Here is a 57671-nt window from a genome sequence, read left to right on the forward strand (position 1 = left end):
GGGTGGCGGTGGGCTTGGGAGTGGCGGTGGCGGTGGGCTTGGGAGTGGCGGTGGCGGTGGGCTTGGGAGTGGCGGTGGCGCTCGGTTTGGGGGTGGCGGTGGCGGTGGCGCTGGGTTTGGGTGTGGCGGTGGGTTTGGGTGTGGCGGTGGCGGTGGCGCTGGGTTTGGGTGTGGCGGTGGCGCTCGGTTTGGGAGCCGGCTTCGTGGCCGTGCCGGAGGGGGCCGGACGCGGCGTCGTGCTCGGCGGGTTCGGCGTCGTGGAGGCCGAGGGGGGCGTGCTCGACGTGGGAGTGGTGGCACTGGGCGCCGGGGTGCCACCCGACGTGGGCCTGGTCTCCGGGCCTCGGCCGCCGGGCGGGGTCCTCGGCGCGGTGCTCTTCGGCGCGGCCTGTGACGACTTCGGTGCGGCCGACGGCTTCGTGCCACGCCTGTCGTCCTCGGGGGCCGTCGTCGCCGTGGTCCGTGGCGCCTCCTCGGTGGGACGCGTCCTGCCGGACCGCGGGGTCGTCGTCTGGCCGCTCCTGGGCCGTACGGTCTCCTCCCTCTCCCTCTCCCTCTCTCGGCGGGGCGTCCGGGATCGCTCAGCGGGTTCGTCCCGAGGGGCGGTGGTCCTGGTGCCGGTGGTCCGGTCCGGAGAGCGGGGAGGGGAGTCCTCGACCTCGGGAGAGGGCTGCGCGCGCTCCCGGCGGGTACTGCGGGTCTCCGCCTCGTCGGGTGGGGTGTTTCGGGTGGATCTGGTGGACCTGGCGGGTGGGTCGGCTTCTTCGGGTGGGGTATTCCTGGCGGATCTGGTGGGTCGGTCGGTCTCGTCGGGCGAGGTGTTCCTGGTCGATCGGGTAGGCCGGTCGGCCTCGACGGGCGGGTTCTCGAGCGACCGGGAGCGGGGCTCCGCCTCGGGCATGTCCGCCTCGGAGGCGTTCCCCTCCGGTGCGGCCTCCTCTCGCTGAGGAGGAGGATCGGCGGGGGCGTACTCCCGCGACGGCGCGTCGGCGTTCACGCCCGGATCCGCCATGGCGGCCCACGGCTGGGCGATGACCGCGCTCGACGTCGCGGACACCGCGGCCAGCAGGAGGCCGGAAACCAGGGTGACACGCCGGGATGAGCTGCGTGGGGGCATTGGTGGCTCTTCCTGGGTCTATTGGGTGGGCTCTGGACCGGAGACGGGCTTCCATCCCGCGGCCGTGAATTCGGGGGTGCCCGGAAGGGCGACAGGCGGCACCGAGGTGGTGAGCGGATCGGGGGCGTTGACCCAGTCCCCCCGGCCCGCGCCGCGCAGGTCCGGGTGCCAGACCATGAGCAGGCTCATGGCGTACGGGCTGGAGTAGGTCGGATCGGTGTCACCGACGCCCTTGGTGGCGGTCACCTGGACCAGCACGGAGACCTGTATCTGGTCCCGCGCCCGCGCCCGCCACTGGACGCCGATCGTCCGCGTCCGCATGGCGGCGCCGTCGGGCAGCGCTCCCTCCTTGGGAAGGCCGAGGATCTCCCGCCATCCGGCGGCGGCCTCGCGGGCACCCGCCCGCGCCGCGTCGTGCTGGTCCGGCGGGGCGTACAACACCGCGGCCTGCTCGGCCTGCTCGCCGTCCAGGGTCCAGGCCGCCTCCAGCGCCGCGGCGGCGGCCGAGGCGGCGCCCAGCTCGGTCTGCGGGAATCCGACGGGGTAGCCGGCGGCACCCTCGTAGCCGGAGGGCGCGGCGAGGCGGACGGTGTTTCCGGCGTCTCCGGCGTCTCCGGCGTCTCCGGCGTTCCCGGTGTTCCTGGCGTCCCCGGTGCCCTGCGAGGCCGTGGCACCCGCGGGGTCGAGGACGGGCCGCAGCAGTTGCCATGCGCCGGCCGCGAGCAGGATCGCCCCCACGATCGAGACGACCACGATGAGCATTCTCCGCCGGTTGCTCGGTGGAGGGCCCAGATCCCAGTCCAGCGTGGGATCCTCGGCGACCGGCCGCACTAGTGGCTCCGGTCGGGACGCTGCCCGAAGGCCACCCCGGCCGCCGCGGCCAGGCGCAGGTACGCGCCCCGGGTCGTCGGGCGCAGGCGGACCAGGTCCACCTCGGCGCCCTCCTTGAGGTGCGGGTCGTAGGGGATGCGGATCACCGCGCGGCAGCGGGAGTTGAAGTGGCGCTCCAGCAGGTCCAGGTCCACGTCGGACTTGGGCTCCACCGCGTTCAGCACCACGATGGCGTTCTTGACGAGCTCGGCGTGGCCGTGGGCGGTCAGCCAGTCCAGCGTCGCGGCGGCCGAGCTCGCCCCGTCCACCGCGACCAGGCTGACCAGCACGATCTGGTCGGCCAGCTCCAGCGTCGCCCCCATGGCCCCGTGCAGGAGGCCGGTACCGCAGTCGGTGATGCAGATGGAGTAGTAGCGCTCGATGAGACCGGCGACCGTGCGGTAGTCCTCGGCGTTGAACGCCTCGCTCACCGCCGGGTCGGTGTCGGAGGCGAGGACCTCCAGGCGGGCGGGCGACTGGGAGGTGAAGGCGCGGGCGTCGGCGTAACGCAGGATGTGCGGCGCCTCGGCCAGCATGGTGCGGATGGTCGCGGCCGTCTCCGACTTGACCTTGATGCCGAGGGTCCCGCGGTCGGGGTTGGCGTCGATCGCGATGACCCGGTCGCCGCGCAGCGAGGCCAGGGTGTTGCCGAGGGCCACGGTCGTGGTGGTCTTGCCCACCCCGCCCTTGAGGCTCATGACCGCGATCCGGTGGTGGCCGCTCGCCACCGGCGTCTGGGCCTGCGCTATCAGCGTCCTGCGTTCCAGCTCCGCGGCCGACTCCGCCGGGATGATGCGCTTGCCGGAGAGCTGCCAGACGAGGCGGCGCCATCCTCCGGCGGGTTCCGGACGGCGGTTGGTGAGCAGGTGTTCCGCGGTGAGCGGGACCGTCTCCTGGAACTGGTCGGGAGGAGTGGGCGGCGATTTATGGATGTGGGGGGAGGTATCCGTCATTGCCAAGGTCCTTTCGCAGGGAGCGATCGCGGGGGTGGGGGGTTGTCAGCAGGTCCGCCAGCGCACCGTGGTGCCGATCGAGTCGTCGGGGCCGTGAACCGTCAGCGGGGCGGTGACGGTGGCCGGGTTTCCGCACCAGTTGCGGGTTCTGTGGGCACGCAGGTTGATCACCTGTGTGACCCCCTCCCGCAAGGTGCCCGTGGACGGGCTCACCGCCAGCCCGGGAGCCGATATCCGCCACGTGAGCGGTTCTCCCGAGAGGGTGAGGATCACGCTTCCCTGGCCGAACTCGTCCAGCGTCACGACGGGCGGGACCCGCAGGCGGGCGGCGAGCCCGTCCCGCCGCCCCGGCGCGTCGGCGGCCGGGGGCGGCCGGGTGGCCTGGCTGGTGGAGGACTGCAGCGAGCTCGCGGGCTCCTCGGGCCCGATCGCCGGGCCGAGGAAGTTCATTCCTGTCAGGGTGCCGGCCGTACCGGCGACGACGATGATGGCGACCTTGACGGTCGTGTTCCTGATCCGCGTACCCGCCCAGCTCAGTGCCTCCAGCACATGGACCGCCCGCTCGTTCCGCTCCTCCGGGCGGTCGTCGGGTTCGGTGTGGAAGCGCAGTGCCGGTATCTGGTCGTCGTCCGCGCGGGCGGGAGCCCCCATCTCGACGGAGGACTGCCCGGCGAGGACGACCGGTTCGGTCCTGGGCGCGGGTTCGGGGGCCGGGGCGGGAGCCTGCCGGGGGATGGTGCCGGTGATCTCCTCGCTCTGCGCGAGGACCTCGCGCGCCCAGGCCTGAGTGAGCAGGGCGTCGTAGAGGGGGGTGTCGTGCCCGGTGACGGGGGGCGGTGCGACCGGCGGGCGGGACGGCCGGATCCGATGGGGCGGCAGGGGGGGTAGCGGGGGCAGCCCGGAGGGGGCGGTCCCGGAGGACGCCGCGCGGGACGGTGTGGTGCGGGACGGCGTCTCCCCGGGCGACGTCGTGCCGGGAAGGCCGGGGTCCGGTCGCCTCGTGTCCGGCGGTCTCGTGTCAGGTGGGGTGGTCGGCGACCCGGACGCCACCGGCGGGTAGGGGGAGGCGCCGGACCTGGGCGCGGCCGCTCGCGGTGTGACCGCTCCGGAGGCGGACGGTCCGGACGCGGGCGCCCCGGACGAGGCCGCGCCGGACGTGGGCGCCCCGGCCGTGGACGGTCTCGCGGGCGGTGTCATCGCCGAGGACGCCGGTACGCCGTCCCGGCCCGGAGGCGCCGGCGTCGAGGACCGTTCCCGTGGCGCGAGCGTGGAGGCCGGGGGCCGCCCTCCGGCCGGGGGCGCCGACAGGATCGGCGACCTGCCGCGGGGCGGACGCGCCCGTGGTGGAGCCGGGGGCGGCACCTCGGCGGACGGGGTGCCACCGGACGGGGCGCCCGTGTCTCCGGACGGGGCGCCTCCGGACGGGGCGCCCTCGTACGGGTCACCCTCGGACAGGGTGCCCCCGGACAGCGCGTCCGTGAGCCGCCGGCGTTCCTCGGCGGCCAGCGGCGCGACCGGCGGGTGGGAGACCATCTGCGGAACCGTGTAGCGGATATTGATCGGCTTGGTGCACACGGAGCACCTGATCATGTGGGAGAGCAGCCGCGTCCGGGCGTCCTCGGAGCCGATGCCCGGGGACGGCTCGTGGCCGTCGGGAGGCCCCCCGGGCAGGCCGGCCGGGAAGGCGCCGGGGAAGACGGACTCCACCAGCGGGGGGAGCTCCGGACAGGTGCGCCGTCCGTGGGTGAGCGCGTCCAGCCCGCTCACCAGGGTCTCGATCAGGTCCTGGGTGCGCGTGGCGAGCCTGCCGATCTCCTCGGCGGGCATCGCCAGCACGTGGGAGAGATCCTCCATGCCCAGCGCGTGGCGGTACATCAGCCTGAGCGTCTCCGTGCCCAGGGGATCGACGATCGTCCACACCCGCTCGATCAGGGAGGCGTCCGGCATGCCGGGCCCGGAACCCGGCACGTAGCGCTCCTCGTGACCCGGCCGGGTACGGCGGTCGCGTCGCAGTACGGCCAGCGACCGCCCCCGGACCGTGACGTTCCCGGGGGCGTCCTCGGCCCGGACGGCCGCCAGCGCGGAGACGACCGCCGCGTGCACCCGGCCGGACTCGAGGCGGGAGGCGGCGTAGTCCACCAGGTGCGCGCCGTGCTCGCGCACCCAGGCCGCCTCATGGCCGGGGCCGGGCGCGGGGCGCCCGGTTCCGGTGGGTGTGCTCATCGGCCGTCGTACTCGGCAGGGTCCGGCTCGCCCCGGCCCGGGTCGGGCGGGAAGGGGACGTCCCGCTCCCCGGGGTTCCAGCCGGAGTCCTGCCGGGCCGGCTGGCCGTCGTCGGGGCCGGGCCGCGCGGGTCCCGGCTGCACCGGTCCGGGCTGCCCGGGCTCCCGCTGCTCCCGGTCCTGCTGCGCGGGGTCGGGCCGCGCCGGGTCCCGCCGGTCCTGGCCGGGCCGTTCGGAACCCTCCTGGCCCGCCTCGGAGTCGCCGGGGACGTCCTGCCGCGGCCCCTCGGGTGAGGAGGAGGCGTCCCCGCTGGGGATCGGGCTGGGGAGCGGCACGGGCGGCGGGTCGGTCACCACGAGTTCCAGGTTGCGCTGCGGCAGGCCGGTGAACTTCGTCCAGTTGCTGACCTCGCCGGGCGCGGGCTCGGCGTAGAGCCAGCGGATGAAGGCGGGCCACACGCACGAGTCACGGGGGATCGCCTGACGGCCCGTGGCCGCGCCCGATCCGCCGGAGGGGCTCAGCGCGTCGATCTCCTCGGCGGTGTAGTCACGGCAGGGCGGGGTGCCCGGCGGGGCGATGTTGAGGTCCCACACGCCGTTCTCGTCGGTGTAGCGCATGCCCCTGTCCAGGCCGAGAGCCTCGTGGGCCCGCCGCAGCAGCTCGGGATCCTCGAAGACCGGCAGCGAGACGCCGCCGTCCGGTCCGCCGCCGGGAAGCCGCGGCGTGGCCGGCATGAGCACGGTCCCGTCGGGCCCCTGCGACGCGTTCTCGCCGGGGCCCGCCGGGGGGCGCGGCAGGGACGGGTCGTCGGGCGCGTTCCGCGACGGCCCGGGGGCCTGCGAGCGCTCACCCGGTTCGGCCGGGGTCGTGGCGGTCGGCGGAGCGGGCGCCGGGGCGGGCGTCGCGGCCCGTGTCGGACGCGTCCCCCTGGACGGCGCGCCCGCGTCGTCCGTCGGCCTGGTCGCCGGGGCCGTGACCTCGCCCGAGGGGACGAGCGGCCCGCCGGGACCGGACCGGACCGCCGGCTTCAGGGTGCCGGTCGGCCTGGGGTGCCGCACGTCGTCCTGCTGCCGGGGGGACCGGTCACCGTCGCCGGTCCGGGGCCGGGAGGGCCCCGGGTCGCCGGTCGGCTGCGGGGACCTCACGTCCCCGGTGGGCCGGGGCTGCCGGTCTCCCTCGGTCGGCCCGGGCTGCCGGTCCCCTCCGGTCGGTTGCGTCCGGGGCTGCCGGTCCCCGGTCGGCTGCGGCTGCGCCTGCGGCGGCCGGGAGGGATCCGACGATCTCCCCTGGCTGCTCTCGGGGGCCGGCCGGGGCGGCGCGACCACGGTCTCGGCGGGGCGCTCGATGAGGCTGCCGTTCTCCTTCTCGCTCTGCGACTCGTTCTTCGGCTCGCTCTGCGAGATGTTGCCGCTGACCTTCTTGGTCGGGGTCGGAGCCGGCTTGGCGGGCGGGTTGTTCACCACCGGCGGCCGTACCACGGGAGCCGGGTCGGGAGCGGGCTGCTGCACCGGGGCCGCGGTGCGCTTGGCGGCCTGAGCGTTCGACCTGGGCGCCGAGGACGTCCTGGGGGCCGACGACGGCTTCGGCTTCGCCGGGGCGGCGGTCTTGGCGGGCGGCGCCGGGGTGCTCCTGGGGTTGCCCGGCCGCTGCACGAGCGGCGCGGCCGCGGCCGCCGCCAGGACCGGGAGGGCGACGCAGCCCTTCCCGGCGGCTCCGACGGCGTGCCCGTCGACGGTGGTCGTCAGGCAGACCCGCTGGTTCTCGGCGGCGTCCGCGGCCGAGCCCTTCGAGATCGTGCTGCCCGCGTCCGCGCCGGAGAGCGGGAGCGGTCGGTCACCCGCGGGCGTCGCGGCCGACGTCCAGGCCGCGGCCTGGTCGTCCAGGAGGTAGGTTCCCGCCACCAGCCGCATCACCTGCCCCTCGCCGGTGTCGGGACGGAGGGCGATGACGGTTCCCAGTCCGGCGCCGGCGCCGAAGACGCCGATCGCGACACTCGCAGTGATCACCGTTGCACGTGATGGTTTACGTGAGGGTGTCATCTGAATGTTCCTTTTCTTCCGGTAAAGCGTCAGTCGCCGTGGCTCTCCAGGACGTCGCTCCACTCGCCCAGTACGCGAGCGGGCTCGTTCGAGCCGGCGGGGGGGACATGTGTCACGTACATGCGGCCGTACGTGGCGCTCACCGAGTGGGCGAAGGCCTTACCGCGAGTGCGGACGGCGGCCGAGCCCTTGAGCTTGACCGTCGCTCCTTCCCGCACCGCCTCGCGGAGTTCGATGGATCGGGCCCCGTACCAGACAAGAGCGCCCCCGTCGCTGGTCCTGAGCGCTCGTACCGGTCCCTCAAGCCGGTACGAGAGCGTGAGTCTCCAGTCGGCCTCTTGCAGCCGGGCCCGTTCCTGCTGCCAGAACAGCACGGTCTCGCTGGTCCAGGGGCCCTCCTCGAATGCCGGGTCTGTCTGGGCCTTCTCCAGGCTCGCCAGGTGCGCGCGGGCGATCTGGCGGGGCGTCGCGGCCAGCCCGGTGGCGTTCTCGGGCAGACCGGTCGCGTAACCCTCGGCGTCCGTCGCGATCTCGGGGAAGCGGGCCGGGGTGGCGCGGGTGTCGGCGGCCGAGGCGACGAGCCGCCAGCCGCCCGGGGCCGAGCTCATCACGTCGACGATCCGGGCGACACCGGGCTCGTGCGAGACCGCCACGAACCAGTCCGCGACGCCCTCCACGCGGCGCGGGATCCACACCTTGGGGTTGGGCCACACGCCCGTCGCCAGCGACGTCCCCTCCATCTTCGCGGTGGTGAAACCGGCCCGCGTCATCTCCAGGGCGAGGCCGTGCTCGAGCTTCGCCATGGCGTCATGGTCCTTCCGGGCCTGCGCCGCCGAAAGGCCCCGCTGGTAGCGGCCGTGGACGGCGTACGCCTCCTTGGGTGTGAGCTGCGGCCGTCCGGCCCGGGCCGGCGCGTCGGCCGGCGGCGGGGTGGTCGCCGTCCCGGTCCGAGGCCTTCGCGACATCGTGGCCTCGGGCACGGACGGGATCTCCGCACGGGAGGACGTCTCGGGCTCGGACGACGTCGCGGGTCCGGGGGAGGTCTTGGCCCCCGGGGAGACCTTGGCCCTGGCGGAGGTCTCCGCCCGGGGGGAGGCCCCTTCCGCGTCGCTTCCCGCGGGCTTCGGATCGGGCTTCCGGCTGGAACGGGCGGGGGACGGCGTCGGAGAGGACGAGGTCACGGCCTTGCCGCGGTCGCCGTCCGAACGCTCGGGGCCGCTGTTCGCCGCCAGGGACGAGCCCGAGGGCGATCTGGTGATGAGCCAGAGCGCGGAGACGGCGATGATCACCATGATCGCCGTGAACAGAAAGAACTTCCGCCAATCGAATGACGGCAGGCGCTCCGGGTGCCAGTCGGACGTCCGCTCGGAATCGTTTCCAGGGGAGGCGTTGCCACGGCCGAAGGACCCAGCCTGCCGATCTGGGAAATCACCTGCACGCCATGACATAGGTCCAAATATTAGACTGACCGTGATCTATTGGGAAGGTAAAGGGCTCAGTAATCGGCACTTATGGTTATCGGGTTTTAATTAACACCTAACTCGCCATAAAGGTTGTCCGAAATCCGTCACGCCCTTCACCTGCTGGTCTCCCGTGGGCGAGCGTACCGCCCGGTCCCCACGGATCCGCGCCGTCCCCGGGTTTCGGATGAACCTTCATGTTCCCAGTCCAGCCGTCATTTACCTGGCGGGAGCCGGTCGTTCACTCTCCGTCGGGCTTTCCGGTGCCACCCGGGCGGCCGCCGCGAGTCGATGGTCACGAAACGGTTTCGTCCTCCGGTTGACCCCGGACCTCATAACAAACGGATATGAATGCTTTCCTCCCATTGGGAGACCGCCCGGTCGCCCATCTGGTTCGAGGAATTGGAGCTCCCTTTTCCCGATCTCGGTGACATCCCGGCCCCCGAACGGGACGACGACGGCCCGGCCCCGCGAGGAGACCACGGGGCCGGGCCGTCGCCGGGCCGGGGACGCGGACGGGCCGGTCGGCGTGCCCGTCCCGGAGTGCTCGCGGGGGCGCGCCCCGCGGACGTTCGGTCAGCCGCGTGCTCCGGTGGCCGTCTCGCGTCCGGTGAGACCGAGTTCCTCCGTGGGGACGCGGTGGGTCTCCCGGGTGGTGGCCACGGCGATCGCGCTGATCGCGCAGAGGATCGCGGTGAAGACGCCGACGCCGATCCACCCGCGCAGGCCCAGCCAGCCCTCGGGAGAGACGATCCCGGCGGCGGAGGCGACGGCGAAGCCGGCGATCGCGAAACCGATCTGGGTGCCGATCGCCATGCCGGACAGGCGGACCCGGGTGCTGAACATCTCGCCGTACAGGGACGGCCAGATGCCGTTGGAGGCGCTGTAGACGACGCCGAGCGTGAGGATCCCGGTGGCGAACACCAGCGGGTAGCTCCTGGAGTTGATCGCGGCGAGGTAGGCGAAGATCATGATGGGGCTGCCCACGGCGCCGATGAGGAAGACGGGCTTGCGGCCGATGCGGTCCGACAGCATGGCCCAGAGCGGGATGGCGACGAGGGCGACCGTGTTGGCGGCGATGCTCACCCAGAGCATGGTGGCCCGGTCGAGCCCGATCTCGTCGCTGGTCGCGTAGTTGAGGGCCCAGACGGTGAAGATCGTGCTGACGGTGGCGATGAGGGCCGCGCACATGACGCGCAGCACGCTGCTCCAGTGGTCGCGGAAGAGCACCGCCAGCGGCATCCTGGGCACCGTTCCCCGGGCGACCTCCCGCTCGAAGGCCGGGGTCTCCTCAAGCCTTCTGCGGATGATCCAGCCGACCACCGCGACGACCACGCTGAGCAGGAACGGGATCCGCCAGCCCCAGCTGAGCAGCTGCTCCTCCGGCAGGGCCGCCACCGGGATGAAGACGAGCGTCGCCAGGATCTGGCCGAACTGCGTGCCGTTGAGGGTGAAGCTGGTGAAGTAGCCGCGCCGGTCGGCGGGGGCGTGCTCCAGCGTCATGGAGTTGGCGCTGGCCTGCTCGCCCGCGGCCGAGAGCCCCTGCAGGATCCGCAGCAGGACCAGCAGCACGGGCGCCAGGCCGCCGATCTGGTCGCGGGTGGGCAGGCAGCCGATGAGGAAGGTCGAGACGCCCATCAGCATGAGCGTGAACACCATGATCTTCTTGCGGCCGAACCGGTCGCCGACGTGCCCGAGGATGACGGCGCCCACCGGCCTGGCGGCGTACGCCACGCCGAAGCTGGCCAGCGACTGCAGGGTGGCGGTCGCCGGGTCGGAGTCGTCGAAGAAGACCTTGGAGAAGATCAGGGCCGCGGCGCTGCCGTAGATGAAGAAGTCGTAGTACTCCAGGGCGCTGCCGATCCAGGCGGCGACGGCCGCCTTGCGCGGCGTGCCCTGCGGGACGCCGGGTGAGCTGTCGGTCACGATGACTCCTTCGGTACGCGTGGTCCGGCCGTCCCCCCGGGTGGCGTTTCCTACTGTTTACGAACTAGATAGTTAATTAACGCTGCGGCAATGCTGCTGGTGGCGGCGGCGCGTGTCAAGGGACCTCTTCACTTCGGTCGCGGCGTACGTTATACCTAACTCACTAGTTCGTACATTGCTGGGAAGTGGGTCATGGATCGCACGGGCACCTCTCGCGCCACCGGGCACCCCTCGCGCCACCGGGCACCCCGCGAACCCCGGATCCTCGGGGCACCCGGGGCACCCCGGACGCCCCGGGCCGTCGCGACCCGGGCGACGCCGTCGCGGCCCGTACCGACACGGGTCGCGCGGACCCGTTCTCACACCGGTACGCCCGTCACGCGTACCGGGAAGGAAGAATCGATGACCTCGTTCCTGACCGGCCTGATCGGCTCCGGTATCGGCCCCTCGTTCAGCCCGCCGCTGCACGAGCGGGAGGCCGCCCACCACGGGCTGCGCTACGTCTACCGGCTGCTCGACACCGACGTCCTGGGCACCGACGTCGGAGACCTGGTCCGTACGGCCCGGCGCTTCGGCTACGACGGCCTCAACATCACGCACCCGTGCAAGCAGGCCGTCATCCCCTGCCTCGACGAGCTCTCGCCGGACGCCCGGACGCTGGGCGCGGTCAACACGGTCGTCTTCGACTCCGGTCGCGCGATCGGCCACAACACCGACTGGACCGGTTTCAGGGAGTCCTTCGCCCGCGGCCTGCCGGACGCGCCGATCGAGCGGATCGTCCAGCTCGGCGCCGGGGGGGCGGGCGCCGCGGTCGCGCACGCGCTGCTCACCCTGGGCGCCGGCCGGGTCACCCTGGTCGACGCCGACCCCGCGCGGGCGACGGCGCTGGCCGCCGACCTGACCGGGCGCTTCGGGGCGGGGCGGGCGGCCTCGGCCCCGGCGGACGACCTGCCCGGCCTGCTGGCCGACGCGGACGGCCTGGCGCACTCCACGCCCACCGGCATGGCCGGACACCCCGGCTCGCCGTTGCCCGCCTCGCTGCTGCGTCCGGACCTGTGGGTGGCCGACATCGTCTACCGGCCGCTGGAGACCGAGCTGCTGCGGCGGGCGCGGGCGCTGGGCTGCCGGACGCTGGACGGCTCCGGCATGGTCGTCTTCCAGGCGGCGCACGCCTTCCACCTGTTCACCGGGCGCGTCCCGGACACGGGCCGGATGCTCGCCCACCTGACCGAACTCGTCGCCACCTGAGGGGGAGCCGTGCGCACGTCCATCGCCACCGTGTCGGTCAGCGGCACGCTGCCGGAGAAGCTGGCCGCCATCGCCGCCGCCGGGTTCGACGGGGTCGAGATCTTCGAGAACGACCTGCTGGCCTGCTCTCTTCCCCCCGAGGAGGTGCGGCTCCGCGCCGCCGACCTGGGACTGTCGATCGACCTGTACCAGCCGTTCCGCGACTTCGAGGCGATGCCCGCCGCCGACCTGCGCAGGGCCGAGCACAAGTTCCAGGTGATGGAGCGGCTCGGCGCGGACACGCTGCTGGTCTGCTCCAACGTCTCCCCTGCCGCGATCGACGACGACGCGCTGGCCGCCGCCCAGTTGCGGTCACTGGCCGAGCGGGCCGCCGAGCACGGCATCCGCGTCGCGTACGAGGCGCTGGCCTGGGGACGGCACGTCGACGACTACCTGCACGCCTGGCGGATCGTGCGCCTGGCCGATCACCCGAACCTGGGCACCTGCCTGGACAGCTTCCACATCCTGTCACGTGGCTCCGACCCGATCGGCATCGAGGCGATCCCCGGCGAGAAGATCTTCTTCCTCCAGCTCGCGGACGCGCCGCTGCTGGCGATGGACGTGCTCCAGTGGAGCCGTCACTACCGCTGCTTTCCCGGGCAGGGCGGTTTCGACCTGGCCGGACTGGTCGGCAACGTGCTGAACGCCGGGTACACCGGCCCGCTCTCGCTGGAGGTGTTCAACGACCACTTCCGGCAGGCCGACGCCGCCCGTACCGCCCGGGACGGCAGGCGCTCGCTCATCGCCCTGCAACAGGCCCTCGACCGCGCCGCCCACCCCGCCGTACCCACCGGTTACGCCTTCGCCGAGCTCTCCGACACCGGCGCAGGCCTCACCGGCACCGCCACCGGCACAGACACCGGCATCGGCCTCGCCACCGGCACCGGTTCCCTGCGCGACGTGCTCGCCGCGCTCGGTTTCGCCCGCGCCGGCTCGCACCCCAGCAAGCCGGTGGAGCTGTGGCAGCAGGGCGAGGCCCGGCTCCTCCTCAACGCCACCGGCGACGACCCCGCGCTGATCAGCCTCGGGCTGGACACCCCCGACCCGGCCCGCGCCGTCGAGCACGCCGGGGCGCTGCTCTCGCCGGTGCTGCCGCGCGAGCGCGCCCCCCAGGAGGCACCGCTGGACGCGGTCGCCGCCCCCGACGGCACCGAGATCTTCTTCTGCGGTACGGAGTGGCGCGGCGACTTCACCCCGCCCGGGACGACGGAACGGCACGGCGACCCCCTCCCGGGCGGGACGGCCACCGGGTCGATCACCCACATCGACCACGTGGCGCTGACCCAGCCCTGGCACCACTTCGACGAGGCGGCGTTGTTCTACCGGAGCGTGCTCGGCCTGCGTCCGCAGGAGAGTCTGGAACTGCCCGACCCCTACGGCCTGCTGCGCAGCATGGCGATGTCGACCGCCCCCGGCGCCTCCACCGCGCCCGGCACGTCCACGGCGCCCGCCATGCCCGCCGCGTCCACCGCGCTCGGCATGCCCGCCGTGCCCGGCATGCCCGCCGTGCCCGGCACGTCCGCCGCGTCCGGGCCGGGTGCGGCGGGCGGGTCCACCGACCGGGTGCTGCGGCTGGTGCTCAACCTGGCCCGGGTCGGCGCGGGGGACGTCCCCTGGCAGCACGTCGCGCTCGCCTGTGACGACCTGCTCGCCACGGCCCGCAGGCTGCGGGCCGAGCATCCGGAGCTGCTGCTGCCGATCCCCGGCAACTACTACGACGATCTGGAGGCCCGCCACGACGTGGACCCCTGCCTCAGAGAGCTCGGGGTGCTCTACGACCGCGACGCGGACGGCGAGTTCCTGCACCTCTACACCGTCACCCTGGGACGCGTCTTCTTCGAGATCGTCCAGCGGATCGGCGGCTACCGGGGATACGGCGCGGTCAACGCCCCGATCCGCCTCGCCGCCCAGCACGCGGGCGGCCACCGGACGCCCTGAGCGTTGACGCCCCGCTCCCCGGGGGCGGGAGGCCCGCGGCGGCCGGGCACGGCGGCCGCCCGGTGCGCGCCGGCCGGAATCCCCCACCCCCGGGTGGGCGGGGGAGTCAATAGGATGGACGGATGACCTCGCAGCCCGCCACCGGGGAACGCCGGCGCGACGCCGACCGCACCAAGGCGGAGATCCTCGAGGTCGCCCAGCGGGAGTTCGCCCAGCACGGGTACGCGGGGGCGAGGGTGGACGAGATCGCCGCCCTGACGCGCACCACCAAGCGCATGATCTACTACTACTTCGGCAGCAAGGAACGGCTCTACATCACGGTTCTGGAGAAGGCCTACGCCGAGGTCCGCGAGGTGGAGCGCACGGTCGACGTGGAGCACCTGGCCCCGATCGAGGCGATCCGCACCCTGGCCGAGCTCACCTTCGACCACCACGACGCGCACCGCGACTTCATCAGGCTCGTCTCCATCGAGAACATCCACCGGGGCGAGCACATCCGCAAGTCCGAGGCGCTGATCAACCTCGGTGCGCCGGTGCTCGACATCATCGGGCGCATCCTCGACACCGGTACGGCCCGGGGGGACTTCGTCACCACGGCCGACGCCATCGACGTGCACATGATGATCAGCGCCTTCTGTTTCTTCCGCGTGGCCAACCAGCACACCTTCGGCGCCCTGTTCGGCCGTGACATGACCGCGTCCGAATACCGGGCCCGGCAGCGCCGGATGGTCGGCGAGATGATCGTCGGCTACCTGCGCGGGGGTGGCGGCGACCGGGCCTGATCGCCCCGATGCGGTGCCCCGGGGCGCGGGGCGCGGTCCGTGTCCCGTCCGGAGAACGGGAGCCCGGTCCCCTCCCGGAGAAGGGAACCGGCGCCGGCCACATCGGTGATCACCGGCGGTCGGGCTCCCGGCGGGCTCCGGAACGGCCCGCCCGCCGGGACCCCGACGCGGAGGGTCAGCCGCCGATCTTCCCGACCCCGGCCCCGGCGGTGACGCTCGCCTTCACCGAGTTCGGGTTCTCCAGCGTGTAGCCGTAGTAGGAACTGGCCTCCTGCACGCTGCCGCCGCACTCGGGCTCTCCCGAGTCGACGAGCACGTTGTTGCGCGCCACGCACCGGCCGGAGGGGCCGGCGTAGCTGTTCGACGCCGGGTACTCGACCCGCTCGAAGTAGTTGCCCTCGATCAGGCACCCGGCGTCGGCCTGGCAGGCCACCCCGACGTCGGTGTTGTAGTAGTAGTAGTTGTTGAAGATGTGCACCGGCTCGCCGAACCGCACCCGCGGGTTGCGCTGCGGCGTCGCGTCGAACCAGTTGTGGTGGTAGGTCACCTTCAACCGGCCGGCGTCCTGCGCGCCGTTGCTGTCGTCATGGCCGAGCAGCATGTTCTTGCTGTGGTCGTGCGCGTGGTTCCACGACACGGTGATGTAGGACGAGCCGCGCTTGATGTCGAGCAGCCCGTCGTACCCGTCGGCCAGGTCGTTGTGGTCGATCCAGACGTGGTGGGAGAACATCTGCACGTTGATCGAGTCGTCGCTCGCGTTCCGGAACGACAGGTTGCGGATGATGACGTTGTTCACCGCGTTCGCGGGCGGTGAGGTGGCCGAGCTGTCGAGGGGGAGGCCGACGTTGAGCCCGCCGCCGCTGATGCCGGCGTCGGCGCCGATGCCCACGATCGTCTTGTCCGAGGTGACGTTGTGCATCCCGGCCGGAACCGTGATCGTCCCGCGTACGCAGACGTTCAGCGGGCCGCTCTGGCCGATCGCGGAGATCAGCTCGCTCGCCGTGTCGACCTCGACGGTCGGTCCGCCGGCGCCCCCCGTGGTGCCGTTCTGGCCCCAGGCGTTCACCGAGGCGAAGCCGATGGGCGAGCCCGAGGTGTCGCACGAGCCCGGGGGCGGCGTGATCGTGGGCGTGACCGTCGGGGTGACGGTGGGCGTCGGCCCGCCCGGGCCGGCGACGTCGGTGACCCGCACGTCGTCGAACGAGGCGCTCGTGTAGTGGGCCGAAAGGCCCGCCTTGCCGGAGGCGAAGGTGGAGTCCGTCGCCGAGACGACCTCCACGTTGTTCACGAAGCCGCGCAGCGTGGAGCCGAACGCCTCCAGCCTGAGGGTGTACCACGTGCCCGCGGTCACCGTGGCCGGGGCCGTGTCCAGGGTCGTCGTGCCGCCTCCGGCCCGCTTGCCCAGGACGACCGAACCCGCGTTGCTCAGCCCGAGGTAGTAGTAGTTTCCGGTGCTCTGCGCCCTGGCCAGCACCGCGGCGTACCGTCCGGCGCCGTTGAACGCGATCGGCCTCACCCGTGCCTGCACCGCCTGGTTCGACCATCCGGCGCCGGCGATCGCCCTGGCGTCCGCGCCGGTGCCGGACTGCCGGTACACCCGGGACCCGTCGGCGGTCACCGACCAGCTCCCCCCGGACTTCGACCAGCCCGCGGAGTCACCGTCCTCGAAGTCGTCGGTGAACAACGTCGCGGCGAACGCGCTGGGCAGCGCGGGCAGCGCCAGCGCGCCGAGCACCGCGGCCATGACGGTCATCATGATCGCGGCGAGCAGCGAGCCGGTGCGGGGCTCTTTCCTTCTTCGCACTGTGGAACCTCCGGTTACGTCGGCGCCGGCCGGGACCCGCCACGGTCCGGCCGGACCAGGGCCTCGCGCCGGGAGGGTGGGGTCGGCGGCGGCGCGCGCCGCGTTCTGTGGTCACGTGCCGGCCGCCGGGACTCCCGGCGAGCGATGTCCGTCAGGCGGTGCCCCGCCGTGCCCGCCACCCCCTGGCGGAGGGCGTCGAACATGGCCGGACCTGTGGTGGAGCACCCGAGGGCGGATCCACCACCGCCCCAGGACGAAGGGTGGGAAAGCGCTATCCAACTCTTTTCGCACTTTTACGCCCGGAGAAAGGTTCTGGTCAAGCGCTCCGTCCGGCCCGCCGCCGCCGGAGTGGGGCCGCCCGCTCCGAGCCCCCGGTCGTCCCTCCAGGTGAGAGCCGGTCACGACGTGCCTCACGAGGTGGAAAAGTTTTCGGTGATCCGGCTGACACGGACGGCCGCGCGTTCAGACCGATCCGGCGATTCCGGTGATTCCGGCGCCTTCGATCATCCGGCCCGGCACGATGGGAGACCACCTCACGCACGACCGCTCCATCCGCGAACACGAGCAGGAGGTCACCGTGGTTCCCACGCGAGAGCAGCCGGGGTCCGTCGATCCCGCCACCTGGCGGGTCGTGCCCGGCGACGGCAACGATGACGCCAAGGAGGGCGGCACGTGGGCGATCACCGGGGGCGACGGGGACGAGAACGCCCTCTACCTGGAGGTTCTCGACGCCGAACGGCCCCGGGAGGTCGCCGAGCTCATCGTCGAGACGATGACCGGCCGCGCGCGCCGGTCACGCCTGGAAGGCGCTCTGGCCGAGGTCGAGCGGGAGCGCCTGCGGCGGCAGGCCGAGGACGACGTGCTGGACCCCTCCAACCCGCACCTGGTCGAGGTGGCGAAGCTCGCGGCCCTGGTCGAACGGGTCGGTGAGGTCGGCCGGGAGCTCAACCGCGACAGGTTCCACACCGGCCGCGAGGAGCTCGACGAGCACCTGTACGAGCGGTTGACCCAGGTGGCCGCCACCTCGGTGGCGTGGATGGAGAGCATTCTCGCCCGGAACGCGCAAAACGCTCGGAACATCGCCTTTCCCCGTGACCTCGGTGACCCCTACGACGCCCGGGACGCCTGAGACCCTGCCCGGACGGGAACGCGGGCCTGGACCGGGCGGCGCGAGAGCCTGAACGGGAGGAGAGCTTGGACGGGCGGAGGGCCGGGGGCACCCGGGCCGATGGCCGGGCCGAAGTCAGGGGCGTCCGAGCCGGTTCAACCGGTCGACCACCGTGGCGATGTGGTGGGACATGCCGCAGGCGTGCCACGATCCCGGCCTTCTCGGCAGCAACGGCTGCCCCGCGGCGAACCGTTCGATCTCCCGGTCGCCCCACGAGGACGCCACCCCCCGCGCCGAACGGAGATCGGCCACCACCGCCTTGCACAGGTCCTCGAAGCCCCCGAGGGCACCCGGTCCCTCACCCCGCTCGCACCGGTAGACGTACCAGTAGTCGTCGAACGCGTATCGCAGGTTGGGGTGCGGGGTCCGTCGCTCGGCCCGCGGGTTGGACACGCCGTAGTCCCCGTAGAACACGCCGGGATGGGAGGCCGCGACGGTCCTCCACAGGGCGGCGTCCCGCCGGGGGACGGGCGTCGGCGCGCCGAACGGCACGGCGTCGAGATCGTTCGGGAACGCCCCGGCGGCCACGGTGACCGAGCGCATCGGGAACCGGCTCGCCCATGCGAGCGCCCTGAGGGCATCGGTGGTACGGCTTCTCAGCCGCGCGTCGGAGTCGACCGCCCACAGGTCGATCACGAGATCCACGTCGGTGAACCTCAGGTCCGCCAGACGGTCCAGTCGTCGCGACAGCCGGGCGTCCTCCGCGGCGGTCCGTGACCCGGCCCAGGGCACGCGCAGGCACGCTCCCCGCCCGTGCCGCCTCGCGGCGTGTCCCGCGTGCTGGAATTCGCAGTCCCGATCCGTCGGCCGAATGACCGGAATGATGCGACGGCCGAGCTTCTCCATGACGTTCGACACCATCGTCATGGCGCCGCACGCGTGCGGATGCCCGTACCTGTCGAGCAGCGGCCGGCAGTCCACCGCGAGAGCACGTCCGGCGGGCAGATGTCCTTCCACGCGTTCCTCGAAAACGGCGACGCTCTGCAGTACCGTACGGTTCTCATCCTCCCGGGTCCGTTCCACGGGCATTACTTCGATCAATGCCCGGACGGACGGGCGAAGCTCCTCGGCGACCTTTCCCAGAGCCAGGAAATCGCCGGCGCGGCCTCTCAGGATCGGCATGTACACCGTCATGAATCGGTTCTCCGTACGCTTGGCGAACCAGTGACCGGTGAGGTGGCCGACCCTGCCCCTCAGGGCCTGACGTCACCTCCCGGCCTTTCGACGGTCCACTCCGGCGGCGAGTCCGTCAACATCCCCGCGGCCGGTTTCCGTGTGAACGCCGTACCGGGGATGCGTTTGTGACGGAGGGGATGAACGAGGTATCCGGCCCCGAGTCGCGGAGGGCGGCATATCATGACGGCGCTTTCGGACGGGAACGGAGCGTCACACCTCCTTCACCCGCGTGCGGCCCTGCGCCCACATGATGAGAACGGTCCCGGAAAAGCCGGAACGAGAAGGCCCGAACGGATGGGCCGTGAACGTGAAGAACGGAAGAGAAGGAGAAAGGGGAAATGGATGAAGAGTCGGGACGGACACGGCCGATGTCCCGTCCCCCTGCTGGAAACGCGCGCGAACGCCCGTGAACGCGTACGACGATCCAGGGACACGTACGAGGAAGGGTCCCGGCCGCATCCGATGCGGCCGGGACCCTTCCTCGCGCCGGGCGCGCCCGGCGCGCCCGAGGCCCGGGAGCCCGGCGTCCCGGAGGTCCGGCGTCCCGGGAGCCCGGCGCCCCGGGGGACGAGGCCCCCTCACCCGTCCCCCGGACGCGAGCCCGCGGCGCCCTCGCTCAGTCCTCCCGCAGCACCTCGCGCAGCCGGGAGGCGAAGACGCCGGGGATCTCGGTGAAGGCGATGTGACCACCGGGGAAGGGCGTCGGCCTGGTGCCGAGCGCCGTGGCGAGCGCGCTCGACGTCAGGTCGCAGAACTGCCCGGCCGACTCCTCCCCGACGCCGACCACGACGCGGACCGGCCCGTCGCGGAGGGCGGCGATGTCGGGCTTCCAGCCGGTGCTCCCGCGCATCTCGTGCAGGAACCAGAAGCGCTCGTCCGCGGCCTGCTGGGGGTCGGCCTGGGCCGCCGCCTCCGGCGTGGGCGCGTCCGAGGACTCGTCGTACTCGGGCATCTCGATGTTGGCGTTCTTCAGGAACTTGGCCCACGCGCCCCCGACGTCGCCGGAGGCGTAGGTGGCGACGATGTCCTCGACCGCGGCGTGGCGCTCCTCGCGGTCGTCGAGCACCTCGTTCAGCGGGGCCTCGTGCGCGATCACGGTGTGCGCCAGGGCGGGATGGTCGACGGCGAGCGCCAGCGCGCTGACGGCTCCGCCGCTGGAGCCGAACACCGCGGCCGGTCCCGCGTCGAGGTGGGTGATCAGCCGGGAGAGGTCGTCGGCGCGCATCCGCGGGGTCGAGTCCTGCTCGGGGTCGTCGAGCGCGCTGCGGTTGACGCCCCGCGGGTCGGTGGTGAGGACCGTGTGGTCGGTGGCGAGCAGGTCCGCCAGCGGCGCGAAGGACACGGCGTGCATCGGGGCGCCGACCAGTACCACGAGCGGACCCGACCCCCGCACCTCGTAGTACAGGGTGGCGTCGGAGACCCTGAGGGATCCGGCGGTGACGGTCGTCCTACTGTTCATGAACATCTCCTGAAACGCGGTGCCGTGGTGTTCCGTACAAGGTGAGACCTCCGCCGTAGGGCAGAATCGTCGCCTGTGAGCGAACTTTTTTCCGTGGGGCCGGGGGAGCCCGGGGGGACGACCGCGAAGGCCGCCGAGGATCCCGACCTGGCCCGGGCGCGCGGCGGGGACGACGCGGCGTTCACCCGCCTCGTCCAGCCGCTGCGGCGGGAACTGCACGCCCACTGCTACCGCATGCTCGGCTCCTCCCACGACGCCGACGACGCCCTGCAGGACGCCCTGCTCCGGGCGTGGCGGGGGTTCGCCCGCTTCGAGGGTCGTGGTTCGCTGCGCTCCTGGCTCTACACCGTGGCCACCCGGGCCTGCCTGGACATCGCCGAGATCCGCGGCAGGCGGGCCCTGCCCGTCGATCTGGGCCCCTCCAGCGACCGCGCCGTGACCGAGAACGTCCCGCTGACCGACGTCGCCTGGCTCGGCCCCTACCCCGACACGGGCCTCGCCGCCGGCCCGGCCGGTCCCGGCGCCCGCTACGAGCAGCGAGAGGCCGTCGAACTCGCCTTCGTCGCCGCGTGCCAGCACCTGCCGGGCAACCAGCGGGCGGCGTTGCTGCTCTTCGAGGTCCTCGGCTTCTCCGCCGCCGAGATCGCCACCATGATGAGCACCTCGGTCACGTCGGTGAACTCCGCCCTGGCCCGGGCCCGCAGGATCGTCGCGGAGAAGGTGCCCTCCGTCACCCAGCAGCGGACGCTGCGCCGGATCGAGGACGCCCGGGTCCGGGAGATCGTCACCGGCTACTCCGCCGCGCTGGAGCAGGGCGACGCCGACGCCCTGGTCGCGCTCCTCACCGAGGACGTCACCTGGTCGATGCCGCCGATGCCGCACTGGTACCGCGGCCTCGACGCCGTCACCGACTTCGCCGTACGGGTCCCGCTGACCTCGTGCGGGCACTGGCGGCACCTGCCGACCGGCGCCAACGGCCAGCCCGCGCTGGGCGGCTACCTGTGGAACGACGAGGCCGGCGCGCACCTCCCCTGGTCGATCGACGTGCTGACCCTGCGCGAGGGACGCATCGCCGAGGTCACCTCGTTCATCGGCGTCGCCCACTTCGCCGCCCTGGGACTTCCTCCGTCCCTGCCCTGACCGGGCGGGGGCGCGCCGGTGAGGACCGTTCCCCGTCCCGGAGCCCCCTCCTGCGGCGGCGGCACTTTCGGCCGATGCCGCGCGAGAACGACCGGCCGGTCGGCTGATCCGGAGGAGAAGTACCGCGCGCCAGAGTCGGGGGCATGAGTGAGTTCGTACTTTCCGGTCACCACCTGACCAAGCGGTTCGGGCCGGCCGTCGCCCTGGCCGGGGTGGACATCGGGATCGCCTCCGCCGAGGCGCTGGCGATCATGGGGCCGAGCGGATCGGGCAAGTCCACCCTGCTGCACTGCCTCGCCGGCATCATGAGGCCCGACTCCGGCGAGGTACACCTGCTGGGGCAGCGGATCGACACGATGGGAGAGCGGGACCGCAGCGCGCTGCGGCGGACCCGCTTCGGGTTCGTGTTCCAGTTCGGGCAGCTCCTGTCCGAGCTGCCCGCGGACGAGAACGTGGCGCTGCCGCTGATGCTCGGCGGGGTGGCGCGAGGTCGGGCCGTGCGGGAGGCGCGGACCTGGTTCGGGCCGCTCGGCCTCGACGGCCTGGAGGGACGACGGCCGGGCGAGCTCTCCGGCGGGCAGGCGCAGCGGGTCGCGATCGCCCGCGCGCTCGTCACCCGCCCCGCCGTGATCTTCGCGGACGAGCCCACCGGCGCCCTCGACAGGACCACCGGCCACGAGATCATGCGCGTCCTGGTCGAGGCCACCAAGCACAACGGCGCCTGCCTGGTCGTCGTCACCCACGACCCCGAGGTGGCCCGCTGGTGCGACCGGACCGTCGAGGTCCGCGACGGGGTGATCATCGCCCCGGGGGGAGCACCGGACCGCGCCGAGCCGTGGAGGCGGACGAGCGCCTCGATGCCGTTCGGGGGGAACGCGTGAGGAATCTGCTGGAGTTGAGCTGGCGGCTGCTCCGCGGCGGCGGGCGCCGGTCCACGCTGGGCACGGTCCTCACGATCACGGCCGTGGCCGTGTCGTCGGCCCTGCTGTTCTTCGCGCTGGCCGCCAACACCGCCTTCGCGGCACGCGCGGACCGGGAGGCCTGGCGCAACCCGGTGCAGGGCCCAGGGACCCCCGTCGCCGTCCAGGCGACGACCGAGGACCACGTCCGGGACCGGGCCGTCACGGTCGTGAACCTCGCCCGGCTGCGCGACGCCCCCGGCACGCACCCGCCCGGGATGAGCCGGATGCCCTCACCGGGCGAGGTGTGGGTGTCACCCGGGCTCGCCGAGCTGATGCGGGAACTGCCGCCCGGACAGCTCGCCGCGCGCTTTCCCGGCACCGTGAAGGGCACGATCGGCGACGACGGGCTGCTGTACCCGGGGGAACTCGTCGCCGTGGTGGGACGCGCTCCCGCCGACCCGGAGATGAAGGTCTCCCGGACGGACGGGGCACCGTCGGCACCGGTGAGGATCGACGGTTTCACCGGCGGGACCGGCGAGGACACCGTGGCCTACCAGGGCATGGCGATCGTCGCGAGCGTGCTGATGGCCGTGCCGCTGCTCGTGTTCGGGGGCGCGGCGGCCCGGTTGACGGTGGCCCGGCGGGACCGGCGGCTGGCCGCGCTACGGCTGGTGGGGGCCACGCCCTGGCAGGTCGCCACGATGACGGTCGCCGAGGCGATGATCACGGCGGCGGGCGGGGCGGTGCTTGGCCTGGTGCTCTACGGCGCGGCCGTCCCGCTGCTGAGCCGGATCGAGATGGCGGGCGGGGCGTGGTTCGCGGGTGACCTGTGGCCCGGGACCCTCGCCGTGCTCGGCGTGCTGCTGGCCGTACCCCTGCTGGTCGGCCTGTCGGCCGTGGTCGGGCTGCGGCGGGTGGTGGTCAGCCCGCTCGGGGTGGCCGGACGCGAGACGCCGCCCGCGATGCGTTTCGTCCGCGTGGTCGCGCTGCTGGTGGTCCTGGCGGCGGTTCCGGTGACCTTCCGGAACACCTCGGCGACGGTCGTCGCCGTCGTCCTCGGGCTGGCCTTCCTCTGCGTCAACCTCGTCGGCCCCTGGGTGGTGGGCGTCATCGGCCGGGTCACCGCCCGCACCGCCCGCGGCCCCGCCGGGTTGCTGGCGGGCCGCCGCCTGGTCGACGACCCCAGGTCGGCCTGGCGGACCGTCAGCGGGGTGGCGCTGACCGGTTTCGTCGCCGGGTTCATCGGGCTGCTGAGCCCCTCGGCCGACCTGCTGGGCGGCCCCGGGGACGCGACCGCGCTGAGCCTGGTGGTCCCCGCCCCCCAGGCGACCGACCTCGCGCGCCAGGCGAGGGAACGGCTCTCCCGGGCCGGCCTCGACGCCCGCGTCCAGGTCTCGGACACCGGCGCGGACACCGGCGCGGACACCGGTACCGGCACCGGTACCGGCACCGGCGTCGCCTCCGGCGCGGAGGGACGGCCGGGCCCGGCCCCGGAGCGGGTTCTCACGGTCGACCTGCCCTCGGGCGAGGGTCACGCCGTACGGACCGACACCGCCCGCACGGCCCTCGCCGGTCTGGTACCCGGGCACGTCGCCACCTCGCCGGCGGACGACCGGTGGCGGACCGACCTCCTGCTCGACGACATCCGTACCGGCACGCTGATCGTGCTCGGTGTCTCCTTCCTGGTGGCGATCGCGAGCGCCGGGATCACCGCGGCCTCGTCGGTGCTCGACCGGCGTCAGGCGTACGCCCTGCTCCGCCTGGCCGGAACCCCGCTGGAGGTGCTGGACAGGGCGCGGCGTACCGAGACGCTCGTCCCGCTCGTGGTGATGGGCGGCGGCTCCATCCTGACCGGCATGTTCTGCGCGCTGCCGTTCGTGTACTCCGGCATCAGCGTGAGCGGCGTGGTCACCCTGCTCTCCTCGGTGGTCGTGGGCTTCGCCGGGGTCCTGGGCGCCTCGGCGCTGTCGCGCCCCCTGCTCCGCGCGGTCACCACCGACCCGGCTCCACGCCCGGACTGACCGGGGACCGGGGGCTGGCCCGGACCGGTGTCCGAAGGACCGGGACCCTCAAGGACAGCGGCCCGGCCCTCGAGAACCGGGGGCCGGGCCGCCTTCGTGCCCGCCCCCGAGCGCGGGGCACGTCCCGCCCCGGCGGGCCCACGGCCCGATCCGCCGGACCGTGGCCCGCCGGGTCGGTGCCCGCTGGAGCCCAGCGTGGCGGTGCCCGCCGGGGCCGGTGCCCGCCGGGGCCGGTGCCCGCCGGGGTTCGCCGTGACGGTGCCCGGGACCCGCCGCGGTGGTTCCCGGCGGCGGGCCCGCTCGATCAGCTCGTGGTGCCGGTGACCGTGCTCCCCGACCTGGTGACGTGGTAGGTCACGGTCGCGCCGCTCCAGAAGTGCAGGGTCAGCGTGACCCGGGAGCCGTCGTCGACCTCGGCGAAGAAGGCCGGCTTCAGCGTGATCGCACCGGCGGCGTAGTCGGGCGCGAACGCCACGTCGAACTCCTTGAACGGCGTCCAGTCGTGCGGGCCGGCGTTGCCGCCGTCGGCGTACTTGGCCTCCATGGTGGCGAGGCGGTCGCCCTTGAACGCGGTGGGGATGGCGAAGGAGGCCGTCGTCCCGCTCGCGTTCTGCACGGTCGGCGTGTCGTAGGTGACGATGTCGATCCGCCACGGGACGCCCTGGGAGAACCGTGCCGACAGCGTCGCGTTGACGCCGTAGGCCCGCGAGCCCACCAGGCGCGTCAGCGCGGACGCCGTGAACGTGAGCCGGTCGCCCGAGACGGTGTAGTCGGTGCCGCGCACCAGCTCCGTGTTCCCCTGGCGGATGCCTGCGAACGAGGTGCCGTTCAGGTTCAGCGTGAGCGTCTTGCTCGTGACGGCGGACGCCTTGGCGACGAACACCTGGTCCGACGACGCCGTACCCGAACGCGTCGTCCAGCTCGACTTGATCTGCGCGAACAGCTCGGGGTCGGACCACTGGAACGAGGTCCGCCCGAAGTGCTGGCCGTTGTCCCAGAGCATGGTGGTGAGCTTCTTGGTACGCGCGTAGTGGCCGAGGAACTCGAAGAACTTGAGCTTCTCGCCCTGCTGGATCGTGCCGGTGTGCCGGTCGAAGCCCAGCAGGCCGTACTCACCGATGATCACGGGGATGCCACGGGCCACGAAGGAGTCGTACACCCGGTCGAAGGCGCCGGTCAGGTCCTGCTGGACGGCGGCGTCGAAGCGCGTGCCGCCGGCGACGTTCACGCTGAACGGCCAGTACCCGTAGAAGTGGACCGTCGCGATGAGGTTGGGGTCGTTCATCGCGTTGAACGTGGCGGTCAGCTCGTCCAGCCTGGCCTGGTCGGCCGAGGTGTGCAGGGTCGGCAGCACGAGGAACCGGCTCGCGTTGCCGCCGCCCGACCGGCGCACGATGTCCCGGAAGGACGTGTTGAGCTCGTTCAGCAGCGTCGCGTTCTGGGCGTCCCCGGAGCTGCCGGTGAACTGCGGCTCGTTGACGCTCTCGAACACCAGCTTGGCCGAGGAGTCGCGGAACGTGCTCGCGATCTGGGTCCAGGTCGCGTTGTACCGCGCGAGGACGTTCGCCCGGTCGGTCGGCATCGTGTTGATCCACTGCCACGAGTCGTGGTGAATGTTGATCATCACGTAGAACCCGTCGGCGAGGGCCCAGTCGACGACCTCCTTCACCCGGTTCATGTACGCCGTGTCGATGGTGTAGCCGGGCGCCCCGCCCTGGTGCTGACCCCAGGTCACCGGGATCCGGATGCTGTTGAAGCCCTGGGCCCTGATGTTGTCGAGCAGCGCCGCCGTGACGCGCGGGTTGCCCCACGAGGTCTCGTCCGCGCCGGTGGCGTCGAGGGAGTTGCCCAGGTTCCAGCCGGGCTGCATCGCGGCCACGACGGCCTGCGCGTCACCGGGCCTCGGCGTCGGCGTGGGTGTCGGGGTCGGCGTGGGTGTCGGGGTCGGGGTGGGCGTCGGTGTCGGGGTGGGCGTGGGGTTGGAGGTGCCGCCGCAGGTCACGCCGTTGACGGCGAACGTCGAGGGGGCGGTGTTGGTGCCGCTGTAGCTCCCGTTGAAGCCGACGGTGACACTCGCCCCGGACGCCAGCCCCGGGGCGTACGACGGGCCGGTCACCGTCACGTTCCTGCCCGACTGGGTCCAGTTCCCGTTCCAGCCCTGGTCGACCCGCTGGTTGCCGGGCCAGGTGTAGGCGAGCGTCCACGCGCTGATCGGGTCGCCCGAATTCTCGATCGTGATGTTGGCCCCGAACCCGCTTCCGCCGTCCCAGGTCTTGGCGTACGTCACCGAGCAGGCGATGGCCGCGTGGGCCGTGGCCGAGGTGAGGGTGACCCCGATCGCCGCCAGCAACGCGACCGCCGTGGACAGGGCCCACAACCGTAGTGTCTTCATCTTCAAGCCTCCATGAAAGGAGCACCCGTACGGGAGCGCTCCCATGTTTGGCCTGTTTCACGTACGTGTACAGAACGTTTCCCCAGGCCCGCCGCTGACCTGCTCCTGAACGCGAAGAATTCAGCGGAGGTATGAAAATTTCACCGGCGCGGGCCGGGGAAGACCGGAAAAGTATTTGATCTTGCCGGGGAAGGCCGGGGGACGGCCCGGGAAAGGCCCGAGGAAGGGCCGGGGAAGGCTCCGAGGAAGGTCCGGAGGAAGCCCGGGGACGGGCGATCCGCCCCCCCGGGTCCGGTCACCCGGACGCCGGACGCCCCCCCTCGGACGATCACCCGCCAGGACACCGGCCGCCCGACCTGGGCGAACAAACGCATGCTTGACGATCGACGCGATACGCGATCTCTTTAGGGGAAACGGCCGGGCCGCGCGAAGTATTGACGCCGTCGGTGCGGCATGTTGAGATCCACATATCTGGTATTTCAGGTATGTTTAGTAGGAAATGGGGCGGTTGTGAGGGTTCTTCGGCGTGCGGCTGCAATGGTCGCGCTCCTGGTGGGCGCGGTCGGCATCCAGGTCGTCCAGGGCGGAACGGCGCAGGCGGCACTGCCCACCGCCGCCGTCGCGCTCGGCGACAGCTTCATCAGCGGGGAGGGCGCGGGCGACTACCAGCCCGTCGTCGACGTCTCCGGAACGGCCCAGCCCTTCCCCGGCTGGTCGGCGGCCAACAACAACGCCTACTTCTGTCACCGGTCGGCGAACGCCTCGCTGTTCAAGGCGTCGTTCCCCAACGTCCAGAACCGCTTCAACCTCGCGTGCTCCGGCGGCCAGCCCACCGACATCGCCAACGCCTCCAACTCCCGCCCCAAGGGCCGCTCCGTCGCCTCGCAGCTCGACCAGTTGCGCGCCGTCGCCCAGACCAACGACATCGACGTCGTCCTCATCGGCCTCGGCTCCAACAACAGCCAGTTCACCTTCGGCGACGTGGCCACGCTGTGCGCCAACCGCTTCATCGCCGACGCCTGGACGGGCTGGTGGGAGTTCTGGGCCTACCTGGGCGGTGACGTGCCGCAGGAGCCCTGCACCGTCTCCGACCTGGCCTCCGACGCCGAGGTCGCCGCCGCCACCACCGAGACCACCGCCGCCCTGCGCCAGATCCTCGACACCCTCGCCCAGATCGACGCCGACGGCGTCCACCAGGTGGTCCTGCAGACCTACACCAACCCGCTGCCGCTCGACGTCGCCTCGGAGTACCGCGAGGAGGACAACCGCAGCGACACCCGCGACAAGTTCCGCGCCCTCGGCGCCGAGCGGTACGCCGCCGGCTGCCCGATCCACCGCGCGAGCCTCGCCCCCGGGCACGTGTTCTCCCAGAACCTCGGCTCCCTGGTCAGGAACTCCTACAACACGCTGGCGGCCGAACGCCCGTCGGCCGACCTGCGCGTGCTGGACGTCCAGAAGGCCTTCGACGGCGCCCGCCTCTGCGAGAACCCCGGCAGCCCGTCGGGCGCGCTCGCCACGCCGGTCCGGATCCAGGAGTCGCCGAACGGCAACTTCGTCACCAGCCTGTCCGGCTGGGACAAGATCCGCGTCCAGAAGGCGGCGAATACCTGCGTCACCTACTTCCAGACCTGCCAGGAGGCCTGGCACCCCAACGCCGCGGGCCACGCCGTCCTCGGCCAGTGCCTGACCGGCGCCCTCGCCGCCGCGTCCCGGACGGTCGTCACGTGCGCCCGTAACCCGGACGGCACGCTCAGCATCTCCTGACGTCCCCACCCGATCCCGGCGTCTCTTCCCGACGCCCGACGGCGCGCACCCCGCCCCCGGGGTGCGCGCCGTCGCGCGTACACGCCCCTTGGCGGTGATCGGCCACTTCGAAAAGATCCCGTGAGGCGAAGTGGCCCACGGCGTACGCGTCGACCGGAGTTAAGGATGTGGCTCCCGACGGGGCCGCGACCGGTCGTCGCGGTATGCGGCCCCGTGCCTTCCCGGCCTTTCCCGGGCTTTCCGAGGCTTTCCGGGACCGGCGCTCCGCCGAATACGGGTACGGTGGCGCGGATATGCGCGTAGCGTGGAATTCGCCTCCGCCCGCGGACCCGTGATCCGGCTCGGACATTCGCTTACCCCCCGCGTATACGTGATGTTCTAACGTTTCCCGAACCATGGAAACGAGCCGGCGACGAGTGCGGACCCCGTGCGCGCGGAACCGGCCGGCGGTTGCCGACGAGAGAGGATCGCCCGTGGCCCAAGGCGCCGGTCCGCGAGCCGGACGAGCACCGGCCCCCCACCGCCCACGGTGGTTCCCCGCCGTGACGACGATCCTGGTCATCGCGGGAGCGGCGGTCTCGGCCTACCTCACGGTCGACCACTACAGCCAGGAGGTGTCGCTCGTCTGCGCGGAGAACGCGAGGATCGACTGCGCGGCGGTGACCTCGAGCGAGTTCTCCACCCTGTTCGGCGTCCCGCTCCCGCTTCTGGGGCTGGCGTTCTTCCTCGGCTTCGGAGCGCTGGTCACCCCATGGGCGCTGCGTTCGGCGCACCCGGCCCTCAGATGGGGACGACTCGGCGTCGCCGGGGGCGGTGTGCTGTTCGTCGTCTACCTGGTCGCCGCGGAACTCATCGTCCTGGGCAAGTTCTGTCTCTGGTGCACGGCCGTGCACGTGACGACCCTCCTGCTGTTCGGCCTCGTCCTGTTCGACGAGTACCGCCGTATCGGCCGGGAGGGATGACCGCGGGCACGCCGACACCACGACGTGCCGACTCCTCCCCAAGGAGAAACGGATGAGCAAGAACATTCGGCAACGATCCGCCAGGGAAAGGATCGCCGAGGAACGCAGGAAGCAGAACGCCCGGGAGAAGCAGCGCAAACTGCTGCTGGGCGTGGTCGGCGGGCTCGTGGCGGCCTCGGTGGTGGTGGTCGCCGTGGTCGCGATGCGGAACGGGACGAGCGGGAGCGACCGGAAGGCGGTCGCGTACACGGGGCCGGCGGTCACCGCCACCCGCCAGGACGACGGGTCGATCCTCATGGCCAAGGAGGGGGTCACCGGACCCACGCTGGAGGTCTTCGAGGACTTCCAGTGCCCGGCCTGCAAGCGGCTCGACGAGGCCGTGGGCGACGTGATCAAGAAGGCCGCCGCCGACGGCAGGGCCAGGGTGGTCTTCCGGCCGTTCCAGCTCTTCAAGGCCCCCGCGTTCCCCGAGCCGATGCCGTCCGTGTCCCGGCGCGGAGCGAACGCGGCTTTCTGCGCTCCCGCCGACAAGTGGGCCTCGTACACGAAGACGCTCTTCGCCCATCAGCCGGTGGAGGGGAAGAACGGCTTCGAGAACGGGGAGCTTCTCGGCTGGGCGCGCGATCTCGGCTTCCACACCCCCGAGTTCGACCGGTGCGTGACCAACATGGAGAAGGCCGCGGACATCGAGAAGGCGACCGCGTACGCCGAGCGGCAGAAGGTGACCTCCACGCCCCTGGTGAGGCTCGACGGAAAGGATCTCACCCCGGAGCAGATGGACCAGGTGTTCTCCGACCCGTCGGGACTGGACAGGATCCTCTCCGCCTCGTAGATCCTCCGCCGGGGCGGTACGACCCACGGCCCGAGAACCGAGCCGACCGTATGGGCCACATCTAATGAAATGGCAAGAATTTCCGATCCGTGCGTTTGGACCCCTTTCGTCTTTATGAATTCGACCGGTCGATGTCGGTGCTCACGACGAGGACGCATTTCTTTTCGTCACATGCGGTGATTCGCCATCATGGATCGTTCCCACCTGCCACTCTGGTCGGGCCGCGCCACGGCATTCTCATCCTCCTCGGGAGATTCCCTCATGCGTTTCAAAGCGCCTTCCGCTCTGCTGGCGACCGCTGTTCTCGTCACCGGTCTCGGCGGCATCACCTCCGCCTCCGCGGCCGACACCGCCTCGGCCGGCGGCGAGGTTCACGCCTGTGTCGACAGGAAGACACGCCAGGCCCGCATCGTGAACGCCTCGACCACGTGCCGGACCACGGAGTTCAAGACCTCCTGGGGTGGCGGGGGGCGGGTCACCTGTCAGAACGTCTCCCGGGACCCGGCCGTGCTGGAGTGGGACAGGTGCGTGAAGGGCACCCCGCCCGCGCCGTCCCCCACCGCGACCGCCACCAGGAAGCCGCCCTCGTCCCCGACGCCGCTCCCCACGCCGACGGGCGGAGGCTGGAGGCCGGACCCGATCCCGACCCGCGCGAAGTAACCCGGCACGGCACCCGCACGCACGAGAGCGCCGCCCTCCCCTCACCCGGGGACGGGCGGCGCTCTTTCGCGTGGCACGCCTCGGATCGGCGGCCCGGCAGGATGTTCCAGGCCGCGCCCTGTTCGATCCGAACTGGGCGGCGAGGACGCCCGGAGCTTCCTTCTCCGGACCGCCGGACCGGTTTCAGGAACCCGTTTCAAGGGCGGACACGAAAAAACCCCGAGTCTCCGAACCGCCGAGACTCAGGGTTTCCCTGGTGTCCGAGGGGGGACTTGAACCGTTCGCCCATCTCCTGAGCAGCACCGACGCTCCGTGGCTGGACCTCTCATGTCCGGAGTAGGCGCGCGGAGAGGGGGCGGTGCCCACACCCACCTCAACGAGATCGAGTCCTACCTCGCGGCACACGCTTATGTCGGGGAAGCCCGGCAACCGCCGGTTCAGGATCCTCAGCAGACGATCTCAACTGCGCTCAGGGCAGCGGCGGTAAGGGGGCAGGAGCTCGGTGATCGCAGCACCGACCCCCTTCCTGCATCCCAGCAACCTGATCAACTCGGAAGCCAGGCCGTGCGCCGCCCCTCGACACCAGAAATCGCCGGGGAGGTGGTTCCGATCGAAGGGGCGTGGGGCGAGCGTACTCAGCGCGATCGGTACGGGGAGTCGTTCGCCCTGCAGGGCCTGGGGATCGCCCAGCTGCGGCGCGGTAAGTTGACCGAGGCCGGGTCTCTGTTACGGCGTGCGCTCACCACGGCCGAGGACTCACAGCACCGGCTCGCCGAGGCCCACGCCCTGTCGGGGCTGGGTGAGCTCGCCATCGCGGCGGGGCAGCCCGGCGATGCCGTCGGCCGCCTGCGCAAGGCCATCACGCTGTTTCGGCAGGTGCGCGTACCACTCTCCGAGGCACAGACGCTCATCATGCTGAGCAAGATCCTGCGGGCACTCGGCGACCGCTCGGCGGCGGACTGGGCGATGGCGCGTGTGTGTGAGCTCGCCGACGAGGTGGACGACTGGGCGGGACGGGCGCTGCGCAAGCATCTGGAGTCGATCGGCGGATACGTCCGCCCGGCATCCGTCGCGCTGCTCTCCGGACCCATCGGTTGACGGGGCGGGTCATCTCCGGCCCGGCGCCTCGGGCCGGCCGGAACGCGGGCCAGTGCTCCGGCCTTCGGCAGGGGAGCGCGTCATGTGGGGCCGACCGATACGTGTCGCCCGTTACCGGACGACACGTGGGTGGAGCTGAGGGGCTTTGATCGGTTGTCGCCGTGACGGACACCCGGTCTCGTCGGCGCGGCACGGTCAGAGGTGCCGTGCGAATGGCCGTCCTCGGCGAGCTCGCCCCGCTTCGCTACTTCGGTTCGTAGACGAGCACGATGATGCCCGAGGCGAAGGTGGTGGACTTCACCAGACCCAGGTGGGTTGTGTCGATCCCGTCGAAGATGCGCTGGCCACCTCCGGCGAGGACAGGGAACATCCAGAAGTGGTACTCGTCCACGAGCTTGTGCTCAAGGAGCAATCGGTCGAGCTCGCCGGTCCCGTACTTCAGGATGTTCTGACCGGGCATCTCCTTCAGCTTCGTGATCTCCTGAGCGACATCCCCCTGAATGATCGTGGCGTTCCAGGTGGCCTCTGTCAGGGTTGTGGAGGCGACATACTTGGGCAGGGCGTTCATCCGGCCCGCGTCCTCGTCCCCGGCCTCCTCCATCTTCGGCCAGACCTGTGCGAACGCCTCGTAGGTCACACGACCCAGGAGGAGGGCGTCGGAAGACGCGAAGAGAGACTCGCCGTACGCGGCGTGCTCCTTGTCCCAGTACGGTGAGCCCCACTTCTCCGGCGACCCGATGACCCCGTCCAGCGTCACGAACGTCGACTCGATAAGCTTTCGCATTGTTCCTGCCATTCATTTCGGTGGGCCGTTGTGGTGAGTGTCCACTCTTCCCTTGCTCAGCGTAATAATTTTTTGGACACTTCACACGACTTTTGACGCCCTCTGCCGCTATCCGGCCTGAGAATGGGCTTGACCAACTGCTGGGGCAACTCGGCGAGGCGTTGCGGCGCATGCAGGAATCCGGGCATCTGGGTGACGATCATGGCGACCCCGGCGAGCGTCTTGACAAGACCCTGTCAGAACTTGCGGCAGCCCGGAAGTCGGCACGTGATCTCGCGCTCCGAATCGATCGTGCCTTCAACACCACGGCCGGTCTGCATCTGACGGACAGAGGCAGGCACTAGATGAAACGAGAAGGGCTGTATTTCGACGACCGATTCCCGACTCGGAGGCAGGTAGCAAGCCTGTCGGACGCCGCATTCCGTATGCATTTCACAGCGATCTTCTGGTGTGCCCACAACCTGACCGACGGTGCGGTACTCCAGGAAGACCTGATCGACGTGTGTCCGCGGGTGCGAAAGCCGCTGCGCTTCATCACCGAACTCGCGTCCCGGGGTACCTGGCATCCGCCTGGCGAAGGGTGTCCCTCCGATCTCTGCCCGGCGCCTGTGGCGGAGGGGTGGGTGATCCATGACTTCTTCGCATTCGTGCCCGCTAAGGAGCGGGCGGAGAAAGAACGGAAGGCCAACGCCGAGCGGCAGAAGAAGTGGCGAGACAGGCGACGCAACCGGACCGAGCCACCCGCCGTCGACGACGGCGTTGGTAACGCTGAACGTAACGCGTTACTAACGCCACGCAGTTCCGTCCAGTCCCCGAAGGGGACTAGGACGGAAGAAGATGAAGAAAATCAGTCATCTTCTCGCCGTAACGCGCGTGCCTGGGCGAACGACGACGACTCCGTCGATCGCGTTATCGTCCAGCTCCTGGCTGAGTTGACCGGCCGCGAGATCCGCCTCCTCGACGCGGCCGCGATCCGCCACACGATCCTCGATGGCCGGCCCGTCAAGTGCCGCAGTCGCTACGTGGCCACGGCGATCAAGCAAGACCCCGACAGGTTCCTGCCTGCGGTCAAGGGCGTCGAGCCCAGTCCGTCGCTGAAGATCGCCCCAAATTGGTGCGGTCACTGCGACGAGCGCACCCGGCAGGTGGAACTTCACGACAACACTGTGGCGCGCTGCCCGGCGTGCCACCCACTCGTGGCCAAGAAACCTGCGTCATGACCAGACGCAAAGCACCGTCTTGCTTGAGAAAACACCGCTGGCAGCCTGCGCTTTCGACGTCACGGAAACATCCGACCCGCCGCCCTGCCGAGATGCCGGCCGCAACGTGCGGATCTACGCCAAGGTACGGCGGCAAAGCGGCCCCGACTCCAGTACCGCCAAGCACGTCGCCGGGGCCGTACCTCTACCCGCCAGCAACTGAACGCATAGGAGCGCCTCTCATCATGACCGCATCCACCACCCGTAAACAGCGGACTCCGCACATCGTCTTACCCAGTGGACCGCCCCGCCTGACGCCCGGCGCCGCCACGGAACTGCTCGCCATCCTGCTGGAGGCTCACCAAACCATGCTCGTCAACCGCCCCAACGTCGCATAGGACCCATGAACACCATCCGCTTCGCCTTCTACGGCCGGGTCTCCACCGAGGACAAGCAGGATCCCCAGTCCTCGCGAGGCTGGCAGATCACCCGCTCCCGCGCGCTCATCGAGTCGCGCGGGGGCGTGATCGTCACCGAGTTCTTCGACGTCGACAAGTCCCGCTCGATCCCCTGGCAGCGCCGCCCGCACGCGGCGGCGCTGCTCGCCGAACTACGCAACCCCGACCGCGGCTTCGACGCGGTGGTGATCGGCGAGCCGCAACGAGCCTTCTACGGCAACCAGTACGGCCTGACCTTTCCCGTCTTCGAGCACTTCAGGGGCCCGCTCTGGGTGCCCGAGGTGGGCGGCCCCATCGACCCGAACAACGAGGCCCATGACCTCGTCATGAGCGTGTTCGGCGGTATGAGCAAAGGCGAGCGCAACCGCATCAAGATCCGCGTGCGCAGCGCCATGTCAGCCCAAGCCCAGACGGAAGGCCGCTTTCTGGGGGGTCGGCCGCCTTATGGCTACCGGCTGGCCGACGTGGGCCCACACCCCAACCCGGCCAAGGCGGCCGACGGCAAGCGTGCTCACCGGCTGGAGCTTGATCCCGTCGCCGCGCCCGTGGTGGAAGAGATCTTCGCGGTCTTCCTCGACGGCTACGGCCTGTTCGCCATTGCCGAGAGACTGACCCGCAACGGGATTCCCAGCCCATCAGCTCACGATCCGGGCCGGAACCGTCACCGCTCCGGCATCGCCTGGTCCAAGAGCGCGGTGCGCGCCATCTTGACCAATCCCCGCTACACCGGCCACCAGGTGTGGAACCGCCAGCGCAAGGACGAGGTCCTCATCGATGTGGACGACGTCGGCCTGGGCCACACCACGAAGCTCAGGTGGAACTCCAAGCAGGACCGGGTCTGGTCGAAGACAGTCGTTCACCCGCCGATCGTGTCCACGGAGGACTTCGACGCCGTGCAGATGACGCTGACGGGGCGAGGCGATCGCCACACCGACAAGACCCGCAAGCGCACCCCCAAGCCGTACCAGCTCCGGGGGCTGCTGTACTGCGGTGTCTGCGACCGCAGAATGCAGGGCCAATGGGTCAACGACGCGGCCTACTACCGCTGCCGCTTCCCCGAGGAGTATGCCTTGGCCAACCACCTCATGCATCCCCGCAATGTCTACCTACGAGAGGACCGCGTGGTCCCGCGACTGGACCGCTGGCTCGGCCGGCTGTTCGCGCCCCACAACGTTGATCAGACTCTCGACGTCCTGGCGGCCGCACAGGACGTGACACCGCCCGAGGCCCAAGCACTCGCTGTGGCACGCCGCCGGATCACCGAGTGTGACCGCAAGCTCGCCCAGCATCGGGCTGCCCTTGAGGCGGGCGCCGACCCGGCGCTCGTCGCCGGATGGATCCAGGAAGAGCTTGTCCGCAAGACCGCGGTCGAGCAACGTCTCGGCCGCGCGCACGTACTGCCTCAGAGGCGGCTGGGGCGTGATGAGCTGGCGGAGATCACGCACAGGCTTGGAGACATGGTGCGAGTTCTCTCGAATGCCGACCCGATCCGGAAGGCCAAGATCTACACGAACATCGGACTGCGGCTGATCTACCACCCGTCAAAACAGAAAGTCCTGGTCACGTCTGCACGTGACCAGGACCCCATAGGCCACCGGTTTGTGTCCGAGGGGGGACTTGAACCCCCATGCCCCGCAAAGGGCACTAGCACCTCAAGCTAGCGCGTCTGCCTATTCCGCCACCCGGACGTGGTGCCTGCACGAGGGACCGTCATCCCGCGTCGGCGGACTTAGGTTAGCAAACTCTTGGGCGTGCGTCATATCGGTAAGAGTCCAGGTCCGGCCCGGGGTGCCGCGGGAAGGGGCGCGACGGCAGGATGGGAGACGACGCCGCACCGAACCCCAAGGAGCCCCACATGACCGCGATCAACGCCGAGGACGAGGTCGCCGGGCTGTGCCGTGACCTGATCCGGATCGACTCGACCAACGCGGGTGACAACGCCGGGCCCGGCGAGCGGGCCGCCGCCGAGTACGTGGCCGAGAAGCTCGCCGAGGTGGGGCTGGAGCCGCGGATCCTGGAGTCGGACGACCGCCGGGCCAACGTGGTCGCCCGCATCGCCGGGGAGGACTCCTCGCGGGACGCCCTGCTGCTCCACGGCCACCTGGACGTCGTCCCGTTCGACGCCGGCGACTGGACCCGGCACCCGCTCAGCGGCGAGATCGCCGACGGCTGCGTCTGGGGGCGCGGCGCGGTCGACATGAAGGACATGGACGCGATGATCCTCGCGGTCGTACGGCAGCGGCTCAGCGAGGGGCGCCGCCCGCCGCGGGACGTGGTGCTGGCGTTCACCGCCGACGAGGAGGCCGGCGGCAACTACGGCGCGCAGTGGCTGGTCGACGAGCACAAGGACCTGTTCGACGGGTGCACGGAGGCGATCGGCGAGGTCGGCGGGTTCAGCGTCACCGTCGACGAGGCGCGCAGGCTCTACCTGATCGAGGCCGCGGAGAAGGGCATCGCCTGGATGCGCCTGACCGCCACCGGCCGGGCCGGGCACGGGTCGATGCTCAACGCCGAGAACGCGGTCACCGAGCTGGCCGCGGCGGTGGGGCGCATCGGCCGTTACGAGTGGCCGATGCGGATGACGCGGACGGTCGAGGCCTTCCTGCGCGAGACCGCCGGGGCGCTGAAGCTGGATCTCGACCTGGACGACCCCGAGAAGACCGTCGCCGAGCTGGGGCCGCTGGCGCGGATGATCGGCGCCACCCTGCGCAACACCGCCAACCCCACGATGCTGGACGCCGGCTACAAGGCCAACGTGATCCCGCAGACCGCGACCGCGCACGTGGACGGCCGCTTCCTGCCGGGATACGAGGAGGAGTTCTTCGAGACCCTCGACGAACTGCTCGGTCCCGACGTGACCAGGGAGTTCGTCTACCACGACATCGCGGTCGAGACCGGGTTCGACGGGCCGCTGGTGCGCGCGATCGCCGACGCCCTCGTCGCCGAGGACCCGGGCGCGCTGGCGGTGCCGTACACGCTCTCGGGAGGGACGGACCTGAAGGCGTTCAGCCGCCTGGGCATGCGGGGGTTCGGGTTCGCGCCGCTGAGGCTCCCCGCGGACCTGGACTTCTCCGGGATGTTCCACGGGGTGGACGAGAGGGTTCCGGTGGATTCGCTCCGGTTCGGGGTCCGGGTTCTTGACCGCTTCCTGGACGGCTGCTGAGGCTTTCCGGGGAAAGCCGTTGCGTTGACGTGGCGTGGTGCTAACGTGACTCTCCGTTGAGGGATGGCTCGTGTCGAAGCGGGCCCGTCCAGGAGTTCTGGGGAGGTCATGTGGCACGCGTGCCGCACGTGCAGTGGAGGGCGTTCTCGCCCGCTGCCCGACGCGCGCTCGTGACCCTTTCCGTCGACGACACGATCCCCGGCCGGGCTGACCGGATGGCGCGGTTCGCGGCCGGCACTCGTCGGGGCGTCGCGCGAGCCCTCGCCATCGGCGGTCTCCTGACCGCCGCATGGCTCCTCGCCGTCGTCTTCGGCCTCCTCGGCGCCACTCCCGCGGTCGCGGACTCCACCGCGGCGGCGGAAGACGCCCTCTCCCGGACCCCTCACACGGTCGCTTCCGGATCGGCCACGACGGCCGATGACTTCCCCACGGGCAGCGGCGGGCCGTCGGCGACGGACAACGCCGAGGCCATGGCGGGGCGAGGTGTGGACGGGCTGACCAGCCAGTCCACCCCGGAGTCTCCGGCACCCGCCACCGCCGACCATGGCTCTGGCGCCAATGGATTCGTGCCCCAGAGCGGTGGTGGATCCGGCTCCTTCGGACCGGGTCCGGGGGATGTCGCATGGTTCGCCTACGACCCGCGGCTGACGACGCAGCGTGTCCCGCAGGCGTTCGTGCTCCCCCCTGTCGTCCGCACAGCGGCGGACGACCCCTCTTTCTCCCCTGACTGACATCGTCGCGCGGACCGGCCCGTCACTCCCCCTGGGATGACACGCCGGTCGCGGAGCCTGCCTCCATCCTCCCCGTCCCCGGGAGAACCGCTCCATCGGTGAGCGACGAGCAGGCCGACATGACAGCGATCCCCTTCCTCGTGACGGCCGCCGAGGCTTCCGCTGTGCGGACCCACCGGGCCCTCGCATGGCCTCATGCCCTCACGAGGGTCAGTTCCCCCCGAAATGCTAGGAGTCTCAATCATGCGTACGTGGGTTACGGGCACCGCCCCCGCGGCACTGCTCGCACTGGGCGTCATGGCCATGGGCGGCGGTACGGCCTTCGCCGACACCGACGGCGACCACTCGATCGGCGGCGGCAACCAGATCAAGGCACCGATCACCCTGCCGATCGACATCAGCGGCAACGCCGTCGGCGTGCTCGGCGAGTCGGCCGCCTCCTCGCAGGGGGGCGCCTCCGCCGAGAACACCGGTGGCGACGGGCTCTCCGGCGAGACCTCCGGCCGGGGCAGCGTCCTGGGCGGCAACCAGATCACCGCGCCCGTCACCGCCCCGGTCAACGCCTGCGGCAACGCCGTGTCGGTGTTCGGCCGCTCCGAGGCGGGCTGCCGAGGCGGTGCCTCGGTCCGCGGCCAGGGCGACGGCCCCGGCCGTCCCGGCGGTGGCGGCGCGGGCGGCAACCGCACGAACGGCGACCACAGCGTCGCCGGCGGCAACCAGGTGGTCGCTCCGATCACCGCCCCGATCAACGCCTGCGGGAACTCTTTCGCGATCTTCGGCGGGGCCACCGCCGGCTGCCGGGGCGGCGCCTCGGTCAGCGGCCAGGGCGGCGGCGGGGCCGGTGGCAACCGGACCTCCGGCCGGGGCAGCGTCCTGGGCGGCAACCAGGTGGTCGCCCCGATCACCGCCCCGATCAACATCTGCGGGAACTCGGTCGCCGTCGTCGGCGATGCGTTCTCCGGCTGCCGGGGCGGCGCGGAGGTCGCCGGCGAGCGGCCGGGCGGTCCGGGCGGTCCTGGGCGTCCCGGTGGCCCGGGGCGTCCCGGGGAGCCCGGTGGTCCCGGGCGTCCGGGTGAGCCCGGCGGTCCCGGGCGTCCCGGTGGCCCGGGCGAGCCGGGACGGCCGGGCAAGCCGGGTTACGGCGGTCACGGGAACCAGGGCGGCCACGGCGGTCCGGGGGGTCGTGGCGACCACGGGGACAACGGCGGTCGCTGGAACCAGGGCGGTCACGACGACCACGGCAAGCGCGGGCCGCGCCCGGGTGGTCCGGGCTGGGACGGTCCGGGCTCGGGCGGCCCCGGCGGCTGGGGGCAGGGCCCCCGTCCCGGTGGGCCGGGCGGTCCCGGTCAGGGCCCCGGCCGTCCCGGCAACGACACCGACGGGCGCTTCGGGGCGGGCGGCGGCAACCAGGTGGTCGCCCCGATCGTCGCTCCTGTCGAGGCCTGCGGCAACGCCGTCGGCAACGGCCGGGCCGGGTGCCCGGGCGGCGTGACCGTCGAGGGCCGCGGCTCCGGTGGCGCGGGCGGGAACACCACGTCGGGCCGGGGCAGTGTCCTGGGCGGCAACCAGGTGGTCGCGCCCGTCACGGCCCCGATCAACGTCTGCGGCAACGCCGTGGCCGTTCTCGGCGGTGCCTTCGCGGGTTGCCAGGGTGGCGCGTCCGTCGGAAGCGGTGGCGCGGGCGGCTCCGGCGGTGCGGGCGGGAACACCACGTCGGGCCGGGGCAGTGTCCTGGGCGGCAACCAGGTGGTCGCGCCCATCACCGCTCCGGTCAACGTCTGCGGCAACGCCGTGGCCGTTCTCGGTGACGCCGCGGCGGGATGCCTGGGCGGCTCCCGCGTGGGCGGCCCGTCCGGCAACCCGGGTTACCCCGGTCACCCGGGCCGGCCCGGTCACCCCGGCGGTCACGGTGGTCACGGCGGCTGGGACGCCAAGCCCGCCAAGCACAGGACCAGCGGCCTGCTCCCCGCCCTGCCCGCCGTTCCGGCCGTGAACGGCACGGCCGGCCAGACGACCGACGCCCGGAGCGCGGCGGACCGGTCCCAGGTTCCGGCGGCCGGTGCCGTCCCCGCCGGACTTCCCCTGATGCCCGTCACCCCCGCCACGGCCGAGAACGCCGAGAACGCCGAGAACGCCGAGGGCGCCGAGAGGTCCCGGGGAGCCGCGAGCGGTTCACCGCTGGACGCCGCCGCCCCCGTCGAGGGGCTGGTCTCCTCGTCCCCGGCCGGTGGGGCCCTGCCCGCCCGTGACCTGGGCCTGATGAGCGCCGCCCAGCCGGTGGGCGTGACCGGCATGAACGTCGGTTCCCTCATCACCCTGCTGATCGGCGCCCTGGCCGCCGGCGCCGCGGCGGTCTTCGGCACCACCCGCCGCATCCGTTTCGGTCAGAAGTAAGGGATTAGTCACCTCATGGACTGTTTTCCTTGGAGCCACTGAGGACGACGCACAGGCGCCTCGACGGCGGCCAGACGGGATGATCGGCGTCTTACGGCCCGGTGTCCCCCCGCCGTCGAGGCAGTGAAGCTTTGCCCGCTCCGGGGGCGCGGCCCGGGGCGGGCAAAGCCATGTCAGCGGTCACATCGTCCTGCTCACCCGTATGATCTTCCGGCGCAACCGGACGTCCCGGCGGCCGTCGGGATACAGTCTCAGGCGGTCGAGTTCCCAGTCACCGTATTCTGCGTGTTCGGTGAGGATGCGCCGGGCCGCGTCCCGGCTGGTGCCACGCGGAAGGTGGATAACCAAGTAGGAGTAGTCGAGCACAGCGATTAGTCTCCGAGGGTGGGCCGAGGGACGTCGACACTCATAGGGCTTTATTCTGCGTCCTTACGGCTTCCCTTGGGAGTGCCCCCGAGCGAGATCGGGTAACCCGAGGGGAAGAAAACGGGGAACGAATGCGAACAGCGAGGTAGGAAGCAGCGTGCCAGCCAAGAACGGCAACGCCGGCGGAACCCGCCTGGTGATCGTCGAGTCGCCTTCCAAGGCGAAGACCATCGCCGGGTACCTCGGCCGCGGCTACGTCGTGGAGTCCAGTATCGGGCATATTCGCGATCTCCCCGAGAAGGCCGACGACATCCCGGAGAAGTACAAGGGAGAGTCGTGGGCGCGCCTCGGCGTGAACGTGGATCACGAGTTCGAGCCGCTCTACGTCGTCAACCACGACAAGAAGGCCCAGGTGAGCAAGCTCAAGCAGTTGCTCAAGGACGCCGACGAGCTCTATCTCGCCACTGACGAGGACCGCGAGGGCGAGGCGATCGCCTGGCATCTGCGCGAGGTGCTCAACCCCAAGGTCCCGGTCCACCGCATGGTGTTCCACGAGATCACGCAGCGGGCGATCCAGGACGCGGTGGCCAATCCCCGCACCCTGAACCTGCGGCTGGTCGACGCCCAGGAGACCCGGCGCATCCTCGACCGCCTCTACGGCTACGAGGTCAGCCCGGTCCTGTGGAAGAAGGTCAAGCCCAAGCTGTCCGCCGGGCGCGTGCAGTCGGTGGCGACCCGGCTGGTGGTGGAACGCGAGCGCGAGCGCCTGGCGTTCACCAGCGCGAGCTACTGGGACCTGCAGGCGCTGCTCGACACGGGCCGCGACGAGGTCCCGCACGAGTTCACCGCCATGCTCACCGGCGTGGACGGCAAGCGCGTCGCCCAGGGGCGCGACTTCGCCAGCAACGGCACCCTCAAGAGCGCCGGCGTGCTCCACCTGGACGAGCAGGCCGCCACCGCCCTGGCCGGGCGGCTGGCCGGGGTGTCGTACAAGGTCAGGTCGGTCGAGCGCAAGCCGTACACCCGCAAGCCGTACGCGCCGTTCAGGACGACCACGCTGCAGCAGGAGGCCAGCCGCAAGCTGGGCTTCTCCGCGAAGTCGACCATGCAGGTCGCCCAGCGCCTGTACGAGAACGGCTTCATCACCTACATGCGAACCGACAGCATCACGCTGTCGGAGACCGCCGTGGCCGCCGCCCGTAGCCAGGCGATCAAGCTCTACGGCTCGGCCTACGTGCCCGACAAGCCCCGCGTGTACGCCAGCAAGGTCAAGAACGCCCAGGAGGCGCACGAGGCGATCCGCCCCTCGGGCGAGGAGTTCCGCACGCCGGGCGAGACCGGGCTGAGCGGCGACATGTTCCGCCTGTACGAGCTCATCTGGCAGCGGACCGTGGCCTCCCAGATGAAGGACGCGGTCGGCGAGTCGGTCACCGTCAAGGCCGAGGGCACCTCCAGCGCGGGCGAGCGGGTCGAGTTCAGCGCCTCCGGGCGGACCATCACCTTCCACGGCTTCCTCAAGGCCTACGTGGAGGGTGCCGACGACCCGTCCACCGACCGCGACGACTCCGAGAAGCGCCTGCCGAACCTGGCCGAGAACGACCCGCTCACCGCTTCGGCGCTGAACGTGCTCTCGCACGCCACCAAGCCCCCGGCGCGCTACACCGAGGCGTCGCTGATCAAGGAGCTGGAGGACCGGGAGATCGGCCGGCCGTCGACGTACGCGTCGATCATCGGCACGATCCTGGACCGCGGGTACGTGTTCAAGAAGGGCACGGCCCTGGTGCCGTCCTTCCTGGCGTTCGCGGTGGTCAACCTGCTGGAGCGGCACTTCGGCAACCTCGTCGACTACGACTTCACCGCCGACATGGAGAAGGTCCTCGACGACATCGCCAACGACCGGGCCGAGCGGGTGCCGGAGCTGCGCCGCTTCTACTTCGGCGTGGACGGCGACGAGGGCCTCAAGGAGATGGTCACCGACCTCGGCGAGATCGACGCCAAGGAGATCAGCTCCTTCCCGATCCGGGGCACCGACATCATGATCCGGGTGGGCCGCTACGGCCCGTACCTGGACCGTGACGGCGTCCGGGTGAACGTGCCCGAGGACCTGGCGCCCGACGAGCTGACCGCGGAGATGGCCGAGGAGCTGTTCTCCCGCCCGACGGGCGACCGGGAGCTGGGCAAGGACCCCGTCACCGGTCACGTGATCGTGGCGCGGGACGGCCGCTACGGCCCGTACGTGACCGAGGTCCTGCCCGAGGAGCCGCCGCCGGCCGAGCCCACCGGCACGGGAACCAAGAAGCGGACCAAGAAGGCCGACGCCCCCAAGCCACGCACCGGGTCGCTGCTCAAGTCGATGTCCCTGGACACCGTCACCCTGGACGACGCCCTGAAGCTGCTGTCGCTCCCCCGGGTGCTCGGGGAGATCGACGGCCAGGAGGTCACCGCCCAGAACGGCAGGTTCGGGCCGTACGTCAAGAAGGGCACGGACTCGCGTTCGCTGGCCTCCGAGGAGGAGATGTTCACGGTCACCCTCGACCGGGCCAGGGAACTGTTCGCCCAGCCCAAGGCGAGGGGCAGGCAGGCCGCGGCGGCGCCTCCGCTGCGCGAACTGGGCGAGGACCCCGTCTCCAAGAAGCCGATCGTGGTGAAGGAGGGGAGGTTCGGGCCGTACGTCACCGACGGGGAGACCAACGCCTCCCTGCGCAAGGGTGACGAGGTGGAGCAGATCACCACCGAACGCGCCGCCGAGCTTCTCGCCGACCGCCGCGCCCGCGGTCCGGCGCCCAAGCGGCCCCGAGCCACCAAGGCCAAGGCGAAGGCCTGACACCACCGGAGGGTCGGCCCCGGTTCCGCGGCCCGGGACCGGGACCGGCGCGGGGAACGCATCGGCGGTCCCGGGCGTTCTTCGGAACGCGCCGGAGACCGCCGGCGGGTTCCGGGTAGAGGGCGAGTGACGATCGTGGGCTTCGTGTCGCTGGTCATCTGCGCGATCACGGTGGTCCACTACTACCTGTGGCGGCGCCTGGTCCGCTCGACCACGAGGCCCGGACGGGTCCGCAGGGTGCTGACGTGGGTCCTCGCGGGTCTGGCCGTGCTCGCGCCGGTGACGCTGGTCGCCTCGCGCAGCGAGTGGGGTCACTTCCTGGCGTGGCCCGGGTTCTTCTGGATCGCGCTGATGTTCTACCTGTTCGTGTTCCTCGTGGTCCTGGAGATACCGAGGGCCACGGCCCTGCTGGTCGCGCGCGGGCTGGAACGCCGGACGCGGTCGTCGCCCGAGTACCGGGAGACCGGAGGCGGAACCACGAGCGTGACCCGGGGCGAGAGCGGGGTCCGGGGCGGGGTCCAGGGCGAGGGCGTGACCTGGGGCGAGAGCGGGGCCCGGTGTGAGGGCGGGGACGGCACGCGGGGTGGGACCGGGACCGAGGTCGGCGGCGTGATCGTCGTTCCCGGTCCGGGAGGCACACCGCCCGCCGCGGAGGCCCCCACTGAGGCCGGGATCACCAGGAGGCTGTTCATCGCCCGCACGGCCGCCGCGGCGGCCGGCGCGGGGGCGTTGGGCGCGGTCGGGTACGGGGTCGGGGCGGCACTCGGCGACCCGGTGATCGAGCGGGCCCGGGTCGTGCTGCCCCGGCTGGATCCGCGCCTGAACGGCCTGCGGTTCGCGGTGGTCAGCGACATCCACCTCGGTCCGCTCACCGGCGTCGCGCACACCCGGCGGATCGTCCGCATGATCAACTCTTTGGAGGCGGACGTGGTCGCGGTCGTCGGCGACCTCGTCGACGGCACGGTGGCCGAGCTCGGCCCGCTGGCCAGGCCGCTTCGGGACCTCGAGTCGCGCTACGGCGCCTACTTCGTCACCGGCAACCACGAGTACTACACGGCGAACGGCCCGGCCGAATGGGTGGAGGAGCTGCGCGGGCTCGGCGTGCGCCCGCTCGGCAACGAGCGCGTCGAGATCGTCCACGGGGGAGCCGTGCTCGACCTCGCCGGGGTTAACGACATCGGAGGTACGGTCTCGGGCGACGGCCCGGACTTCGAGCGGGCACTGGGCGGGCGCGACCACTCCCGGACCACCGTCCTGCTCGCCCACCAGCCGATCCAGGCCGTTCAGGCGTCCGGTTACGGCGTGGACCTCCAGCTGTCGGGTCACACGCACGGCGGGCAGATGGTCCCCTTCAACCTGATCATCCCGCTTCAGCAGCCGGTCGTCTCCGGCCTCGGCGAGGTGGGCGGCACCCAGGTCTACGTGACGCGGGGTGCGGGCTTCTGGGGGCCACCCGTCCGGGTAGGGGCTCCGCCCGAAATAACCCTTCTTGAGGTCCGGAACGAGAAACTCTAGGAACATCGGCCCCCGGTGCTTCTTTTGGCGTACGCGGCCTGCGACGCGCACGACGGACGTACTACCCTCGTCCAACGGGCAGCCGGCGCGTTTCCGCCTCGCACCTGTCCTCCCCCGCCCGGCGAGCACCTGGATACGCTGACACCATGACCATCCCCGGCCGGAGCACCGCGCGCCGCAAACCCCCCCACGTGCTGGCCAACGCCCCGTTCCGCAAGTTGTGGACGGCGATGTCGGTGTGCAGCCTGGGGGACTGGCTCAACCTGCTGGCGCTGACCGCCCTGGCCGGCAACCTCACGGCGGGCTCCGGCTACCAGTACCAGAGCATGGCCATCGGGGGCGTCTTCGTGGCGAAGATGCTCCCGGCCGTCGTGCTGGGCCCGCTCGCGGGGGCCTTCGCCGACCGGTTCGACCGGCGGCTGACGATGTTCTTCTGCGACCTGCTGCGTTTCGCGCTGGTGCTGTCCATCCCGCTGGTCGGCAGGTACGAGTGGATCATCGTCGCCACCTTCCTGGTGGAGTGCGTCAACCTCTTCTGGGTCCCGGCCAAGGACGCCACGGTGCCGAACCTGGTGCCCAGGGAGCGGCTGGAGGAGGCCAACCAGCTCAACCTGCTGGTCACCTACGGGACCGCCCCGGTCGCCGCGCTGCTGTTCGCGGTGCTCTCGCTCGCCGACGACGTGCTGGGCCGGCTGGTGCCCTTCCTGGCCCAGCGCGAGACGTACCTCGCGCTGTTCGTCAACGCGCTCGCGTACCTGATCTCGGCCGTCATCATCTTCTCGCTCAAGGACATCCCGAGGACCGTCGCGCCGGACACGGCCGGGACCCCGTCGGTGCTGCGGCAGATCGTCGAGGGCTGGCGGTTCGTCGGCGGCAACCGGCTGATCCGCGGCCTGATCATCGGCATGCTGGGCGCCTTCGCCGGCGGCGGCGCCGTGGTCGGGGTGGCCAAGCTCTACGTGGGCCAGCTGGGCGGCGGTGACGCGGCGTACGGCGTGGTCTTCGGGTCGGTCTTCGTCGGCATGGCGTCCGGCATGTTCTTCGGGCCCAGGCTGCTGAGGGAGCTGTCGCGGCGGAGGCTGTTCGGCCTGTCGATCGTCGTGGCCGGGCTGCTCCTCGTGGCGATCGCGCTCGTGCACAACCTGGTGATCGTGGTCCTGCTGACCGTGCTGCTCGGCGCGTGCGCCGGGATCGCCTGGATCATCGGCTACACCATGATCGGGCTGGAGGTGGACGACAGCCTGCGGGGCCGGACGTTCTCCTTCCTGCAGTCGCTGGCCCGGGTGACCCTGCTGCTGGTGGTCGCGGTCGCGCCCACCCTGGCGGGCCTGTTCGGCAGGCGCGAGATCCTCGTCGGCTCCGACCCGGTCTACACCTTCGACGGCTCCAACCTGGTGCTGCTGGTCGGCGGCCTGCTCGCCGCGGTCGTCGGGATCGTCGCGCTGCGGCAGATGGACGACCGCGGGGGCGTCTCGATCGTCGCGGACCTGATCGCCGCGGTGCGCGGCAGGGGGTACGCCCCCGAGACGGCCGAGCGGGCGCGCGGCACGTTCATCGCGTTCGAGGGCGGTGAGGGCTCGGGGAAGACCACCCAGTCCAGGCTGCTGGCGATCTGGCTGCGCGACCAGGGCTTCGACGTCGTGCAGACCCGCGAGCCGGGCTCGACCAAGGTGGGCATGCGGCTGCGCGCGATCCTGCTCGACGCCGTGCACCAGGGCCTGTCGGCGAGGTCGGAGGCGCTGATGTACGCGGCCGACCGCGCCGAGCATGTGGAGAAGATCATTCTCCCGGCCCTGCACCGGGGGGCGATGGTGGTCTGCGACCGGTACGTCGACTCGTCGCTGGCCTACCAGGGGGCCGGCCGGGAGCTGGAGTCCGAGGACGTGGTCAGGCTCAACCGCTGGGCGACCGGCGGGCTCGTCCCCGACCTCACCGTGCTCATCGACGTTCCGCCGTCGGTGGGGCTGACCCGGCTGGGCGGTGCCGCCGACCGCATCGAGTCGGAACCCCAGGAGTTCCACGAGCGCGTCCGCCGCGAGTTCCGGGCCCTGGCCGCCGCCGAGCCCGACCGCTACCTGGTCGTCGACGGGACACTGCCGCAGAACCAGGTCTCCCTGCTCATCCACGACCGGGTCCGCGACATCCTGCCCGACCCGGTGCCGCGGGAGACCGAGGACGTCACCGGCACCATCCCCGCGATCCGCGACTGACGGGGTCGTCACCGACCGGCGGTCGTCATCGGACGGCGGTCGTCACCGACCGGCGGTCGTCGCAGGCCGGCGGTCGTCATCGGACGGGGCGGCATCGGACGGGGTCGTCACCGGCCGGCGGTCGTCATCGGTGACGCCGGGCCCGCCGGCCGGTGCCGGCGGTAGGTTGGTGGACGTGGGAGTTTTCGATGATCTTGTGGGGCAGGGGCGGGCCGCGGCGACGCTGAGCCGGGCCGCCGACGCGGCGGCCGACCTGCTGGCCGGCGGGCGAGGCGCCGGGATGACCCACGCGTGGCTCTTCACCGGCCCGCCCGGGTCCGGCCGGGAGGAGGCCGCGCGGGCGTTCGCCGCGGCGCTGTTCTGCCCCGACCAGGGGTGCGGCCACTGCGACATGTGCCACCAGGTGGCCGTCGGCTCCCACCCGGACCTGGAGATCGTCCGCCCGCAGGGCCTCTCGTACGGCATCAAGGACACCCGCCGGCTCATCCTGCGCGCGGCCGGGGCGCCCACGCTGGGCCGCTGGCGCGTGGTGCTGTTCGAGGACGCCGACCGGGCGACCGAAGGGGCGTCCAACGCCCTGCTCAAGGCCATCGAGGAGCCGCCGCCGAAGACGGTGTGGCTGCTCTGCGCGCCCTCACCGGACGACATGATGATCACCATCAGGTCGCGGTGCCGGCTCGTCACGCTGGTCACCCCGCCCAGCGCGGCGGTCGCCCACGTGCTGGCCACGCGCGAGAACGTGCCCGTGGCGATGGCGGAGTTCGCCGCCCGCGCCGCGCAGGGGCACCTCGACCGCGCCCGCCGGCTCGCCTTGGACGAGCCCGCGCGGGAACGCCGCGAGGCGGTGCTCTCGATCCCCCGTTCGCTGACCGGGGTCGGGGAGTGCGTGACGGCCGCCGAGCGGCTGGTGAAGACCGCCGAGGACGAGGCCGCCGCTGTCACCTCGACGCTGAACGAGTCGGAGATCACCGAGCTGCGCCAGGCCTACGGTGAGGGCTCCACCGGCAAGGGGCTGAACAGGGGCCTGATCCGCGGCGGCGCCGGCGCGCTCAAGGATCTCGAGGACCGGCAGAAGTCCCGGGCGACCCGGACCAAGCGCGATGTCATCGACGCGGCCCTGCTCGACCTGGTGGCGTTCTACCGCGACGTGCTGGCGGTGCAGTTCGGCGCCGGGGTGGAGCTGGCGAGCGAGGACCGGCGCGCCGACCTGGAGGACCTGGCCCGCGCCTCCACCCCGGAGGACACCCTGCTCAGGATCGACGCGATCATGAGCTGCCGCAGGCGGCTGGCGGCGAACGTCAGCCCGCAGATGGCGGTCGAGTCGATGACCATCTCGCTGCACCGGCCCCGGCTCTGATCCCTCCCGTGCCGTGACCCGTGGAGGCCGGGGCCGTCGCGCGCCGTGATCCGCGGCGTCACGGGGCCTGCCGTGCCCTGTCCTGCCGTGCCCGCCCTGCCGTGTCCTGTCCGGTCGTGTGCGGCCGGGGCCTGACGGTTCCGGTCTCGATTTCGTGTCGCGCCCGCCCGGGGGCCTGTCCCCGGTTCGCCGGAATCCTGTTCCCGGCCCCTCCGAGCGCTGCGCCGTGATCCGTTCCGTGCCCGCCCCCGCCCGGCCCGGACGGGGGCGGAGTTCGAGGCGGCCGGCACCGGAAACCCCCGGCAGGCCCAGGTCAGGCGGGCGCGGGACCGGCCGGTGAGGGATACGGATCACCCCTCCAAGTGGTCACTATCCGCATTTTTCCGATTAGATGGAACCATTCACGGCCAAGGCCACTCAAAGTGGAGATGTGGGTCGTTAAGATTCGCGGACGAAAATTACTACTTTCGTTATAGATCATTGGAACTATCTTGCTCCGCGGGGAGGGGCAGAGAAGACCGGGGGACTCTTGGTGAGCATCGAGGCACGCCACGGGGTGGTTCCGCCCGTCGGCGGAAGGGCCGTGACGAGCCGCGTGGACAACGACGACACGCTGCGGATCGAGTGGCCGCGGCCACTCGACGCGGAGATCGTCCTGAGGCACGTGGAGAGTGGCGAGGAGTGCCCGGCGGGGGATCTGACGGTCCTGTCCCCCGGAGACTGGACGGCCTTCTGCCGGGGTGAACCCGTCGCCACCGACGATCCGGGCTTCTCCCTCGACGGGCTCTGGGCCTACGCCGAGAGCCGCCGCAGCCGGGAGATCAGGGCCTTCCGCACCCCCGGCGGGACGCTCGGACTGCGGGTACGCGAGGTGGAGCCGTACGTCGAGGTGATCCGCGTGACCGCGGACGACGGCGTGATCCAGGCCGAGGGCGCCATCGCGTACGGCGACCCGATCCGGGGCGAGGCCCGGCTGGTGGCCGTGCCCCGGCGGGGGCCGGAGCCGGTGAGCGGTCCGGCGAGCTTCCAGGGACGGTGGTTCGAGGGAGCGCTGGAGATCGAGCCGATGACCGTGAACCAGGTGCGGAGCCGCGTCTTCTGGGACCTGTACGCGGAGATCGACGGAACCCGGTTCCCGCTGGCGACCCGCCTGGACGACATCGTCGACAAGAAGACCAAGGTCCGTTTCCCCGCCCAGCGGGTGGCGCAGATCCGGGTCCGGCCGTACTACACCGAGACCGACAGCCTCGCCGTCGCGGTCAGCGTCGAGGAGGCGACCTCGTGAAGATCTCCTTTCTCATCCTGAACGCCTACGGCATGGGCGGCACCATCCGCGCCACCTTCGACCTGGCCACCGCGATGTCGGAACGGCACGAGGTGGAGATCGTCAGCGTCTTCCAGCACACCGACAGGCCCTTCCTGCCGCTGGGCTCCCGGGTCAGGCTGCGCTCGCTGGTGGATCTGCGCGAGGGCGCCAGGGTCCGCTGGCCGTACAGGAGGAAGGCCGAGCGCCTGAGCGCGCAGGAGAGCGCGCTGATCCACCCCGAGGAGCGCGCCTACGCCTCCTTCAGCGCCTGGAGCGACGCGGTCCTGGTGCGCGAGCTCCGCAGGCTCCGCAGCGACGTGCTGATCACCACCCGCGCCGGGCTGAACCTGATGGCCGCGAGGTTCGCCCACAAGAGGATCGTCACCATCGCCCAGGAGCACCTGCACTTCGAGGCGCACCAGCCCGGGATCTTCGAGGAGATCCGGACGTGGTATCCGAAGCTGGACGCGGTCGTCACCCTGACCGAGGCCGACGAGCACGACTACCGGAACATGCTCGACGGGGCGCCCACCCGGGTGTTCACCATCGGCAACGGGCTGCCGAGCGGGCCGCGTCCCCTGTCACGGCAGGAGAACCGGATCGTGCTGGCGGCGGGCCGACTGGTGCCGGTCAAGGGGTACGACCGGCTGCTGAAGGCGTTCGTCCGCGTGGTCGAGGAGCATCCCGACTGGAAGCTGCGGATCTACGGCGAGGGACGGGTCGGCGAGAAGCTGATGAGGTTGTCGGTCAAGCTCCGCCTGCACAACAACGTCACGTTCATGGGCTCCACCGGCGACATCCAGGGTGAGCTCGCCAAGGCGTCCATCCACGCGGTCAGCTCCCGTTTCGAGGGCTTCGGCATGACCATCATCGAGGCGTTCGCCTCCGGGGTACCCGTTGTCAGCTTCGACTGTCCCCGGGGTCCCCGCGAGATCATCACCTCGGGCGTGAACGGCCTGCTGGTCCCGGCCGACGACGTGGACGCCCTGGCGGAAGGGCTGATTCGGATGATCGAGGACGAGGAGGGCCGCCGCCGGATGGCGGAGAGCGCCCTGCGGGCGGCCAGGAACTACGACATCTCCACGATCGCCGACCGCTGGGAGAAGTCCTTCGCCGAACTCGGCCGCTGAGCACGGCGGCGGGCGGACCCCCGTGCCCGGACGGTGCGGTCTCCCCGCCGACCGGGCGGTTCGTGGTGTACGGCGGCGGCGGCGTCCGTTCCGGGGCGGGCGGTTCGTCGTGCCCGGAGGACGGCGGCCCCCGTTCCCGTCCGGACGGGTCATCGTGCTCACACGGTGGCGGCGTCCGTTCCCGATCGGCCCGGTCGCGGTGCTCGCGCGGTGCGGGAGTCCGGTCCCGACCGGGCGGGCACCGCACATCACCGGGTGCGAAGCGTAGGGTGAGCGGGAGCCGTCCCCCAGCTTTGGAGCCTCATGAGCATGATCATGGCGGTGAGCTTCACCCGCTACGGCAGGCTGTACTACCTCGATCCCGGCGAGCACAGCCCGAAGGTCGGGGACAAGGTCCTGGTCCCCACCGACGCCGGGCCGGAGGTGGCCGAGTGCGTCTGGGCCCCCCAGTGGACGAGCGAGGACGTCGACGGGCTGCCGGTGTGCGCGGGCATCGCGGGCGAGGAACACCTGACCCGCGACGAGACCAACAAACGGCGGCGCGCCGAGGCACGCAGCGTCTCCAAGCGCCTGATCAAGAGACACACGCTGCCCATGAAGGTCGTCGGCGTCGACTACATGGACGACGACAACGTCTACACGGTCTACTTCTCGGCCCCCCACCGGGTGGACTTCAGGGCCCTGGTCCGTGACCTGGCCCGCAACCTGCGCGCCAGGGTCGAGCTGCGGCAGATCGGCCCCCGCGACGAGGCCCGCCTCCAGGGGGGTATCGGCCCCTGCGGGCGCGACCTGTGCTGCGCCACCTTCCTCAAGGACTTCGAGCCGGTCTCCGTCCGGATGGCCAAGGACCAGGACCTCCCGGTCAACCCGCTGCGCATCGCCGGGGCGTGCGGGCGGCTGATGTGCTGCCTGAAGTACGAGCACCCCCTCTATCTCGACGCGCACAGCAGGATGCCCCGCGTCGGGCTCAAGGTCGACACCCCGGAGGGCGCGGGCACCGTCGTGGGCCGCAACGTGCCCTCCGACTCCGTCGTGGTCCGCCTGGACGAGGGCGGCCGGCGCTGCGCGTGCCCGTCGGCCTCGGTGTGCTCCCCGCGCAAGCAGCACGACGCGGCGTACGGCGGCGCGGTGAAGGTCGCCGAGAGCGGGCCCGAGGGCTGACCGCCGGTCCGCCCGCCGGTCCGGCCATACCGGCGGGCGGTGGCAGGGCCCATCGGGCCGTTCAGGGGGGTGGACGAACCGGGATCCGTTCACAAAAGGCTGACGTGATCGGCGCGGTCACCGGGGAGCGCGCCGAAAGTCCCGTCAGTTCTGAGATCCGGTCAGATCGACATGTGGATGAGAGCCGTTGCGCCGCTCCTCCTTGATCACATTCTTGAGATCGTGCAAGCGCATCTCCTCGGTCCGTCGTTTGATCATCTCTTCCACCGCTGCACGAGCCTTGGCATCGGCGGCCAGGCCATCGACGTCCGTCAGCTGGCGTCGGCGACGGCGGTTCTCCGCGTCGTGATGAGCCTGAAGCTCCAGCTCGCCGATCTCTGCGTCCGCGTTGAGCTGCAGACGCTTCTCGTGGATCCTTTCCTGGGTGCGATTCGCGTGCTCCACCATCCGGTCATAGGTCGTCGTTCCTCCCATGAGCTTGACCAGAACGGGCAGACAGTCGATCAGGATGAGGAAAAGCCTCAGCATCCAGCCGGCCCCGAACAGGTAAGCGTTCTCCGCCGTGAGTTCGTGCAGCGCCCGCATACGTTCCAGGAGTCCGATCGGATCTTTCCGTCCCGGCAGCGCGTCCACGCGGTCTCTCACCGCGGTCTCGACCCGCAGTCCGAAGTCGGCCCGCTTGTCGGCCAGAGGCCCGCGCAACGCGGATATCTTAGCGTCCAGGGAGCGGAGTCTGTCCCGGTTCTCTACCAGTCTGCTCCGGGAACCGAATGCCTCCGCCGCGGCGTCCAAGCGCTTGCAGAGTGGCCCTGGGCCCCTTCTGCCGCTGGTTCCCTCCGTCCTGACGCCTCCGCACTCGTTCGTCGCCTGAGCGAAGAGGCGGTTGTAGTGCGCGCTGTCGGCGTTGACCCGTGCACGGAGTTTCTCGGCGTCGTTCTCCATGGCGCGCAGCTTCGCCGCGACCGGTTCGGCGGCGGGTGTCAGGAGCGTGGCGTTCCGGCAGCCCGGGGATCCCCTCCCTTCGGCGGGCTCCTGCGAATTGCACTTCAGCAGCAGTGCCCGTTCCGCGTCCCGGTCGGCTTGACGCTCGTCCAGAATGTGCTGGACGAGTGCGGTCTCGAACACCTTGAGAACCAGCGGCTCGGCGATGACGAAGCCCAGAACCACCGCGACCAGCAGACGGGGGATCAGCATCAGGAGCCTGCGCCGCCAGATGCCGGTCACGGTGGAAACGAGCCACCGGTCGAGGTTAAGGACGATGAGCATCCAGATGACCGCAGGAACGAGCAACCCGATGTGGGACCCGCCCAGAACCTGGCTCAGCGCGAACCACATCGAGATCGCGGCGATGACCGCGGTACCCAGTACAACACCACCCAGACCAACGTACCGGGTCCGTTCCAGCGGCACCTGGTTCAGGATGTTCTCATTTACCCCGGCCAGCACCCGGAGCCGTCGGCCCAGCTGAAGCCGTTCTCCCGGTTCGGTGCGCGACTCCTTCGAGTGTCTGCCGGGCGATGAGTCCTCAGTCATCGAGATCCTCCAGGCGGACTCTCCGCGGGCCGTCGTTCCCGTTCTGAGGCGGCCGTCCACTGCCCAGTACGGGTGGTTCCGGAGTGGTGGGCACCTCGACGAACGGATCGTCTCCGGTGACGGACGTCATCACGCTCTTGATGAGCCTGTGCGTGTCGAGAGGCAGGAAGTCGAGCGCTCCGTCGGGCATACGGTTGATCAGCTCGGACAGCGTCCTCATCCGGTTCTCCTGGGTGTCACGGTTGATCGCGATGGCGTCGGTCATCAGCAGTTGTTCACGGCTGACACCGAACGCTGTCCCGGCCTCGACTCCACGTTTGAAGATCTCCTCGATCCGGGCGACGTCCCGGTTCTCGATCGCCCAGCGCAGTTCCTTGCTCTCCCGATCCCACTTGAGCTGCTTGAGGCGCTGACCATGAGCGAGAATGTCGCTGGGCGGGAGAAGGTCGACACTGACCAGGGTCACTTCCAGACCGTCGATTCGGGGGGGGTAGAACTCCAGGTATGCCCGGACCCGGTTGACGACGTCCACGGACAGCAGGTGCACCTCCTCGACCGGCCGCGTCGTCCCGAGCTGCATCAGTTGCGCGTCGTCACGGAGGTGGTTGGCCAGCAGCTCGGCGGCGTTCTCGACTCCGGCGGAGACGACCGCCTCCGCATCGATCACCCTGCATCTGAAGGCGACCTTCAGCAGAAACTGGTAGCCCATGTCCTGCGAGGGGAGCTCCATGGCCAGTGTGATCTGCCGGTTGCGCATGTAGACGACGCTCACCGACCTCGCCTCGACGACGGCGTCCTCGGTTCCTCTGAGGTGGTGACCCTCTGTGTAAGCCTTATAGCCACCGTTCAGCGCGAAGACGAGCACCGTCCCCACGGAGGTCTCGGGAAGCTCGTCAAGGGTGCGGTGCGGGAAGAGCCCCCACCGCCGTCGGGGAGGTCGCAGGGCTCGTTCCTCGACGATGGGGTAGTCACCGTACGCGGGCATCGATGTTCTCCTTGATGTCATGGGTGGCTTCGCCGTGTTCCCGCGTTGAGCAGGGCGAGGACGATCTCCTTGGCGGGCTGGGAGTCCCGCCACGAGTGACGCTCGTCACAGGCGTGATGAATCGCACGTTCGACCAGCACGGCCACGGCACCCGGAAGGGTTCTCCAGATCACCCGGCCAAGTGCCTCGGCCGCGAACAGGGCGCCGTTCTGGTCATCGAGGGCGTGCAGAGTACGGCAGAGCGCTCGGACCGCTTCGGCGCGGTGGTGGGCGTTGTGCAGGGTCCAGGCCCACAGGACACCGATCGGTTCGGCGCTCGATGGCTGAAACAGAAGCAGCCATGCCATGAGTGGCTGCTCACCCTCCAGACGGTCGGACCGCAGCACGCCGAGTACGGCTTCGAGAGCCCTTCTCGCCAAGCCGGGATCCATGCCCGCACCGAGATCGCGCTCCAGGTGTTTGGCCAGTAGCCGGAGGCCGGTCAGCGCCTCACCGTCCCGCTCCGCCGCGGTCTGGAACAGGAGCCTCAGAGCCCTCTGGGCGATGTTGCTCACCCGGATGCCGCGGAGTGAGAGATACCAGAGCCAGTCGACGGCCTCACCCGGATACCGGATGGACAGGCCGCCCGCGAACGCGAGAGCCGCGGTCATGGCCTGTGGCTGCCCGGCGTTCTCGACCCACTCCATGGCGGTGTCGAAGGCGATGACCGCCGTGGTGTCGTCCGCGCACATCATGGAGAGTGTGTTGGCCGCGGTGAGTCGTTCCTGTGCCACTCCTCCCGCCCATGGACGCAGGAACGACTCCCTGACCTCCTCGGGACGGGTCCTGGCGAGCAGAGCGAGTCCGGCTGCGGCCTGGACCTGGACATCGGGGAGTTCCTGCGCCAGTTCGCGGACCCACGCACGTAGTGGCTCCCACACCTGATACCCGTAGTTGAGACAGAGCTGGGTGATCACGTGCTCGCGGTGGTGCGGGCCACAGAAGACCACCCGCGGCTCACCCGCGTCGGTGGACGTGCCGATCAATGGATGCCGGGTGTTCCACGACCTCCGGGTCTGTGGAAGGTCCTCGTCGATCGGACGCGTTTCGCGTTCGGCTCCCTGGCGCTCAATCGCGTCCGCGACGTCCGTCAATCGCACCATGAGCCGCTCGAAGATCCGCTCCGGCATGCTGTACGCGAACGCCAGAGCCGCGACGACCAGCACTTCGGAGCGCTTCGGTTTTCCGTCGAACCACGCGGCGACGGTGGTGCCGTCCAGGTCGGCCAGGATCTCCTGGGCCGGCCGGACCCCGCCGAGCATCTGCTCCGCCAGTTCGACGATCCGTCGTGGTGAGCGCAGTCCGGTGACGTGCTCACGGAACCAGGGCTCCAGGAGGGCGGGGTGATCGGTGCCGAGATAGGTGTCGAGCAGTTCCAAAGGGTCGGGAGGCTGCCAGCCGATCTCGAACGCCTCGATCTCGTGGTGCACCTCCATGCGGTTGCGCGTGATCACCATATGTGCCCCGGCTTCAGCCAGGCTGGCACTCAGAATCTCGAAGGTGAAGCGCCACACGCTCTTGGTCGGCTTTTCACCGGTCCAGTCGTGGATGAAGTAGACCCGATTCTTCTTGAACGAGATGGTCGACAGTTCCTCCAGGTCGCGACCAGGGGAGAGGATGATGATCTCGTCCTCGGGTGACATGGTCTGGGCGAGCAGGGCGATCCCGCTCGTCCACTTGCCGATGCCCTCGCCTCCGGTGAGGACGGCCACCCGCTGTTCCCGTAGGGTCGCCAGCGCCCTGTCGAAGCCGGCCGGTCTGACGAAATGCCGGAGAGTGCGTTCGATCTCCTTCTCGTCGAGCCGTCTTGACGTCGGCCGCGCCGTTCTGGCGCCCGCCATGCCAAAAGTCGCCCCCCGTGCCTGCACTTCGGCGAAGAAGTTGTTGATCACGGTGGCCGTCTGGCCGAGAGCGCCCTCGTCGAAGTCCTCATCCGCGCGCTGTACGCCCGGTTCGTCCCTAGGCTTCTCGTCCCTCTCGGGCTCCATGGGAGGCTCGGACGACGAGTCGTTGTCCAGAGGGGTTTCGGGCGTCGTCATTTACGACTGATCCCGAAGATCGCCTGGCGCGCGTCGACGGTCCCGCTGAGATTGTTGATCACTTCCGCGCTCTGGGAAGCGTGCGCGTCGGCCCTGTTCATCCGATCGTCGGATTCCGCAGAGTCGGACAGGAGACGCAAATCGCTGGAATTAAATTCTGGACTCCATATCCATGCAGGGCTGGAGAACTCCTTCTCTCGAACCATCACCCGATGGAAGTCGTCGGACGCGTAGGAGGTGTGTCCCTGTCGCACCACGTCTTCGAAAACGCGCTGGGAGAGAATGAGAACAATATTCACGTCTTCCCTGTCGTCGAAGATCTTCTTGAGCGGTCGCCAGTTGACCAGCCGACTCGCCTCCACGACCGCCTGGCCGGCGTATCCGTTGGCGGACGGATAGGCGGTACCGAAGGCGAGCGCCACCCTGAGTCGAAGTCGCAGATCCGCCCCCAGTCCCTCGTTGTACTCGACGAGCCCTTGGTGGAGAGCGCGTATGTACTGGTCG

42 protein-coding genes, 1 tRNA gene and 1 pseudogene (1 of these 44 running past the window's edge) are annotated in these 57671 nt (G+C 71.0%); 26 read left to right on the plus strand and 18 right to left on the minus strand.

Annotated features, from left to right (window positions below):
- On the plus strand, nucleotides 1-947 hold a 947-nt coding region (locus tag AB0G16_RS05135; RefSeq protein ID WP_362798802.1), incomplete at its 5' end, for a hypothetical protein.
- Between the two features lie 188 nt (nucleotides 948-1135).
- Here AB0G16_RS05135 and AB0G16_RS05140 read toward each other — a convergent pair.
- The 6 genes from AB0G16_RS05140 to AB0G16_RS05165 all read right to left on the minus strand — a co-directional run bounded on the left by AB0G16_RS05140 (nucleotide 1136) and on the right by AB0G16_RS05165 (nucleotide 10588).
- Nucleotides 1136-1870: a hypothetical protein gene (locus tag AB0G16_RS05140; protein ID WP_362798805.1), complete on the minus strand. Its 735-nt coding sequence runs from the start codon at nucleotides 1868-1870 to the stop codon at nucleotides 1136-1138.
- Between the two features lie 77 nt (nucleotides 1871-1947).
- Entirely contained in the window at nucleotides 1948-2940 is a 993-nt protein-coding gene (locus tag AB0G16_RS05145) for a MinD/ParA family protein (RefSeq protein WP_362798808.1), read from the minus strand.
- 45 nt (nucleotides 2941-2985) lie between these two features.
- A complete protein-coding gene (locus tag AB0G16_RS05150) occupies nucleotides 2986-5163 on the minus strand; it encodes a hypothetical protein (protein ID WP_362798810.1) in 2178 nt (725 codons plus the stop codon).
- The gene (locus AB0G16_RS05155; protein ID WP_362798812.1) at nucleotides 5160-7169 is read right to left on the minus strand and encodes a hypothetical protein; all 2010 of its coding nucleotides are present in this window, start codon (nucleotides 7167-7169) and stop codon (nucleotides 5160-5162) included. The genes AB0G16_RS05150 and AB0G16_RS05155 overlap by 4 nt, the downstream gene beginning before the upstream one ends.
- Before the next feature lie 62 nt (nucleotides 7170-7231).
- On the minus strand, nucleotides 7232-8494 hold the full coding sequence (locus AB0G16_RS05160; RefSeq protein WP_362798815.1) for a hypothetical protein: 1263 nt from the start codon (nucleotides 8492-8494) through the stop codon (nucleotides 7232-7234).
- Between the two features lie 744 nt (nucleotides 8495-9238).
- The gene (locus AB0G16_RS05165; RefSeq protein ID WP_362798817.1) at nucleotides 9239-10588 is read right to left on the minus strand and encodes an MFS transporter; all 1350 of its coding nucleotides are present in this window, start codon (nucleotides 10586-10588) and stop codon (nucleotides 9239-9241) included.
- A 402-nt stretch (nucleotides 10589-10990) separates the two neighbouring features.
- On the opposite strand from AB0G16_RS05165, the gene AB0G16_RS05170 reads away from it, so the two are divergent.
- The 3 genes from AB0G16_RS05170 (at nucleotide 10991) to AB0G16_RS05180 (ending at nucleotide 14595) form a co-directional block, all read left to right on the plus strand.
- Nucleotides 10991-11836 carry a shikimate dehydrogenase gene (locus AB0G16_RS05170; protein ID WP_362798820.1) on the plus strand — a complete coding sequence of 282 codons (846 nt, stop codon included), beginning with the start codon at nucleotides 10991-10993 and terminating at the stop codon, nucleotides 11834-11836.
- Nucleotides 11837-11845: 9 nt separating this feature from the next.
- Nucleotides 11846-13813 carry a TIM barrel protein gene (locus AB0G16_RS05175; RefSeq protein ID WP_362798823.1) on the plus strand — a complete coding sequence of 656 codons (1968 nt, stop codon included), beginning with the start codon at nucleotides 11846-11848 and terminating at the stop codon, nucleotides 13811-13813.
- A gap of 122 nt (nucleotides 13814-13935) precedes the next feature.
- Complete coding sequence (locus AB0G16_RS05180) at nucleotides 13936-14595, plus strand: TetR family transcriptional regulator (protein WP_362798826.1); 660 nt, start codon at nucleotides 13936-13938, stop codon at nucleotides 14593-14595.
- Between the two features lie 175 nt (nucleotides 14596-14770).
- Here AB0G16_RS05180 and AB0G16_RS05185 read toward each other — a convergent pair whose 3' ends face one another.
- Nucleotides 14771-16399 (minus strand): family 16 glycoside hydrolase, encoded by a 1629-nt coding sequence (locus tag AB0G16_RS05185; RefSeq protein WP_362798830.1) that lies wholly within the window; start codon nucleotides 16397-16399, stop codon nucleotides 14771-14773.
- Nucleotides 16400-16919: 520 nt separating this feature from the next.
- On the opposite strand from AB0G16_RS05185, the gene AB0G16_RS05190 reads away from it, so the two are divergent.
- Entirely contained in the window at nucleotides 16920-17528 is a 609-nt protein-coding gene (locus tag AB0G16_RS05190) for a hypothetical protein (RefSeq protein WP_362798833.1), read from the plus strand.
- Between the two features lie 114 nt (nucleotides 17529-17642).
- Here AB0G16_RS05190 and AB0G16_RS05195 read toward each other — a convergent pair whose 3' ends face one another.
- Both AB0G16_RS05195 and AB0G16_RS05200 read right to left on the minus strand, forming a co-directional pair.
- Entirely contained in the window at nucleotides 17643-18701 is a 1059-nt protein-coding gene (locus AB0G16_RS05195; RefSeq protein ID WP_362798836.1) for a hypothetical protein, read from the minus strand.
- 658 nt (nucleotides 18702-19359) lie between these two features.
- Nucleotides 19360-20202: an alpha/beta hydrolase gene (locus AB0G16_RS05200; protein ID WP_362798839.1), complete on the minus strand. Its 843-nt coding sequence runs from the start codon at nucleotides 20200-20202 to the stop codon at nucleotides 19360-19362.
- 75 nt (nucleotides 20203-20277) lie between these two features.
- Here AB0G16_RS05200 and AB0G16_RS05205 point away from each other — a divergent pair, with 75 nt between their 5' ends.
- The 3 genes from AB0G16_RS05205 to AB0G16_RS05215 all read left to right on the plus strand — a co-directional run bounded on the left by AB0G16_RS05205 (nucleotide 20278) and on the right by AB0G16_RS05215 (nucleotide 24265).
- Nucleotides 20278-21342, plus strand: a complete 1065-nt coding sequence (locus tag AB0G16_RS05205; RefSeq protein ID WP_362798842.1) for a sigma-70 family RNA polymerase sigma factor — start codon at nucleotides 20278-20280, stop codon at nucleotides 21340-21342.
- 143 nt (nucleotides 21343-21485) lie between these two features.
- Nucleotides 21486-22223 carry an ABC transporter ATP-binding protein gene (locus tag AB0G16_RS05210; RefSeq protein ID WP_362798845.1) on the plus strand — a complete coding sequence of 246 codons (738 nt, stop codon included), beginning with the start codon at nucleotides 21486-21488 and terminating at the stop codon, nucleotides 22221-22223.
- Nucleotides 22220-24265 (plus strand): FtsX-like permease family protein, encoded by a 2046-nt coding sequence (locus AB0G16_RS05215; RefSeq protein WP_362798848.1) that lies wholly within the window; start codon nucleotides 22220-22222, stop codon nucleotides 24263-24265. Before AB0G16_RS05210 ends, AB0G16_RS05215 begins: the two co-directional genes overlap by 4 nt.
- A 304-nt stretch (nucleotides 24266-24569) precedes the next feature.
- Here AB0G16_RS05215 and AB0G16_RS05220 read toward each other — a convergent pair whose 3' ends face one another.
- Nucleotides 24570-26657 carry a cellulase family glycosylhydrolase gene (locus tag AB0G16_RS05220; RefSeq protein ID WP_362798851.1) on the minus strand — a complete coding sequence of 696 codons (2088 nt, stop codon included), beginning with the start codon at nucleotides 26655-26657 and terminating at the stop codon, nucleotides 24570-24572.
- Nucleotides 26658-27194: 537 nt separating this feature from the next.
- On the opposite strand from AB0G16_RS05220, the gene AB0G16_RS05225 reads away from it, so the two are divergent.
- The 5 genes from AB0G16_RS05225 to AB0G16_RS05245 all read left to right on the plus strand — a co-directional run bounded on the left by AB0G16_RS05225 (nucleotide 27195) and on the right by AB0G16_RS05245 (nucleotide 31973).
- A complete protein-coding gene (locus AB0G16_RS05225) occupies nucleotides 27195-28421 on the plus strand; it encodes a hypothetical protein (protein WP_362798853.1) in 1227 nt (408 codons plus the stop codon).
- Nucleotides 28422-28963: 542 nt separating this feature from the next.
- Nucleotides 28964-29383 carry a vitamin K epoxide reductase family protein gene (locus AB0G16_RS05230; RefSeq protein ID WP_362798856.1) on the plus strand — a complete coding sequence of 140 codons (420 nt, stop codon included), beginning with the start codon at nucleotides 28964-28966 and terminating at the stop codon, nucleotides 29381-29383.
- A 52-nt stretch (nucleotides 29384-29435) separates the two neighbouring features.
- Nucleotides 29436-30215 carry a thioredoxin domain-containing protein gene (locus AB0G16_RS05235; protein ID WP_362798859.1) on the plus strand — a complete coding sequence of 260 codons (780 nt, stop codon included), beginning with the start codon at nucleotides 29436-29438 and terminating at the stop codon, nucleotides 30213-30215.
- 261 nt (nucleotides 30216-30476) lie between these two features.
- Entirely contained in the window at nucleotides 30477-30875 is a 399-nt protein-coding gene (locus AB0G16_RS05240; protein ID WP_362798862.1) for a hypothetical protein, read from the plus strand.
- 600 nt (nucleotides 30876-31475) lie between these two features.
- Nucleotides 31476-31973 (plus strand): tetratricopeptide repeat protein, encoded by a 498-nt coding sequence (locus AB0G16_RS05245; RefSeq protein WP_362798865.1) that lies wholly within the window; start codon nucleotides 31476-31478, stop codon nucleotides 31971-31973.
- A 244-nt stretch (nucleotides 31974-32217) separates the two neighbouring features.
- Here the strand turns inward: AB0G16_RS05245 and AB0G16_RS05250 are convergent, their stop codons facing one another.
- A complete protein-coding gene (locus tag AB0G16_RS05250; RefSeq protein WP_362798867.1) occupies nucleotides 32218-32757 on the minus strand; it encodes a dihydrofolate reductase family protein in 540 nt (179 codons plus the stop codon).
- Nucleotides 32758-33101: 344 nt separating this feature from the next.
- Between AB0G16_RS05250 and AB0G16_RS05255 the strand changes: the two genes are divergently transcribed.
- The 3 genes and pseudogenes from AB0G16_RS05255 to AB0G16_RS05265 form a co-directional block, all read left to right on the plus strand.
- On the plus strand, nucleotides 33102-33977 hold the full coding sequence (locus AB0G16_RS05255) for a hypothetical protein (RefSeq protein ID WP_362798870.1): 876 nt from the start codon (nucleotides 33102-33104) through the stop codon (nucleotides 33975-33977).
- A gap of 224 nt (nucleotides 33978-34201) precedes the next feature.
- On the plus strand, nucleotides 34202-34354 hold the full coding sequence (locus tag AB0G16_RS05260) for a hypothetical protein (protein ID WP_362798872.1): 153 nt from the start codon (nucleotides 34202-34204) through the stop codon (nucleotides 34352-34354).
- A 5-nt stretch (nucleotides 34355-34359) separates the two neighbouring features.
- Nucleotides 34360-35472, plus strand: a pseudogene (locus AB0G16_RS05265) (recombinase family protein); the annotation flags it as partial.
- A 48-nt stretch (nucleotides 35473-35520) separates the two neighbouring features.
- Here the strand turns inward: AB0G16_RS05265 and AB0G16_RS05270 are convergent.
- Both AB0G16_RS05270 and AB0G16_RS05275 read right to left on the minus strand, forming a co-directional pair.
- Nucleotides 35521-35952, minus strand: coding sequence for a hypothetical protein (locus AB0G16_RS05270; protein ID WP_362798875.1), 432 nt, complete (start codon nucleotides 35950-35952; stop codon nucleotides 35521-35523).
- 64 nt (nucleotides 35953-36016) lie between these two features.
- Nucleotides 36017-36102: transfer RNA gene (locus AB0G16_RS05275), tRNA-Leu, on the minus strand.
- Between the two features lie 167 nt (nucleotides 36103-36269).
- Between AB0G16_RS05275 and AB0G16_RS05280 the strand changes: the two genes are divergently transcribed.
- From AB0G16_RS05280 to AB0G16_RS05290, 3 genes are all read left to right on the plus strand, one after another.
- A complete protein-coding gene (locus tag AB0G16_RS05280; RefSeq protein ID WP_362798878.1) occupies nucleotides 36270-37577 on the plus strand; it encodes a M20/M25/M40 family metallo-hydrolase in 1308 nt (435 codons plus the stop codon).
- A gap of 110 nt (nucleotides 37578-37687) precedes the next feature.
- Nucleotides 37688-38308, plus strand: coding sequence for a hypothetical protein (locus AB0G16_RS05285; protein WP_362798881.1), 621 nt, complete (start codon nucleotides 37688-37690; stop codon nucleotides 38306-38308).
- A gap of 243 nt (nucleotides 38309-38551) precedes the next feature.
- Nucleotides 38552-40702, plus strand: a complete 2151-nt coding sequence (locus AB0G16_RS05290) for a chaplin family protein (protein WP_362798884.1) — start codon at nucleotides 38552-38554, stop codon at nucleotides 40700-40702.
- 180 nt (nucleotides 40703-40882) lie between these two features.
- On the opposite strand, the gene AB0G16_RS05295 is transcribed toward AB0G16_RS05290, so the two are convergent.
- Nucleotides 40883-41068: a DUF5703 family protein gene (locus AB0G16_RS05295; protein WP_362798887.1), complete on the minus strand. Its 186-nt coding sequence runs from the start codon at nucleotides 41066-41068 to the stop codon at nucleotides 40883-40885.
- A 157-nt stretch (nucleotides 41069-41225) separates the two neighbouring features.
- Here AB0G16_RS05295 and topA point away from each other — a divergent pair, with 157 nt between their 5' ends.
- The 7 genes from topA (at nucleotide 41226) to ricT (ending at nucleotide 52571) form a co-directional block, all read left to right on the plus strand.
- Nucleotides 41226-43892: a type I DNA topoisomerase gene (gene topA / locus AB0G16_RS05300; protein WP_362798890.1), complete on the plus strand. Its 2667-nt coding sequence runs from the start codon at nucleotides 41226-41228 to the stop codon at nucleotides 43890-43892.
- A gap of 126 nt (nucleotides 43893-44018) precedes the next feature.
- Nucleotides 44019-45407, plus strand: a complete 1389-nt coding sequence (locus AB0G16_RS05305; RefSeq protein ID WP_362798893.1) for a metallophosphoesterase — start codon at nucleotides 44019-44021, stop codon at nucleotides 45405-45407.
- A gap of 146 nt (nucleotides 45408-45553) precedes the next feature.
- Entirely contained in the window at nucleotides 45554-47617 is a 2064-nt protein-coding gene (gene tmk / locus AB0G16_RS05310) for a dTMP kinase (protein WP_362798896.1), read from the plus strand.
- A 175-nt stretch (nucleotides 47618-47792) separates the two neighbouring features.
- Nucleotides 47793-48974 carry a DNA polymerase III subunit delta' gene (locus tag AB0G16_RS05315; RefSeq protein ID WP_362798899.1) on the plus strand — a complete coding sequence of 394 codons (1182 nt, stop codon included), beginning with the start codon at nucleotides 47793-47795 and terminating at the stop codon, nucleotides 48972-48974.
- A 583-nt stretch (nucleotides 48975-49557) separates the two neighbouring features.
- Nucleotides 49558-50259, plus strand: coding sequence for a hypothetical protein (locus AB0G16_RS05320; protein ID WP_362798902.1), 702 nt, complete (start codon nucleotides 49558-49560; stop codon nucleotides 50257-50259).
- Nucleotides 50256-51410 carry a glycosyltransferase family 4 protein gene (locus AB0G16_RS05325; protein ID WP_362798905.1) on the plus strand — a complete coding sequence of 385 codons (1155 nt, stop codon included), beginning with the start codon at nucleotides 50256-50258 and terminating at the stop codon, nucleotides 51408-51410. Before AB0G16_RS05320 ends, AB0G16_RS05325 begins: the two co-directional genes overlap by 4 nt.
- Before the next feature lie 309 nt (nucleotides 51411-51719).
- The gene (ricT, locus tag AB0G16_RS05330; protein ID WP_362798969.1) at nucleotides 51720-52571 is read left to right on the plus strand and encodes a regulatory iron-sulfur-containing complex subunit RicT; all 852 of its coding nucleotides are present in this window, start codon (nucleotides 51720-51722) and stop codon (nucleotides 52569-52571) included.
- Nucleotides 52572-52715: 144 nt separating this feature from the next.
- On the opposite strand, the gene AB0G16_RS05335 is transcribed toward ricT, so the two are convergent.
- The 4 genes in view from AB0G16_RS05335 to AB0G16_RS05350 are tightly spaced (at most 17 nt apart) and all read right to left on the minus strand, a layout consistent with a single transcriptional unit that may run on beyond the window.
- Nucleotides 52716-54104, minus strand: a complete 1389-nt coding sequence (locus AB0G16_RS05335) for a DUF4407 domain-containing protein (RefSeq protein ID WP_362798908.1) — start codon at nucleotides 54102-54104, stop codon at nucleotides 52716-52718.
- Nucleotides 54097-55089, minus strand: a complete 993-nt coding sequence (locus AB0G16_RS05340) for a hypothetical protein (RefSeq protein ID WP_362798911.1) — start codon at nucleotides 55087-55089, stop codon at nucleotides 54097-54099. Before AB0G16_RS05340 ends, AB0G16_RS05335 begins: the two co-directional genes overlap by 8 nt.
- A 17-nt stretch (nucleotides 55090-55106) precedes the next feature.
- Nucleotides 55107-57167 (minus strand): hypothetical protein, encoded by a 2061-nt coding sequence (locus tag AB0G16_RS05345; protein WP_362798914.1) that lies wholly within the window; start codon nucleotides 57165-57167, stop codon nucleotides 55107-55109.
- Nucleotides 57164-57671, minus strand: partial view of a hypothetical protein gene (locus AB0G16_RS05350; RefSeq protein ID WP_362798916.1) — the 3' portion only. 224 nt of this gene lie beyond the right edge of the window; 508 of the gene's 732 nt are visible here — the last part of the coding sequence; the start codon falls outside the window, past its right edge; it ends in the stop codon at nucleotides 57164-57166. The genes AB0G16_RS05345 and AB0G16_RS05350 overlap by 4 nt, the downstream gene beginning before the upstream one ends.

The organism is Streptosporangium sp. NPDC023615, assembly GCF_040640155.1.
Lineage (GTDB): Bacteria > Actinomycetota > Actinomycetes > Streptosporangiales > Streptosporangiaceae > Streptosporangium.

Coding starts and splice junctions, on each gene's coding strand:
- AB0G16_RS05145 (WP_362798808.1), bottom strand. CDS start 2,940: ATGACGGATACCTCCCCCCACATCCATAAATCGCCGCCCACTCCTCCC.
- AB0G16_RS05150 (WP_362798810.1), bottom strand. CDS start 5,163: ATGAGCACACCCACCGGAACCGGGCGCCCCGCGCCCGGCCCCGGCCAT.
- AB0G16_RS05160 (WP_362798815.1), bottom strand. CDS start 8,494: ATGGTGATCATCGCCGTCTCCGCGCTCTGGCTCATCACCAGATCGCCC.
- AB0G16_RS05170 (WP_362798820.1), top strand. CDS start 10,991: ATGACCTCGTTCCTGACCGGCCTGATCGGCTCCGGTATCGGCCCCTCG.
- AB0G16_RS05180 (WP_362798826.1), top strand. CDS start 13,936: ATGACCTCGCAGCCCGCCACCGGGGAACGCCGGCGCGACGCCGACCGC.
- AB0G16_RS05190 (WP_362798833.1), top strand. CDS start 16,920: ATGGGAGACCACCTCACGCACGACCGCTCCATCCGCGAACACGAGCAG.
- AB0G16_RS05195 (WP_362798836.1), bottom strand. CDS start 18,701: ATGACGGTGTACATGCCGATCCTGAGAGGCCGCGCCGGCGATTTCCTG.
- AB0G16_RS05200 (WP_362798839.1), bottom strand. CDS start 20,202: ATGAACAGTAGGACGACCGTCACCGCCGGATCCCTCAGGGTCTCCGAC.
- AB0G16_RS05210 (WP_362798845.1), top strand. CDS start 21,486: ATGAGTGAGTTCGTACTTTCCGGTCACCACCTGACCAAGCGGTTCGGG.
- AB0G16_RS05220 (WP_362798851.1), bottom strand. CDS start 26,657: ATGAAGACACTACGGTTGTGGGCCCTGTCCACGGCGGTCGCGTTGCTG.
- AB0G16_RS05225 (WP_362798853.1), top strand. CDS start 27,195: ATGGTCGCGCTCCTGGTGGGCGCGGTCGGCATCCAGGTCGTCCAGGGC.
- AB0G16_RS05235 (WP_362798859.1), top strand. CDS start 29,436: ATGAGCAAGAACATTCGGCAACGATCCGCCAGGGAAAGGATCGCCGAG.
- AB0G16_RS05240 (WP_362798862.1), top strand. CDS start 30,477: ATGCGTTTCAAAGCGCCTTCCGCTCTGCTGGCGACCGCTGTTCTCGTC.
- AB0G16_RS05250 (WP_362798867.1), bottom strand. CDS start 32,757: ATGCGAAAGCTTATCGAGTCGACGTTCGTGACGCTGGACGGGGTCATC.
- AB0G16_RS05255 (WP_362798870.1), top strand. CDS start 33,102: ATGAAACGAGAAGGGCTGTATTTCGACGACCGATTCCCGACTCGGAGG.
- AB0G16_RS05260 (WP_362798872.1), top strand. CDS start 34,202: ATGACCGCATCCACCACCCGTAAACAGCGGACTCCGCACATCGTCTTA.
- AB0G16_RS05280 (WP_362798878.1), top strand. CDS start 36,270: ATGACCGCGATCAACGCCGAGGACGAGGTCGCCGGGCTGTGCCGTGAC.
- AB0G16_RS05290 (WP_362798884.1), top strand. CDS start 38,552: ATGCGTACGTGGGTTACGGGCACCGCCCCCGCGGCACTGCTCGCACTG.
- tmk (WP_362798896.1), top strand. CDS start 45,554: ATGACCATCCCCGGCCGGAGCACCGCGCGCCGCAAACCCCCCCACGTG.
- ricT (WP_362798969.1), top strand. CDS start 51,720: ATGATCATGGCGGTGAGCTTCACCCGCTACGGCAGGCTGTACTACCTC.
- AB0G16_RS05335 (WP_362798908.1), bottom strand. CDS start 54,104: ATGACTGAGGACTCATCGCCCGGCAGACACTCGAAGGAGTCGCGCACC.
- AB0G16_RS05340 (WP_362798911.1), bottom strand. CDS start 55,089: ATGCCCGCGTACGGTGACTACCCCATCGTCGAGGAACGAGCCCTGCGA.
- AB0G16_RS05345 (WP_362798914.1), bottom strand. CDS start 57,167: ATGACGACGCCCGAAACCCCTCTGGACAACGACTCGTCGTCCGAGCCT.